This is a genomic window from Mycobacterium sp. NGS69, from assembly GCF_059812165.1.
Window position 1 is genome coordinate 111,555 of record NZ_JCALCD010000001.1, and the last position, 55,408, is coordinate 166,962.

The 55,408-nt window shown below is 66.9% G+C and carries 61 protein-coding genes (2 of these 61 only partly in view); 28 read left to right on the top strand and 33 right to left on the bottom strand.

Annotated features, from left to right (window positions below; all coding sequences use genetic code 11):
- From AC5Y2S_RS00575 to AC5Y2S_RS00585, 3 genes are all read right to left on the bottom strand, one after another.
- On the bottom strand, positions 1-248 hold the 5' portion of the coding sequence (locus tag AC5Y2S_RS00575) for a FadD3 family acyl-CoA ligase (protein ID WP_499954288.1). It extends 1,168 nt beyond the left edge of the window; 248 of the gene's 1,416 nt are visible here — the first part of the coding sequence; its start codon is at positions 246-248; its stop codon lies beyond the left edge, outside the window.
- Between the two features lie 32 nt (positions 249-280).
- Complete coding sequence (locus AC5Y2S_RS00580) at positions 281-1,471, bottom strand: amidohydrolase family protein (protein WP_499953154.1); 1,191 nt, start codon at positions 1,469-1,471, stop codon at positions 281-283.
- Positions 1,472-1,560: 89 nt separating this feature from the next.
- Positions 1,561-1,983, bottom strand: coding sequence for a lipoprotein LpqH (locus AC5Y2S_RS00585; RefSeq protein ID WP_499953156.1), 423 nt, complete (start codon positions 1,981-1,983; stop codon positions 1,561-1,563).
- A 118-nt stretch (positions 1,984-2,101) separates the two neighbouring features.
- Here AC5Y2S_RS00585 and AC5Y2S_RS00590 point away from each other — a divergent pair, with 118 nt between their 5' ends.
- On the top strand, positions 2,102-2,848 hold the full coding sequence (locus tag AC5Y2S_RS00590) for an enoyl-CoA hydratase/isomerase family protein (RefSeq protein ID WP_499953157.1): 747 nt from the start codon (positions 2,102-2,104) through the stop codon (positions 2,846-2,848).
- The gene (locus tag AC5Y2S_RS00595) at positions 2,845-3,273 is read left to right on the top strand and encodes an Rv2576c family protein (RefSeq protein WP_499953158.1); all 429 of its coding nucleotides are present in this window, start codon (positions 2,845-2,847) and stop codon (positions 3,271-3,273) included. Before AC5Y2S_RS00590 ends, AC5Y2S_RS00595 begins: the two co-directional genes overlap by 4 nt.
- Here AC5Y2S_RS00595 and AC5Y2S_RS00600 read toward each other — a convergent pair.
- Positions 3,189-3,902: a TetR/AcrR family transcriptional regulator gene (locus tag AC5Y2S_RS00600; protein ID WP_499903544.1), complete on the bottom strand. Its 714-nt coding sequence runs from the start codon at positions 3,900-3,902 to the stop codon at positions 3,189-3,191. The genes AC5Y2S_RS00595 and AC5Y2S_RS00600 overlap by 85 nt on opposite strands.
- A 190-nt stretch (positions 3,903-4,092) precedes the next feature.
- Here AC5Y2S_RS00600 and AC5Y2S_RS00605 point away from each other — a divergent pair, with 190 nt between their 5' ends.
- Positions 4,093-5,370: a cytochrome P450 gene (locus AC5Y2S_RS00605; RefSeq protein WP_499953160.1), complete on the top strand. Its 1,278-nt coding sequence runs from the start codon at positions 4,093-4,095 to the stop codon at positions 5,368-5,370.
- Here AC5Y2S_RS00605 and AC5Y2S_RS00610 read toward each other — a convergent pair.
- From AC5Y2S_RS00610 to AC5Y2S_RS00630, 5 genes are all read right to left on the bottom strand, one after another.
- Entirely contained in the window at positions 5,367-7,112 is a 1,746-nt protein-coding gene (locus AC5Y2S_RS00610; protein ID WP_499953162.1) for a PE domain-containing protein, read from the bottom strand. The two genes, AC5Y2S_RS00605 and AC5Y2S_RS00610, sit on opposite strands and share 4 nt — an antisense overlap.
- Before the next feature lie 169 nt (positions 7,113-7,281).
- A complete protein-coding gene (locus tag AC5Y2S_RS00615; RefSeq protein ID WP_499954290.1) occupies positions 7,282-7,569 on the bottom strand; it encodes a cytochrome C oxidase subunit IV family protein in 288 nt (95 codons plus the stop codon).
- Positions 7,569-8,078 (bottom strand): cytochrome c oxidase subunit 3 family protein, encoded by a 510-nt coding sequence (locus AC5Y2S_RS00620; RefSeq protein WP_499954292.1) that lies wholly within the window; start codon positions 8,076-8,078, stop codon positions 7,569-7,571. Before AC5Y2S_RS00620 ends, AC5Y2S_RS00615 begins: the two co-directional genes overlap by 1 nt.
- A gap of 53 nt (positions 8,079-8,131) precedes the next feature.
- A complete protein-coding gene (locus AC5Y2S_RS00625; protein ID WP_499953163.1) occupies positions 8,132-8,947 on the bottom strand; it encodes a hypothetical protein in 816 nt (271 codons plus the stop codon).
- A complete protein-coding gene (locus AC5Y2S_RS00630) occupies positions 8,944-9,726 on the bottom strand; it encodes a hypothetical protein (RefSeq protein ID WP_499953165.1) in 783 nt (260 codons plus the stop codon). Before AC5Y2S_RS00630 ends, AC5Y2S_RS00625 begins: the two co-directional genes overlap by 4 nt.
- Positions 9,727-9,833: 107 nt before the next feature.
- Here AC5Y2S_RS00630 and AC5Y2S_RS00635 point away from each other — a divergent pair, with 107 nt between their 5' ends.
- Together AC5Y2S_RS00635 and AC5Y2S_RS00640 are read left to right on the top strand one after the other, a co-directional pair.
- Complete coding sequence (locus AC5Y2S_RS00635) at positions 9,834-10,415, top strand: TetR/AcrR family transcriptional regulator (protein WP_499953166.1); 582 nt, start codon at positions 9,834-9,836, stop codon at positions 10,413-10,415.
- Between the two features lie 53 nt (positions 10,416-10,468).
- Entirely contained in the window at positions 10,469-10,744 is a 276-nt protein-coding gene (locus AC5Y2S_RS00640; RefSeq protein WP_499953168.1) for an Mtp family mycobacterial-type pilin, read from the top strand.
- A gap of 16 nt (positions 10,745-10,760) precedes the next feature.
- Here AC5Y2S_RS00640 and AC5Y2S_RS00645 read toward each other — a convergent pair whose 3' ends face one another.
- Positions 10,761-11,153 (bottom strand): hypothetical protein, encoded by a 393-nt coding sequence (locus tag AC5Y2S_RS00645; protein ID WP_499882937.1) that lies wholly within the window; start codon positions 11,151-11,153, stop codon positions 10,761-10,763.
- A 217-nt stretch (positions 11,154-11,370) separates the two neighbouring features.
- Here AC5Y2S_RS00645 and AC5Y2S_RS00650 point away from each other — a divergent pair, with 217 nt between their 5' ends.
- The 3 genes from AC5Y2S_RS00650 to AC5Y2S_RS00660 all read left to right on the top strand — a co-directional run bounded on the left by AC5Y2S_RS00650 (position 11,371) and on the right by AC5Y2S_RS00660 (position 13,265).
- A complete protein-coding gene (locus tag AC5Y2S_RS00650; protein ID WP_499953169.1) occupies positions 11,371-12,069 on the top strand; it encodes an Rv1363c family protein in 699 nt (232 codons plus the stop codon).
- The gene (locus AC5Y2S_RS00655; RefSeq protein WP_499953170.1) at positions 12,066-12,641 is read left to right on the top strand and encodes a twin-arginine translocation pathway signal; all 576 of its coding nucleotides are present in this window, start codon (positions 12,066-12,068) and stop codon (positions 12,639-12,641) included. Before AC5Y2S_RS00650 ends, AC5Y2S_RS00655 begins: the two co-directional genes overlap by 4 nt.
- Before the next feature lie 117 nt (positions 12,642-12,758).
- The gene (locus AC5Y2S_RS00660) at positions 12,759-13,265 is read left to right on the top strand and encodes an Rv2253/PknI dimerization domain-containing protein (protein ID WP_499903554.1); all 507 of its coding nucleotides are present in this window, start codon (positions 12,759-12,761) and stop codon (positions 13,263-13,265) included.
- A 33-nt stretch (positions 13,266-13,298) separates the two neighbouring features.
- Here AC5Y2S_RS00660 and AC5Y2S_RS00665 read toward each other — a convergent pair whose 3' ends face one another.
- The 10 genes from AC5Y2S_RS00665 to AC5Y2S_RS00710 all read right to left on the bottom strand — a co-directional run bounded on the left by AC5Y2S_RS00665 (position 13,299) and on the right by AC5Y2S_RS00710 (position 26,036).
- Positions 13,299-14,981: an MCE family protein gene (locus AC5Y2S_RS00665; protein WP_499953171.1), complete on the bottom strand. Its 1,683-nt coding sequence runs from the start codon at positions 14,979-14,981 to the stop codon at positions 13,299-13,301.
- Complete coding sequence (locus tag AC5Y2S_RS00670) at positions 14,982-16,415, bottom strand: MCE family protein (protein ID WP_499953173.1); 1,434 nt, start codon at positions 16,413-16,415, stop codon at positions 14,982-14,984. It abuts the gene before it with no gap.
- A complete protein-coding gene (locus AC5Y2S_RS00675) occupies positions 16,412-17,863 on the bottom strand; it encodes an MCE family protein (RefSeq protein WP_499953174.1) in 1,452 nt (483 codons plus the stop codon). Before AC5Y2S_RS00675 ends, AC5Y2S_RS00670 begins: the two co-directional genes overlap by 4 nt.
- Positions 17,860-18,942, bottom strand: coding sequence for an MCE family protein (locus AC5Y2S_RS00680; protein ID WP_499953175.1), 1,083 nt, complete (start codon positions 18,940-18,942; stop codon positions 17,860-17,862). Before AC5Y2S_RS00680 ends, AC5Y2S_RS00675 begins: the two co-directional genes overlap by 4 nt.
- Complete coding sequence (locus tag AC5Y2S_RS00685; protein ID WP_499953177.1) at positions 18,935-19,975, bottom strand: MCE family protein; 1,041 nt, start codon at positions 19,973-19,975, stop codon at positions 18,935-18,937. The genes AC5Y2S_RS00680 and AC5Y2S_RS00685 overlap by 8 nt, the downstream gene beginning before the upstream one ends.
- A complete protein-coding gene (locus tag AC5Y2S_RS00690; protein ID WP_499953178.1) occupies positions 19,972-21,249 on the bottom strand; it encodes an MCE family protein in 1,278 nt (425 codons plus the stop codon). The genes AC5Y2S_RS00685 and AC5Y2S_RS00690 overlap by 4 nt, the downstream gene beginning before the upstream one ends.
- A 19-nt stretch (positions 21,250-21,268) precedes the next feature.
- A complete protein-coding gene (locus tag AC5Y2S_RS00695; RefSeq protein ID WP_067011277.1) occupies positions 21,269-22,114 on the bottom strand; it encodes an MlaE family ABC transporter permease in 846 nt (281 codons plus the stop codon).
- Positions 22,115-22,136: 22 nt separating this feature from the next.
- Positions 22,137-22,955 (bottom strand): MlaE family ABC transporter permease, encoded by an 819-nt coding sequence (locus AC5Y2S_RS00700; protein WP_067011023.1) that lies wholly within the window; start codon positions 22,953-22,955, stop codon positions 22,137-22,139.
- A gap of 361 nt (positions 22,956-23,316) precedes the next feature.
- The gene (locus AC5Y2S_RS00705; RefSeq protein WP_499953179.1) at positions 23,317-24,522 is read right to left on the bottom strand and encodes a CaiB/BaiF CoA transferase family protein; all 1,206 of its coding nucleotides are present in this window, start codon (positions 24,520-24,522) and stop codon (positions 23,317-23,319) included.
- Positions 24,519-26,036 (bottom strand): aldehyde dehydrogenase family protein, encoded by a 1,518-nt coding sequence (locus AC5Y2S_RS00710; RefSeq protein ID WP_499953181.1) that lies wholly within the window; start codon positions 26,034-26,036, stop codon positions 24,519-24,521. Before AC5Y2S_RS00710 ends, AC5Y2S_RS00705 begins: the two co-directional genes overlap by 4 nt.
- Before the next feature lie 281 nt (positions 26,037-26,317).
- Between AC5Y2S_RS00710 and AC5Y2S_RS00715 the strand changes: the two genes are divergently transcribed.
- The 5 genes from AC5Y2S_RS00715 (at position 26,318) to AC5Y2S_RS00735 (ending at position 31,067) form a co-directional block, all read left to right on the top strand.
- The gene (locus tag AC5Y2S_RS00715) at positions 26,318-27,019 is read left to right on the top strand and encodes an SDR family NAD(P)-dependent oxidoreductase (protein WP_499953182.1); all 702 of its coding nucleotides are present in this window, start codon (positions 26,318-26,320) and stop codon (positions 27,017-27,019) included.
- Positions 27,020-27,043: 24 nt separating this feature from the next.
- Positions 27,044-27,919 (top strand): mycofactocin-coupled SDR family oxidoreductase, encoded by an 876-nt coding sequence (locus AC5Y2S_RS00720; RefSeq protein ID WP_499953183.1) that lies wholly within the window; start codon positions 27,044-27,046, stop codon positions 27,917-27,919.
- Positions 27,920-27,935: 16 nt separating this feature from the next.
- Positions 27,936-28,136: a ferredoxin gene (locus tag AC5Y2S_RS00725; RefSeq protein WP_499903565.1), complete on the top strand. Its 201-nt coding sequence runs from the start codon at positions 27,936-27,938 to the stop codon at positions 28,134-28,136.
- A gap of 134 nt (positions 28,137-28,270) precedes the next feature.
- Positions 28,271-29,527 carry a cytochrome P450 gene (locus tag AC5Y2S_RS00730; RefSeq protein WP_499954294.1) on the top strand — a complete coding sequence of 419 codons (1,257 nt, stop codon included), beginning with the start codon at positions 28,271-28,273 and terminating at the stop codon, positions 29,525-29,527.
- A gap of 145 nt (positions 29,528-29,672) precedes the next feature.
- Positions 29,673-31,067, top strand: coding sequence for an alpha/beta hydrolase (locus AC5Y2S_RS00735; protein ID WP_499953184.1), 1,395 nt, complete (start codon positions 29,673-29,675; stop codon positions 31,065-31,067).
- Positions 31,068-31,091: 24 nt separating this feature from the next.
- On the opposite strand, the gene AC5Y2S_RS00740 is transcribed toward AC5Y2S_RS00735, so the two are convergent.
- From AC5Y2S_RS00740 to AC5Y2S_RS00750, 3 genes are all read right to left on the bottom strand, one after another.
- Complete coding sequence (locus AC5Y2S_RS00740; RefSeq protein WP_499953186.1) at positions 31,092-32,267, bottom strand: acyl-CoA dehydrogenase family protein; 1,176 nt, start codon at positions 32,265-32,267, stop codon at positions 31,092-31,094.
- Positions 32,251-33,249 (bottom strand): acyl-CoA dehydrogenase family protein, encoded by a 999-nt coding sequence (locus tag AC5Y2S_RS00745; protein ID WP_499953187.1) that lies wholly within the window; start codon positions 33,247-33,249, stop codon positions 32,251-32,253. Before AC5Y2S_RS00745 ends, AC5Y2S_RS00740 begins: the two co-directional genes overlap by 17 nt.
- Before the next feature lie 96 nt (positions 33,250-33,345).
- Positions 33,346-33,996 (bottom strand): nitroreductase family protein, encoded by a 651-nt coding sequence (locus AC5Y2S_RS00750; RefSeq protein WP_499953188.1) that lies wholly within the window; start codon positions 33,994-33,996, stop codon positions 33,346-33,348.
- Positions 33,997-34,064: 68 nt separating this feature from the next.
- Here AC5Y2S_RS00750 and AC5Y2S_RS00755 point away from each other — a divergent pair, with 68 nt between their 5' ends.
- Both AC5Y2S_RS00755 and AC5Y2S_RS00760 read left to right on the top strand, forming a co-directional pair.
- Positions 34,065-34,445, top strand: coding sequence for a carboxymuconolactone decarboxylase family protein (locus AC5Y2S_RS00755; protein WP_499953189.1), 381 nt, complete (start codon positions 34,065-34,067; stop codon positions 34,443-34,445).
- Positions 34,446-34,454: 9 nt separating this feature from the next.
- Positions 34,455-35,357: an NAD(P)-dependent oxidoreductase gene (locus AC5Y2S_RS00760; protein ID WP_499953190.1), complete on the top strand. Its 903-nt coding sequence runs from the start codon at positions 34,455-34,457 to the stop codon at positions 35,355-35,357.
- A gap of 118 nt (positions 35,358-35,475) precedes the next feature.
- On the opposite strand, the gene AC5Y2S_RS00765 is transcribed toward AC5Y2S_RS00760, so the two are convergent.
- Positions 35,476-36,156, bottom strand: a complete 681-nt coding sequence (locus AC5Y2S_RS00765) for a hypothetical protein (protein ID WP_499953192.1) — start codon at positions 36,154-36,156, stop codon at positions 35,476-35,478.
- Positions 36,157-36,434: 278 nt separating this feature from the next.
- Between AC5Y2S_RS00765 and AC5Y2S_RS00770 the strand changes: the two genes are divergently transcribed.
- From AC5Y2S_RS00770 to AC5Y2S_RS00785, 4 genes are read left to right on the top strand one after another with little or no spacing between them, the layout of a single operon-like run.
- A complete protein-coding gene (locus AC5Y2S_RS00770; protein WP_499953193.1) occupies positions 36,435-37,526 on the top strand; it encodes an amidohydrolase family protein in 1,092 nt (363 codons plus the stop codon).
- A 37-nt stretch (positions 37,527-37,563) separates the two neighbouring features.
- Positions 37,564-38,709 (top strand): amidohydrolase family protein, encoded by a 1,146-nt coding sequence (locus tag AC5Y2S_RS00775; RefSeq protein ID WP_499882866.1) that lies wholly within the window; start codon positions 37,564-37,566, stop codon positions 38,707-38,709.
- Between the two features lies 1 nt (position 38,710).
- Positions 38,711-39,124 (top strand): Rieske (2Fe-2S) protein, encoded by a 414-nt coding sequence (locus tag AC5Y2S_RS00780; RefSeq protein ID WP_499882865.1) that lies wholly within the window; start codon positions 38,711-38,713, stop codon positions 39,122-39,124.
- A 16-nt stretch (positions 39,125-39,140) separates the two neighbouring features.
- Positions 39,141-40,007: an alpha/beta fold hydrolase gene (locus AC5Y2S_RS00785; RefSeq protein WP_499953194.1), complete on the top strand. Its 867-nt coding sequence runs from the start codon at positions 39,141-39,143 to the stop codon at positions 40,005-40,007.
- A 5-nt stretch (positions 40,008-40,012) separates the two neighbouring features.
- Here AC5Y2S_RS00785 and AC5Y2S_RS00790 read toward each other — a convergent pair whose 3' ends face one another.
- Positions 40,013-40,486 (bottom strand): hypothetical protein, encoded by a 474-nt coding sequence (locus AC5Y2S_RS00790; RefSeq protein WP_499953196.1) that lies wholly within the window; start codon positions 40,484-40,486, stop codon positions 40,013-40,015.
- A gap of 31 nt (positions 40,487-40,517) precedes the next feature.
- On the opposite strand from AC5Y2S_RS00790, the gene AC5Y2S_RS00795 reads away from it, so the two are divergent.
- From AC5Y2S_RS00795 to AC5Y2S_RS00830, 8 genes are all read left to right on the top strand, one after another.
- Complete coding sequence (locus tag AC5Y2S_RS00795; protein WP_499953197.1) at positions 40,518-41,798, top strand: NADH-ubiquinone oxidoreductase-F iron-sulfur binding region domain-containing protein; 1,281 nt, start codon at positions 40,518-40,520, stop codon at positions 41,796-41,798.
- Between the two features lie 8 nt (positions 41,799-41,806).
- Positions 41,807-42,103, top strand: coding sequence for a ferredoxin (locus tag AC5Y2S_RS00800; protein WP_499882861.1), 297 nt, complete (start codon positions 41,807-41,809; stop codon positions 42,101-42,103).
- Positions 42,104-42,114: 11 nt separating this feature from the next.
- Complete coding sequence (locus tag AC5Y2S_RS00805) at positions 42,115-43,746, top strand: thiolase C-terminal domain-containing protein (protein ID WP_499954296.1); 1,632 nt, start codon at positions 42,115-42,117, stop codon at positions 43,744-43,746.
- Positions 43,747-43,753: 7 nt separating this feature from the next.
- Positions 43,754-44,641, top strand: coding sequence for an alpha/beta hydrolase (locus AC5Y2S_RS00810; RefSeq protein ID WP_499953198.1), 888 nt, complete (start codon positions 43,754-43,756; stop codon positions 44,639-44,641).
- Complete coding sequence (locus AC5Y2S_RS00815) at positions 44,638-45,453, top strand: NAD(P)-dependent oxidoreductase (RefSeq protein WP_499953200.1); 816 nt, start codon at positions 44,638-44,640, stop codon at positions 45,451-45,453. The genes AC5Y2S_RS00810 and AC5Y2S_RS00815 overlap by 4 nt, the downstream gene beginning before the upstream one ends.
- Positions 45,450-46,250 (top strand): NAD(P)-dependent oxidoreductase, encoded by an 801-nt coding sequence (locus AC5Y2S_RS00820; protein WP_499953201.1) that lies wholly within the window; start codon positions 45,450-45,452, stop codon positions 46,248-46,250. Before AC5Y2S_RS00815 ends, AC5Y2S_RS00820 begins: the two co-directional genes overlap by 4 nt.
- A gap of 105 nt (positions 46,251-46,355) precedes the next feature.
- On the top strand, positions 46,356-47,561 hold the full coding sequence (locus AC5Y2S_RS00825; protein WP_499953202.1) for a cytochrome P450: 1,206 nt from the start codon (positions 46,356-46,358) through the stop codon (positions 47,559-47,561).
- Positions 47,562-47,572: 11 nt separating this feature from the next.
- Positions 47,573-47,773 (top strand): ferredoxin, encoded by a 201-nt coding sequence (locus tag AC5Y2S_RS00830; RefSeq protein WP_324673871.1) that lies wholly within the window; start codon positions 47,573-47,575, stop codon positions 47,771-47,773.
- Here AC5Y2S_RS00830 and AC5Y2S_RS00835 read toward each other — a convergent pair.
- From AC5Y2S_RS00835 to AC5Y2S_RS00870, 8 genes are all read right to left on the bottom strand, one after another.
- Complete coding sequence (locus AC5Y2S_RS00835; RefSeq protein WP_499953204.1) at positions 47,770-48,066, bottom strand: DUF1330 domain-containing protein; 297 nt, start codon at positions 48,064-48,066, stop codon at positions 47,770-47,772. The two genes, AC5Y2S_RS00830 and AC5Y2S_RS00835, sit on opposite strands and share 4 nt — an antisense overlap.
- Positions 48,059-48,265: a ferredoxin gene (locus AC5Y2S_RS00840; RefSeq protein WP_499903582.1), complete on the bottom strand. Its 207-nt coding sequence runs from the start codon at positions 48,263-48,265 to the stop codon at positions 48,059-48,061. Before AC5Y2S_RS00840 ends, AC5Y2S_RS00835 begins: the two co-directional genes overlap by 8 nt.
- Positions 48,262-49,524, bottom strand: a complete 1,263-nt coding sequence (locus tag AC5Y2S_RS00845; protein WP_499954298.1) for a cytochrome P450 — start codon at positions 49,522-49,524, stop codon at positions 48,262-48,264. The genes AC5Y2S_RS00840 and AC5Y2S_RS00845 overlap by 4 nt, the downstream gene beginning before the upstream one ends.
- 132 nt (positions 49,525-49,656) lie before the next feature.
- Positions 49,657-50,184: a hypothetical protein gene (locus AC5Y2S_RS00850; protein WP_499953205.1), complete on the bottom strand. Its 528-nt coding sequence runs from the start codon at positions 50,182-50,184 to the stop codon at positions 49,657-49,659.
- Positions 50,181-50,795, bottom strand: coding sequence for a TetR/AcrR family transcriptional regulator (locus AC5Y2S_RS00855; RefSeq protein ID WP_499953206.1), 615 nt, complete (start codon positions 50,793-50,795; stop codon positions 50,181-50,183). Before AC5Y2S_RS00855 ends, AC5Y2S_RS00850 begins: the two co-directional genes overlap by 4 nt.
- Before the next feature lie 103 nt (positions 50,796-50,898).
- A complete protein-coding gene (locus tag AC5Y2S_RS00860; RefSeq protein ID WP_499953207.1) occupies positions 50,899-52,044 on the bottom strand; it encodes a thiolase family protein in 1,146 nt (381 codons plus the stop codon).
- A gap of 103 nt (positions 52,045-52,147) precedes the next feature.
- Positions 52,148-53,314 carry an acyl-CoA dehydrogenase family protein gene (locus AC5Y2S_RS00865; protein WP_499954300.1) on the bottom strand — a complete coding sequence of 389 codons (1,167 nt, stop codon included), beginning with the start codon at positions 53,312-53,314 and terminating at the stop codon, positions 52,148-52,150.
- Positions 53,315-53,443: 129 nt separating this feature from the next.
- A complete protein-coding gene (locus AC5Y2S_RS00870; RefSeq protein ID WP_499953209.1) occupies positions 53,444-54,742 on the bottom strand; it encodes an amidohydrolase family protein in 1,299 nt (432 codons plus the stop codon).
- Positions 54,743-55,025: 283 nt separating this feature from the next.
- Here AC5Y2S_RS00870 and AC5Y2S_RS00875 point away from each other — a divergent pair, with 283 nt between their 5' ends.
- On the top strand, positions 55,026-55,408 hold the 5' portion of the coding sequence (locus AC5Y2S_RS00875) for a carboxymuconolactone decarboxylase family protein (protein WP_499953210.1). 151 nt of this gene lie beyond the right edge of the window; 383 of the gene's 534 nt are visible here — the first part of the coding sequence; the start codon lies at positions 55,026-55,028; the stop codon falls past the right edge of the window.

Sequence of the window (55,408 nt, forward strand, 5' to 3'; positions counted from 1 at the left end):
TCGGCCTTGAACCGGGTGTTGACCGGTACCAGTACGCCGCCCGCGCTGAGCAGCCCGAAAGCCGCGATGATCCACTCCGCCGAGTTTGGCGCCCAGATCGCGACCCGATCACCCTTGTCGACGCCGAGGCTCGCGAAGGCGCCTGCGGCGCAACGGATTCGCGCGACGACATCGTTGAACGTCAAGCGCAACGGACCGTCGACAACCGCTTCCGCGTCGCCGAAGCGGTCCGCCGCGCTCAAGACCATCTCGGGAATGGTGTCCCACGGCGGGGTGTCGGTCACACGGTAACGAGCCGGCCGAGGTTACCGCCCATGATCTTCGCCTGGTCGTCGACCGATAGGTGCGACAGCGCGTTGACGTAGAACGTCGGCTCCGCCAGCCCCTCGGGGTGCGGCCAGTCGGAGCCGTACAGCACCTGTTCCACGCCGACGAGGTTGATCAGGTCGTCGATGCCGTCCTCGAAGAACGGGCTGACGTGGATGCGGTTCTTGACCATCTCGACGGGGTCGCTCGAGAACGCCTCCGGGGCCTTGCGGAAGACCTCGGTCAAGCCGTCCAACAGCGGGGTCATCCACTTCGAACCGGCCTCAACGATCGCGACCTTCAGCTTCGGGTGGCGGTAGAGCGCGCCGTGGATCACCCACGAGCCCACCGCGTCCTGGATCGGCCGCCACTCGTTGAGGATGCCCATCGCGTTGGTCTGGAACGGCAGCATTTCCTGTTCGGCGCCGTCCCACTCGGAGGTGTAGCGGGAGTAGCCGCTGTCGCTGGAGTGCATGCCCACCAGCACGTCGTGCTCGACGACGCGCTCCCAGAACGGGTCGAACTCGGGCAGCGCGAACGACCGGGGGCCGCGGAACCCGGGGACCGGAGCCGGGCGGACCAGGATGCAGCGGGCACCGCGCTTGACCGCCCATTCCAGTTCCTCGATCGCCTTCTCCACGATCGGCAGGGTGATGACCGGGGTGGTGAAGATGCGGTTCTGGTAGTTGAAGCCCCAGACGTCATCGAGCCACTCATTCAGCGCGTGGACCAGGACGTGGATGGCGACCGGGTCGTCCCGCAGCCGCTCCTCGAGCAGGCTGGCCAGCGTCGGGAACATCAGAGTGCGGTCCAGACCCAGCTCGTTCATCTTCTCCAGACGCGGGCCGGGTTCAAAGAACGCCGGGATCGCGCGCATCGGCTCGCCGAACAGCTCGCGCTTGGTTTTGCCTTCCGGGTTGCCGTACTTGAAGTACTCCTCCCAGGCACCCGGCCGGGCGACGACCTCGAAGGTCGGGTTGGGGATGTAGTTGCTGATGTGGCCGCGGATAGCGATCTTCGTCCGCCCATTGACCTGCACGTACTGGACGTAGTCCTTGTACGCCTTGGGCAGGTATTTGGTCAGCGCCTCCGGCGGCTCGTACAGATGGTTGTCCGCGTCAAAGATCGGAAACGGGACGTCCTCCCGGTGTGACAACTGGCCCATGAGATCCTCCTTCGCAATTTGCGAGAATACTATTCTCTCCGGGCGCCCGCGCGCAACGTGCCCCCGCCCATGGGGCCGGTCGGGCGCGATCAGCAGGTGGCGATGATCTTGAACGTGGCGGAAGCCGGCTCGGTTGGCTTGTCGCTCTTGTAGCCGTTGGCCGTACCCGTGATCGTGAATTTCTCGCCGCTCAAGCTCATGTCGGCGTTGCCGCCGTCGTCCTTCGAGTACATGCCGGTGAATCCACCGAGATTCTGGATGCGCACCGATTGGGCAGTGAGTGGCTGCGCTCGTTGGTCGATGACGACCTTGGCCCCGGCGAAGTCGCCGCCGATGTCGATCGTCCGGTACCACTCCAGCTGGCTGCACTTGACGACGTTGATTTTCGCGTCGTTCCCGTTGACGGTCACCGAGGCGGTGCTGGAAAGCTGCGTTTGCGCCTTGGGGCTGCAGGCGCCGAGGGCGGCGACGGCGAGCGCGGCGGCGGCAACGGCCACGATTCGGTTACGCACTGGGCCACCTCGATCCTGGCTGACGAACTTCTGGGACCTGCTGCGATGATGTTATTCTCCCCGAAAGAGAATGCCAATATCGGCGTTTCGGCTGTCCTTTTATTGGAGCGATGACCACATGGTGGACCTGGAGTTCGAGGACGGGCTTGCGGTGCTCACCATCGATCGCCCCCACGCGCGCAACGCCATCGCGCCGGACACCATGGGGCAGCTGGAGAAGGCGATCGATGCCGCGGCGGGCGCGCGAACGCTGGTCATCAAGGGCGCCGGCGACCGAGCGTTCGTCTCGGGCGGTGATCTCAAGGAGCTGAGCGCGCTTCGGACCGAGGAAGACGCCGCCGCGATGGCGAAACGGATGCGGTCCATCTGCGATCAGCTCGCGGCGTTCCCCGCCCCGGTCGTCGCCGCCCTGAACGGCCACGCCTTCGGCGGCGGCGCCGAAGTCGCCGTGGCGGCCGACATCCGGGTCGCCGCCGACGACATCAAGATCGCCTTCAATCAGGTGGCGTTGGAGATCATGCCGGCCTGGGGCGGGGCCGAGCGACTGGCTGCGATTGTCGGAAAGAGCAAGGCGTTGCTGTTGGCGGGCACCGGAACCGCCCTCGACGCCGCCGAGGCGGAGCGGATCGGGTTGGTGGATCTGGTGTTTCCGCGTGCCTCCTTCGACGAGGGCTGGCGATCGATCGCCACGTCGCTGGCGCGCCACCCGGCGGCCGAGATAAAGCGGGTAATCAGCGGCGTTTCCCCGGACGAAGCGATAGCATCCTTTGCACGGCTGTGGGTTGCCGACGCCCACTGGCAGGCCGCAGAGCGGGTGATGAACCGCACCGCCAGTCCGCGCCCGGCAGCTGAAGGAGCGACATGATCAGCACCGCGAAGAGACTGTTACGCGTCGGCTCGGCGATGTTCCTGGCGCCGGCCGGGCTGCTGGTCGGCCCCGGGCCGGCCCACGCCGACCCCGTCTGGCATCAGGTCGTTTACATCGTCTCGGCCAAGGTTCCGGCCTACGTCGACATCTTCTACCAGGATCAGGACCCCACGCTGTTCTCCGATTACAGCCACAACAACTACGCGTTCACCCCGCAGGTCCACGCCGACGTCGCGCCGGGCAAGCCGTGGGTTCAGCCGGTGAACCTCTTGAACCCCGACCAGTGGGCGATGGTCACCGCCACCACCGGCCGTGAACCGCTGGCACAGGGCGGTGTTCAGTGCGACCTGTCGGTGGACGGGAAGGTCGTGGTCTCCAACATCGGCCCCAAGGGCGCGCTCTGCTCGTTGCGGACCTGGTGAACCATCCAGCTTTGCGGTATCCCCGCGATGGGCTGCGGCTCGCCTTCCAGCCGGCGTAGATAACTTTCGACCAAATCCAAGGTTTCGGCGTGACCGCCGGAAATGCCGACGGCCTGCTCGAGCACCAAAAACCGCGACAGGCTGGTCATCAGGACGGTCCAAACCACCGGCGGCACGTCGCCGCCGTCCCACTGGCCCTCCGCGCCGTAGCGCTGCAGCGCGGCCGCCACGGCCTGGCGCTGTTCCTCGCGGAAACGTTCGGCGTAGTACGCGATTTCGGCTCGCATCTCCTTGCGGTGATTGGCCAGCGCCATGAACTCCATTGAGATGCGGGTGAATGCGGGATCGGTGCCGAATCGCCACAGCGCCCACAACGGCTGAGGGCAGTCCAGGGCGCGAGCCTGCACCTGAAGACCCTCCTCGGCGCGGCGCCGGAAGACCTCGAGGAACAGCTCGTCCATGGTGCGGAAGTAGTAGTGCACCAGCTGTGGCTTCAAGCCCGCCTTGCTCGCCAGGCGGCGCGACGTCACCGCGGCGTAGCCTTCCTCGACCATCAGCCGCTCGGCCGCGTCGAGCAGCAGGGCGCGATTCTTCGCGTCCGGCGCTCCGATCCTGCGGGCCGAAGTCATATCCCTGCTCCGTATTTCTGCATTGGTGCCGACCACACGGATCGTATCGCGGCACCGCGTTGCGACCTTGACCCTGACAATACAGCCATGCTAAGCAGGTGCTCAGCACATTTTGGCTTTCGGAATTGGGCGGCGATGCCGCTTGCCGCCGAACCTCACCGGTAGATCCAGCCCAGGGAGACGCAGTCCTATGAGCAGCTTCGACACGATCGACTTCTTCACCGATCAATCGCTGGTGCCCGATCCGCACCCCTACTTCGACTACCTGCGCAGCCAGAACCCGGTGCTACGGCTGCCGCACCACGGGGTCGTCGCCGTCACCGGCTATGAGGAGGCCACCGAGGTCTACAAGGACCCCGACACGTTCTCGAACATCGTCGCGCTCGGCGGGCCGTTCCCGCCGCTGCCGTTCCAGCCGGAGGGCGACGACATCAGCCCGCAGATCGACGAGCACCGCAGTTACTTCCCGATGTTCGAGCACATGGTGACGATGGATCCACCGGAACACACCCGCGCGCGCTCGGTGCTGAGCAAGTTGCTCACGCCCAGCAGGCTGAAGCAGAACGAGGAGTTCATGTGGCGCCTCGCCGACCGTCAGCTCGACGAGTTCCTGACCAACGGCGAGTGCGAATTCATCAGCGAGTACTCAAAGCCCTTCGCCACCTTGGTGATCGCCGACCTGCTCGGCGTTCCCGAGGAGGACCACAAGGAGTTCCGCGTCATCCTGGGTGCCGACCGCCCTGATGCGCGGGTGGGCGCCCTGGACCACGAGTCGGTCGGCATCAACCCGCTGCAGTGGCTCGACGAGAAGTTCTGCGCCTACATCGAGGACCGGCGCCGCGAGCCGCGCAACGACGTCCTGACCTCGCTCGCGACGGCGAAGTACCCCGACGGGTCAACCCCCGAGGTCATCGAGGTAGTGCGTTCCGCCACCTTCCTTTTCGCCGCCGGCCAGGAAACCACGGCCAAGCTGCTCAGCGCCGCGCTGCAGGTGATCGGCGAGCGGCCCGACATTCAGCAGGAGTTGCGCGACGACCGCAGCCTCATCCCCGGGTTCATCGAGGAATCGCTGCGGATGGACAGCCCCGTCAAGAGCGACTCGCGGCTGGCGCGCCGGGCTACCACGGTCGGCGGCGTGGACATCCCCGCCGGCACCGTCGTGATGGTGTTGCCGGGCGCCGCCAACCGCGACCCGCGGCGGTTCGACAAGCCGCACGAGTTCGATCTGCGCCGCAAGAATGTTCGCGAGCACATGGCGTTCGCGCGCGGCGTGCACTCGTGTCCGGGCGGCCCGCTCGCCCGGGTGGAGGGCCGGGTCTCCATCGAGCGCATCCTGGACCGGATGAGCGACATCAAGATCAGCGAGGCCAAGCACGGCCCCGCCGGCGATCGTCGCTACACCTACGAGCCGACGTATATCCTGCGGGGGCTCAGCGAACTCCACCTCACCTTCACGCCGAACGGCTAAGGCCCGCCGTCGATCTGCTCGAAGATTCCCGAGAACTCGAACGGGGTCTGCGCGATTCCGCTGCCGTCGACGGCATCGACGGCGCCCAACGTGCCCGTGATGTCGCGCGGCAGTTCCCACATGGACAGCTCGCCGATGTTGTTCTGCTGCGCAAAGGCAGTCAGCTGCTGGGCGTCGGCGAGGCCGAAGATTTCGCTGGGGTCGTCGTTGATTCCGATCAGCGGCGTCACCCCGAGCATGTGCCATGCCTGCTGGCTGGTCATCGACGGGTACAGCGTCATCAACTGGCCATGGGTGGCCGTCGCGGCGTCGATCGCGTACGCGCCCATGCCGGGGTTTCCGGGCTGGTCGAACCCGTTGCCGTAGTCCATGGCCATGATGTTCACCCGGGAGACGTCCACGCCATTGGTCGCGGCGATCTGCAGGACGCTCAGCCCGCCGCCCTGCCCCGCGACCAGGCCCGTGGGCAGCACCGGAAGGGTGTACGAGACCGTCACCGGCGTGCCGTTGGCCGCCTCTTGCTGCTGCAGGATGGCGATGGCCTTCGACTGCGTGTTCATTGCTTGAGTGTTGCCCTGCAACGCACCTTCGACGTCGAAGTCGAGGTTGTAGATCTTGTAGGTGTTCACGATCGTCGCGTACTGCTGCGCCAGTGCGGTGGGGGTCTGACCGTTGACGGCAGAGAGGTCGGTGCCGAACGCGCCGCCGAAGGAGATGGTCCCGTTGATGCCTGCGGCTTTCATGTTGGCGATCTGGTTGTCGATGAAAGCGCTCTGGGAGCCGCCCGTCACGTCGTACGCCGAATAGCCGCCCCAGGACGCGTTACCGCTCGGGTCGGCGTTTATGAAGGCGAGCGTGGCGTTCTTGACTCCGTTGTGGGCGGCCGTCGCAAAGTCGTATCCGTTGGGCCCGGGCCACAGCGTGATGTCGACATAGGGCGAGTAGACGCCCGAACCCGTGCCGCCGGTGCCGCCGCCGAGGCTGGTGCCGTCGTGGCCCTTGCTCCCGTTGGCGCCCGGGCTGCCGAACGTCGCCGAACCGCCGGCCCCGCCCGCGCCGCCGGCGCCCCCGACGGCCCCGCTGCCGCCGTCACCCCCGTTACCGCCCATGCCGCCATTGCCGTACAGCAGCCCGCCGCTACCGCCGGCGCCGCCCGTGCCGCCGTTGCCTCCGTTGATGCCCGGGGAACCCCCGGCCCCGACCGTGCCGGCCCCGCCGGCGCCGCCCCGGCCGCCGTTGCCGAACAGGCCCGCGTCGCCGCCTCGGCCGCCCGGCTTGCCGGGAAGGCCGGAGCCGCCGTTGCCACCGTTGCCGGCGAGGAGCCCACCGGGGCCGCCGTTCTGCCCGGTCCCGGGTGCGCCGTCGGCGCCGTCGCCGATCAGCGGGCGACCCAGCATCGCGTTGGTGGGCGCGTTGATCAGACCCAGCACGTCCGTCTCGAACGCCTGCAAGGGCGAGGCGTTGGCCGCCTCGGCGGCGGCATAGGCATTGCCCGCGCCGTTCAGCGCCTGCACGAACCGCTGATTGAAGGCCGCCGCCCGGGCGTTCAGCGACTGATACGCCCGGGCGTAGCCGGAGAACAGCGACGCGATCGCGGCCGACACCTCGTCGCCGGCGGCGGGCAGCAACGCGGTGGTTCCGGCGGCCGCGATCGTATGGGCCGCGGTAAGTGTCGAACCGATGCCGGCCAGCTGCGTGGCCGCCGAGGCCACCGTCGCCGGTGCGGCAATGAGAAACGTCATGGCGCCACCCGCTTGTCGGCGTGTTACGAGATCTGGCCGATGCTATTGAGCTTGATTAAAGCGCCAAAGGCGCCGCCAGATAACCGTTATTCAACCGTTATGCAAGACGTATATCTGGATGACACTACGCGCGTTCACGTCCAGCGTGTTGACATTGGCGTCCGAATAACTAGGCGAACGTCCGGCCGATGAAATAGCAGCCGAGCAGCGCGACGCCCATGAGCACGACCCAGGCATCGGTCAGCCGGCACAGTGGGGCGGGGGCCTGACGCACCTCCATGAACTCCCGAAAGATGATGCGCACCTTCACGAGTGCGATCACGATCACGCTCGACGTGACCACCGCGCTGGCTCTCAGCGATCCGTCCAGCGAATGATCTATCCATAGGTAGGCGAGGGTCAGCGAGGCCAGCACGAGCCAGACGACCAACAGCCTCTTGTTGAATTTGATGTCGATCACCTCACCACGTAAAGCAACGCGAAGATGAGCACCCAGAGGAAGTCGACCGTGTGCCAGTACGTGGCGCAGGTTTCGACGAGCTGCTGGGATCGACGCAATTGGTAGACGACGACGCCGAGCACGACGAAGCCAATCAACAGGTGTACGAAGTGGATTCCGGTGAGGAAGAAGTAGTAGGTGAAGAAGTCGTTGCTGTCGAACCCATTTCCCATGCGGACCAACCGGGCCCACTCAAATACCTTGAAAAACAGGAACACTGCGGCCAATGCGACCGTGATGATCACATCCCGCAGGGCCGCTCGGTAGGCGCCGGCGCGGGACGATTGAACGCAGCGCGCCACCGACCACGAGCTGAGCAGCAAGACCAGGGTGTTGAACACCCCGATGCGCAGGTCCAGCTGCGCCTGGGCGTGCAGAAAGAGCTCGGGGCTTCGGGCGCGATAAAACAGGTAGAAGCCGAAATACCCTGTGAAGACCAGGGTCTCGAACAACACAAAGGCCCACATGTCGGGCTGGCCGGGCACGAACCTGGAGCTGCCGGTCCTGTCGGCCACGTCGGTCACGAGACAACCGCCTTCGGCCGCGCACGGTCGGGCAGCGGCCCGTCGCCGAAGTCCTCGCGCTGGATCATCCGGAACAGCATGACGATGAAAGTGACTTGGTAGACGCCGAACACGACCATGTCCAGCCACCACGCGATCTGGCCGTTCCACGCCAGCACGCCGCGGCGAAAGATCCAGCACGGCGCCACGACGACCTCGGTTAGCGCGTTGCACAGGTTCAGATAGCCGAACCACTTTGGGAACACCCGATTCTTGTCGAGCAGAATCGCGAGCATCCAGATCAGCGAGCCGATCAGGAAGACTCCCATGGTCCCGTCGAAAGACAGGAAGGCGAAGTCGTAGAGCCAGCCGATCGCTTCGGGGTCACGCTCCGGCCGCAGCGTCCCGACGACCAACGCGATGTTGAGCAGCAGCATCCCGGGAACCGCACTGAACGTGTAGATGAGCAGGTACGAGTACGCGAACGCGCGGCTGACCGACATCCGTCGCATCGAGTAGGCGATCAGGGCGTCGTTGGTCGCGATAATGCCGCTGATGGCGAAGATGACGCCGAATCCAACGGGTATCCCGAGGTGGCGTTCACCGAACCAGTGCACCTGCGTGGCGAGATCCCATGTTGGCTGCGGCGGCGGCTGGACCTGCGCCACGATGAAGAACACCGGGAAGAAGAAGTTGTAGAAAACGAGCAGCGCCCCCCATGCCAGCCACAGCTCGCGTTTGGGGCCGCGCCAGAGGTGCCAGGCGATCCGGCGGTGCAGCGGCCCCGGGGGCGGCGTGGCTTCAGAAACCGCCTGTGCCGCTACGGCATTCACGCGCTGACCAGTTCGTCGCCCTGCCGACTCTCGCCGCGCTCCCGGTAGATGGCTTGCCCTAGAACCACGCCCATCACGATGATCCAGACGGCGATGGCAACGTTTTTCACCCAGAACGTCAGGAAGCCGTCCCACGCCAGCGGTCCGGTTAATGACACGCCGACGAAGGCGGCGGGCACCAGGGCGGCAGCGACCAGAAGGTTGAAGTGAGCCACCCAGCGGCCGAATATCGGCTGCGGCTGATCGTCGAAATAGATTGCCACGGCCAGGATCACGCTTTGCCCGATCAGGAACGGGACCACGATGGTAAAAGTGATCCAGCCGAAATCGTTGAGCAGCTGGGTCAGCTCCGGGCTTCTCTCGGGACGGAAGGCGGCCAGCAGCCAGCAGACGTTGGCGACGAGAAACAGCGTCGGACCGCCGGCGATGCAACCCAACATCGCGTACGAGAAGATCGGCGTCCGGTGCGCCATCCTGCGGATCTGCAGCACGATCAGGGCCAGGACCGGGACGAGGCAGACGCCGAACCAGTTGAAGACGATCATGCTGTAGCGGATCTGCGGCAGGTGCGCCGGATCGCGATAGAACGCGGCCACCTGCTCGGCCGACATGCGGGGCGACATCGGCGGATTGAAGCCGGGAAACAGGAAAAAGCAGGCGATCCAGATGATCACCGTCGCGGGCAACGTCCACAGCAGGATCAGCTCACCGTCGGTGCGCCGCAATGCGGTTCGCGAGGATCGACGGACTTGTGCGTCGTTCTCGCCGATGTCGGACATCGCCTGGCTCCTTCGCTGCGACGGCGCGGACACATACACCTCGGCTAGTCAGCGAAACTAGCCGATCGGCTATCCTCGGTCAATAGCCGATCGGCTACGCTTTCGGTGTGGTTGCCCCGCAGACCCGGAGCCGGTTCCGCTTCATCACGCGCAGCGCCGCGCAGACCCGCATCCTCGATGCCGCGCTGCAGTTGATCGCGGAGCACGGTGTCGGCGGAACCTCGCTGCAGATGATCGCCGACGCCATCGGGGTCACGAAAGCCGCCGTCTACCACCAGTTCAAGACCAAGGAGCAGATCGTCATCGCGTTGACCGAGCGCGAACTCGGCGGCCTCGAGGAGGCCTTGGAGGCGGCCGAGGCAAACGACCATCGGAGCAGGGCAAGGCAGGTGCTGCTGGACCGGGTCATCGACGTCGCCGTCGAACGTCGCGGCGCCGCGAGCACCCTGCAATTCGACCCGGTAATCGTGCGGTTGCTGGGCGAGCACGAACCCTTCCAGCAATTCATCGAGCGGCTCTACGGCGTGCTGCTCGACGACGCGGCCGAGGACGCGCGGGTGTCGGCGGCCGTGCTGTCGGGCGCGATCGCGGTCGGGGTGGTGTCGCCTCTGGTGGCCGACATCGACGACGACACCCTGCGTTCCCAGTTGGGGCGCATCACCCGCCGGCTGATCGACGCGACCGGCTGATCGCCACACAATTTTTTGGTCCGGTTGGGCGGTCGCTCGGGTACGGTTCTTCCATGAGCAAAGTCGCGCGTCTCGCCGCCGCGGCGATCATGGTCACCGCCGGCTTGGGCACCGCCACGGTCGCTCACGCCGACAATCCGCCGTGGCCGTTCGTGGGCTATCACTGGTGCCCGGGACAGATGTTCGATCCCTCATGGGGACCGCAATGGGAACCGACCACCTGCCACGACGCGCACCACCGGGACATGGACGGCACGGTCCACAACTTCGACTACTGGGGCCCCAGCCCCTTCCAGGACTGGCCGGAGATCCCGAACACCCGGCCGTGACTCGCGCCGGGTCGACTTAGGTGTCGCCGCGCTCCCAAACCTGTGTTCCGTCATGGGCGTTGCAAACCAGGAACAGGCCGTCCGGCGCCTGCGCGACGTAGTACTCCGGGAAATCGACGCAGGACGATCCCTCGTCCTTCACGCCGGCCATCGGGGGCGACCGGAACCAGCGGGGCTCATAGCGCCTCGGCGAGCCGCAGAACATCAGGCGCCCCGGCTGCGTCGCGAACGACACGTAGTAATCGGCGGTGCCGAACACGTAGTACGTGGTGTTGTCGCACGGCGCGCCCAGCACCCGGTGCGGCATGATGCCGGGCGTGCAATCCGGGTAATCGCAATTAACCGGCGCGGCGGCGGCTTGCGGCGCCGCCAAGCCACCGAGGCCGAGCAACACGGCGAGCGTTGCCATTATGAATCGCACGGGATTACTTTAAATTACTTCGCCCACCGCTGGGAATAGAATTCTCTCGCTTGGAGAAGATGGCGCGCCTAATGCCGCTGTCTCCGTCGCCCGCCCGCCTACCTGGCAGTGATAATGTGGCTCTCCTGTAGGCGCGGACGAGGAGGTGATCGGTGTGCCTCGGCGCAAGCTTCCCGCTGGGGCGACCGTCGCCGAAAATCGACGAATGGGTGCCCTATCCGCGTCACCGTCAATTTTGGCCGCGGAGATTGCTGACGCCACAGACGTGGCGGAGGCGGAGGCCCGCGCCGCGGCCGCCCGCGCCCGCGCGCTGCGGTTGCGTGAGCAGGCCGAGGCGGCGCCGAGCGAACAGAACACCGGGGCCGCGAGCGCCGAAGCGACCAGGTCACCGTCGCGGTGGCGCCGGCTGCGTCCCCGTCGCCCCAGCCGCAAGGCCATGGCCGCGGTCGCGGCGGTTGTGGTCAGCTGCGCCTCGCTGGCGGGTAGTGGGTACCTCGTTTGGCATCACCGCGGCGTTGTGCGGGAAAGGAATCGCAGCTCGGAATTCGCCGCGGCCGCCCGCGACGCCATCGTGACGATGATGACGATCGATCCGGCCAGGGCGCGAGAAGATCTGCAGCGTTTCGTCGACGACACCACCGGGACATTCAAACTCAGCATCCTGATGGGCGGTGAGGACGCCGTAAAGGCGGTCGAGCAGTCCAAGGTCGTTTCCAAGGGCACGGTGCAAGCCGCAGCCGTGGAGTCCATGAGCCAGGATTCGGCGATCGTCCTGATCGCGGCGAAATCCGAGATCACCAAACCCGGTGCGGCCAAGCCGGAAACGCGCCCGATGCGGATCGTCGTCACCGTCGAACGCGATGCCGGGCAGCTGAAGATCTCTCGACTCGAGTTCGTGCCGTGACGGTCGACAGCGCGGCGCATCAAGAGGCGACCGAGGAACCGGCGCGCGCCCGCCGCACCGCCGCGATCGGGCGCTGGACGCGACGCTGCCTGGCGCGGTGGCGTTCAATTCTGTTGACGCTCCTGCTGATTGCCGCCCTCGGCAACGCGGCCCGGATATTCTACTTCGACTACCGTCCGGATCTGCAGACCGACCGAGCGGCGGCGCATCAGGTGATCAGGGCGGCCAGCGACGGCGCGGTGGCGTTGCTGTCCTACTCGCCCGAGACTCTTGATCGCGATTTCGCTAACGCCAAATCCCGGCTCACCGAGGATTATCTGGCCTACTACCAACGGTTCGCCGACCAGGTCGTGGGGCCGTCGGCGCAGCGCGGCCAAGTCACGACGACCGCCAGCGTGGTCAAGGCCGCCGTATCGGAATTGAATCCGAATTCGGCTGTGGTGCTGGTCTTCATAAAGCAGAAGACCACGAGCAAGGCGAAACCGGAACCGGTGGTGACGTCGAGCAGCCTGAAGGTGGCGATGGAAAAAGTCAAAGGTTCGTGGCTCATCGACAAATTCGATGTCCTGTGAGCGCTCCGGGCTTCGAAGTAAACCATTCCGCGACATGCGGGGGCGGTGTTAGTCTGTGAATTCGATTCGCTTGGAAATGGCGGTCTTTAGCGCGTCAAGGAGCACATGATGCGTCCGATGAATATGGCGGTTAGCGCAACAGTGGTGGCCGTCGGTGTCGTCGGCGGAGTCGGCGCGGCCCCGTCGGCGTGGGCCTATGACCCGGCCATCAACGGGACGTACACCGCCACCGTAGTCGGCGACTGGGCCCGCACCAACGAGGTGCTCCACCAGGAGCCGGTGGTGCGCAGCACGTGGACCATCACGACGTCGTGCTCCACCGCCTACCGGTGCGACGGCACGGTCGTGAGCGACCAGGGCTGGACCGCGCCGATATTCATGAACGAAGGGAAAACCTGGTTCGTCAAACGCGACATTCCCAATTGGACAACGTGTCCCGACGGCACCTCATACGTCGGCCACGACGTCATCCATTTCTATCCCGCCAACCCGGAGACCGGCGAGAACGTGCTTGGGTCGCCGGTCCTTGCGGGACGGGAACAGACGTCCGGCCCCAGCGGCGCCTGCGGCACCAACAAGCCGCTGTACATCGACCAGCCGTTCAGGCTGGACAAAATAAGCTGACCCAGTTCACCTGACAATGGCCCTGCGCGGCCATCAGGTGGCGAACATGTCCTTCCACGTTTTCGGCGCCTTCGGCGTCGTGGGCGCGGCAAGGTCCGACTGGCGGTAGACCTGGCCATCCGGGGTCACATAGGTGCCGTTGTGCGGGTTGTACTGGGCGATCGCCACCGACGGGCCTGCCTGAGTCTCGTTGTGCCCGAACGCACTCGGCGCCGCCGACGGCCCCGCCGGCGGCCCGGCCGGCGGCGGGCTCGCCGCTGCGGGCGCCGGCGCCCCCGCGGGGGCGGCGGGGACATCGATCGGCGCTATGGGTGACACATCGCCCATTTGCGCTAACGGGCTGAGCGGCGCCGCGGGCGGCGGCAACGCCGAACCGGGCGGCGTTCCCCGCGGAACCGCGCCCGGCGGCAGCGGCGTTCCCTCCACCGGGCCGAAGATTCGGTCGCGGTACCAGTTCATGCGGTCGTCGGGCGGGATGCCCTGCGCGATGAGATTCGGGTCAAGCGGGTACGTGCCGAAGACATGCTGCCTCATCGCCAGCGGCTGGAAAGGCTTGTCGCTCTCACAGATTTCGACGGTCGGCGCACGTTTCCCGGGCTGTCCCATGCAGGGATAGTTTCGAGCGCCGCGCACCGCGATGGGTGAATCCTGGGGCAGTTTGCAGTACAGCCCGTCCGGCGTGTCGATGGTGCGGGTGTCGGCCGCGGAACGCCACTGGCTCGGCGGCAGGAAGCCGACCGTGCACGCGGGCGGGTCACTGATGATGAGATTGAATGCGCCCGTGGCCAATCCGGTCGGCGACTTCGTCCCGACGAACGACTGGATCGCCGCGGTGAACGGCGGCAACAAAACCAAGAGCTGCTCGATTGAGGCGTGATAGGTCACGCCGATCTGGCCGATCGTGGTGAGGTTCGCAAGCAGCACCGGCAGCGTCGGTTTGATTTGGTCGAGCAGCCGGGACGCCTCATTGAGGGCCCCGGGCCCCTGCTGCAGCAGGGTGCGGAACTCCGGGTCGTTTTTCGCCAGCTGACCGCTGAATCCGGCGAGGCTGCGCGCCCACGTCCGGATCGAATCCGCGGTCTGCGCCTGCGCGTCCAGGAAGGGCCCGGTGTCCTCGGTCAGGTTCCTGGTTTGGTCGGCGACGCCGTTGAGGTCACCCGAGAGCCGCGACGAACTGTCGAACAACGATCCGAAATCGTAACCGGCGCCGTTGAATGCCTTGAATGACTCGTCGAGCAATTGACCGAGCTTGCCCTTGGGGATGCTGTTGATCAACTTGCTGGATTGGTCCAGCACGGGGCCGATCGGCTGCGGGATCGTCGTGTCGTTCATCGCGATGACCGAGCCGTCGTGGAGGTAGGGCGGTGAGTCGTTTCGCGGCCGCAGATCGACGTAATACTCGCCCACCGCGGAGATGCTCAGCACCTCCGCCTTCAGGTCGGCCGGTATCTTCGGCGAAGTATCAAGGGACAGCGTGGCTTTCGCGCCGTCGGGGGTCAGCCCCACCGCGGTCACCTTGCCGATCTGCACCCCTCGGTAGGTCACGTTGCTGAAGCGGTAGAGGCCGCCGGTGGCCGGCAGTTTCAGCGTGACCGTCATCTTGCCGATGCCGAGCAGGGTTGGCGCCTGGATGTACCACAACGCCATGATGACCACACCGGCGATCCCGACGATCGTGAAGATCGCCAACTGGATTCGGACAAACCGGGTCAGCATCTACGAGCCCCCGTCCGTCGGCTGGCTTGTGGTCGGCGTCGCGCCGGGCACCGGGGCACCCTGGTCGGCCGGCGCCGAAGCCCCCGCCGGCGGCGGTCCGGGCAACGTCGCTGCCGGCGACTTCTGCGCATCGGGGCCAAGCCACGTCAGGCCCGCGATCAACGGCGACACCGGCGGCGGCGGCGGGGCGGGTGGCGGCGCGTCCGCCGACTGTTGGTTCACCGGCCCCGGCGCCGCGGACGGCGGCGGTCCCGGCAGCGGCCGGCCCCAGGGCGGCGGTGGCCCGAACGGTGCCGGTTCGCCAGTCGGACCGGGCTTGGTGAGCGCCCCGGGCGCGCCGGGCGGTGCGCCGTAACGGAATTGGAGGTATTCCGGATCCGCGGGCCCGGGCACGGCTTCGGCGCCGATCCGTTCCCAGTGGGTGCCGCGCAGGATGCCCTTGCGGAGCCCGGCGTTGGTCAGATCGATGATGAAATACCCATTGAGATAGTCGCCGCGGATGTACCGGTCGATGATGCCCTGCGTCCACGGGAACGTCGGCGCGTACGCGATCGCCGCGTCCAGATCCGGACCGATGTCGGCGAGCGCACCGAGCGCCGGCGCGAGATTCGTCAGGTTCTTCACCAAGTCATCGCCCGCGTCGTTGACGAGTCTGGTCGCGGTGTTGCTGAACGTCCCGAGCTTGTTCAGCGCGGTCGTGATGCGCGGGCGCTCCTTGATCAGCACGTCCAGTGCGGGCGGAATCTTGTTCAGCGCCTGGGTGATCACGTCGCGTTGGGCGGCGAACGTGCCCGAAAGGCGGTTGAGGGCGCGGATCGACGCGACGAGGTTGTCGCGCTGCTGGTCGAGGGTGCCCACGAACCGGTCGAGGCGCTCCAGCAGATCGCGAACGGCGCCTTCGTTTCCCGACAGGGCGGCGTTGAAGTTGTGGATGATGTCGCCGAATTGGCCCAGCCCGCCGGCGTTGAGGACCACCGACAGCGACGACAGCGTCTGTTCGGTCGACGGATAGGTAGTCGACCGGTTCAGCGGGATCGTGGCGCCCGGTTGCAGGCGGCCGGTCGCGGGCTGGCCCAGCGGCGGATTCAGCGCCAGATGCATGGATCCCAGCAGGCTGGTCTGGCCGACGCTGGCCACCGCGTTGGCTGGGATCACGGTGCCCGGCTGTACCGAGATTTCGACGTCGGCGTGCCAACCCCGCACCGTCATCTTGCTGATGCTGCCGACGATGACGTCGTCGATCATCACCGGCGAATTCGGTTCCATCGTAACGACGTTGGCGAGTTCCACGTGGTAGGTGGTGGCGCCCGGACCTCGTCCCACCGCACCCGGCAGGGGCAGCGAGTTCAGTCCGTTGAACGCGCATCCGCTCACGGCGAGCATGACGCAGCAGGCCAGGCCGAGCGCGCGCCTTATCGCAAACCGGGCGGTCATGGTTGCGCTCCTTCACCCGGCATCAGCATGTCCTGAAGGTTCGCCGGAGCGGCCGGCGGGGGTGAGGCCGGCGGCGGTGGCGGGGAGACGGGCGGCGGTTCACCCGGCGCGGGCTCCGGCATCGCGGCTCCGGGGATCCGCCCCATCGGCACCGACCCCGGCGGCCCAACGGGGTCGCCCGGCAGCCCGGTGTACGCGGAAACGGCCGGCGGCAGCAACGGCGGGCCGGGCCTGGGGCCCTCCCCGCCGGGCTTCAGCCGGTCCTCGCTGTAGATAACGTTTTCCGGCGCAAACGAGGGAGCCAGGATCGGGTTGACAGGAATCGGCAGGTAGTTGAAGTTGACGAGAAAGTTCGGGTTGAACACCTTCAGCGCCGGGCTCAGATACAGACCGCACAGCTTGCCCGTCTCGACGGCGGTGACGTTCTCGATTGCCCCGATGCCCGCGCACCAGGCATACGTCGGGTTGGAGAAGTTCTGCAGGCCGACCCCGCCGCGGATGTTGCCGGAGTCCGGGTCGTAGGCGTTGTAGGCGTTTGCGAGCGCGGTCGGCGAGATGTGCAGCACGTTTTTCAGCGACATCTGGTGGTCGACGAGGATCTGCGTCAGGTCGGCCAACCGCGAAATCTGCTCGGAGGTCGCGTCACGACTGCCGGCGATGAACCGCTGCACCTCGCCGACCGCGTTCGCCAGGTCTGTCAGCGCCGCATCCAAGTCGGACTTGTTGTCGTCGAGCACGCTGGTCAACGTGGCCAGCCGGTTGTCGAACTGCACGATCTGGACGTTGCTGTCACGCAGCGCCCCGACGAACGCCTGCAGGTTTTTGATGATGTCGACGAGGTTGCCGCTGCCTTCGGCGAAGACCCTGGCTACCCCGGACAGTTGAGCCAGCGTCTGGCGCAGCTTCTCGCCGTTGCCGCCGCCGAGCGCGTCGGCGGCGCTGTCGATGAACCGCGCCACCGACGGGGTGGACACCTTGCTGTTGGGGCCCAATTCCGTTGCCAGACGCATCAATTGCTCTTTGACCTGGTCCCATTCGACAGGAACCGCCGTCCGTTCGATCGGTATCACCCCGCCGTCGTGCATGGTGGGACCACTCGACCGGTAGGCCGGCGTGAGCTGCACATAGCGCGCCGCCACCAGGTTTTGGGCGACGATCACCGCTTTGGCGTCCGCCGGGATGGGCACGTTGCGGTCGACGTGCATCACCAGCTTCGCCCGGGTCCCCTGCGGCTGAATGGACGAGATGGTGCCGACCTTCATGCCGGACACCCGCACGTCGTCGCCCGGATAGATCGCGGTGGCGGTGGGGAAGTAGGCGGTGATCGTCGTCGGGCGAAAGAAGGTGTTACGGATGGCGATTGCCGCGCCGACAACGACGAGCGCCGCCAGCGCGATCGCGAGTCCCACCTTGAGCTTGTTGCGCGGAATCGCCCTGAGCCCCGTCATGGCCGCCCCCCCGGGTCCTCGTTGAACGGGAACGGGAAGAACGCGCGCGGCCCGGCGGTGTCCGGCGGCTGACCGGGCGCGCCGTAGGCGCGGAACCCGAAGGCGTAGTCGAACAACCACTGGAAGAACTCCAGCTGGAAGAGGTTGGGGATGAACGGGTTGTAGTAGTAGCCGCTCGAGACGGTCTCCCCCTGCGTCAGCTCGTACTTCGCCAGACCGGGCAGCGCTTGGGCGAGATTGTCGCGGTTCTTTTCCAGCATCGCCGTCACCGAGTTGAGCTTCTCCAGCGTCGGCGCCAGCTTCGCTTCGTTGTCATGCACCACGCCGGACAGCTGCCTGGCCACCGCGGACGTACTGGCGAGCAGCCGCACGATCGCCTGTCGCCGCGCCACCAGCGTCGACAGCAGGTCATTGGCGTTGAGGATCAGCGTGTTGAGCTGCTGGCTGCGTTGCCCGAGGACGCCTGTGACGTCGGCGGCGCCCTTGAGCAGCTGCCCGAGCGTCTGGTTGCGGGCGTTCAGGGTCTGCGAAAGCCGGCTGACCCCGTCGAACGCCGGACCCAGTTGCGGCGCAACCTGATTCAGGGTCGCCGACAACGTGTCCAGGGACTGGTTGAGCGACTCGGTGTTGGTGCCCTGGAGGTCGGTGGTCAGGTCGCTGACTGCCTCGGACAGCGAGTACGGCGAGGAGGTGCGCGAGACCGGGATAACGGCCATCGGATGCAGGTTGCCGGTGCCCGCCGAGTCGACCGTGAGAACCCGTTGCCCCAACAGCGAACCGGTCTTGATATGCGCGGTGCTGGCCGAGCCGAGCAGGATGTTTCCCTTGGCGGTGAACGTCACCAGCACGTCGCCGTGCTGCAGCGTCATGCCCGTCACGCTGCCGACCTTGATTCCCGAGATCGTCACGTCGTTGCCCAGCGCGAGGCCGCCGGCATCGGCGAACAGCGCCTGGTAACGGACCGTGGTGGCCCGCTGTACCAGCTGATCGGGGTTCAGCCCGACGGCGATGATCAGCGCGATGAGGACGGCGCCGATGAATCCGGCCTTGATGAGGCCCGCTCCGCGGTACTTATTCATCGGGGTCCTTCGGCTCCGCGCACCGCCCGGTGGTCTGGTGCTTGACGCCCACTTCCACCGTCCGGTACTGCAAGTCGGACACCCGCAGCGCGAGGCCGCACAGGTAGTAGGGGAACCAGGCACCGTACGAACCGAGCCTGAGCAGTTTGCGGTAGTTGTGCGGCAGCTTGTGCAGCGAGGTGTCGATGAGGTTCTTGTCCTTGTCGAGCAGGGGGGCCAGCCGATTCGCTTGGTCCACCGTCGCGGCCAACGGCGGGCGGGCGCGGGTGAGCAGATCCGCGATCGATGCGGTCCCGTTGTCCAGGGCGGTTATCGCGGTGCCGATGGTGTCACGGTCCTGGTCGAATCCGCTGACCAATTTCTCCAGGCGGTCGATGGCGCTGGAGAACTTGGTGCCGTCCTTGTCGACGGTGGCCACCACGGCGTTGAGGTTGTCGATCAGCTCCTGCACCGTCTGGTTGTTGTCGGCCAACGTGTTGGAAAACGACGATGTCTTCGACAGCAGCGACTGCAGGGTTCCGCCCTCACCCTGGAAGACCTGGATGAGCGCCGCGCTCAGGGCGTTGACGTCTTGCGGATTGAGGCCCTGGGTAACGGGTTTCAGCCCGCCCAGCAGCAGGTCGATGTCGAGGGCCGGCGCGGTCCGATCGAGTGGGATCTCCGCCCCGGCCGGCAGCACCTTGGTGGATCCCGGGCCGTCGGTCAGCTCGAGGTAGCGATCACCGACCAGGTTCAGGTAGCGAACCACGGCGCGGGTGCCGGTGGTCAGCACCACGCTGCGGTCGGCGTCGAACTTCACCAGGACCTTCTTGTCGGCGCGCAGGTTGACGCTGTTGACCGTTCCCACCCGAATGCCGGCGACCCGCACGGTTTCTCCGGGCTTCAGCCGCGACACATCGGTGAAGAGCGCCGAATACCCGTTCGTGGACCCGGTGGTGTACTGCCCGAAGATGAAGAACAAGAACACGGTCAGCACGACCATCACGGTGGCGAACGCCCCGAACTTGAGGATCATCCCGCGCGAGCCGGTCATCCGGGCATCCCGATCTGCATGGTGTTGCGGGGTGGTCCGTCGAGCGGCCCGTACAGCAGCTGCTTGAGCGCATCGGAGTTGAGCAGCAGTTGCTGATTGCCGTACTGCGTGGGGTTGGAGCCGTTGTCGGTCACCAGGAACGGCGGCGCCACGTCGAAGGGCACCACCGGCAGGTTCTGACATTGGGGTCCACCGGTGGCGGCGACCTTGGGCAGGTTGCTCGGGTAGCGGTAACGCTCGGCGCCGAGGCCGATGACGACGGTGACCTTGACCATCGGCTCGGGCAGGTCGGGCGCGTGCAGGTTCCCCAGCGACCCGGCGATGCCGCAGTACAGCGCCTGGTGGTACTGGTTGAGCAGATCGGTGGTCGGCGCCAGCAGGTGCAGGTCGTCGGTCAGCGCTTGGCGGTTGCCGCCCACCACGTCATTGCCCATGTCCGCCAAGCCAATCGAGCTGATCAGGAAGGCGTCCAGATTCTGTTGCTCGTCGACGATCGTCTTGCTGATCCGGACGGCGTTGTCGGCCGTGGCGAGCAGGTGCGGGGCCGCGTCACCGTAGGCTTCGCTCACGGCGGGCAGGGCCGCGAGGTCGTGGCTCAGCGCGGGCAGGCTCGGCTCCTGGGTGGCCAGGAAGGAATCCAGGTCGCGCAGCATCTGGCCGATCTTGTGGCCGCGGCCGTTGACCGCGGACGCCAGGGCGCCGAGGGTTTCGTTGAGTTTGGCGGGATCGATCGTCGACAGCAACGAGGTGAGTTGCTGGAACACCGTGTTGATTTCGACGGTGACGTGTTTGCCCTCGAGCACCTGACCCGCGCGCAGCGACTGCGGCGACGGCTCGGCGGGCGGCACCAGCTCGATGAACTTCGCGCCGAACACCGTCGTCGACGCGATGTCGACCAGCACGTTGGCCGGGATGAGGTGCATCTGCGACGGCTGCATCGCGAGGTGCAGGACGGCTTCTCCGTTGGGCCGCACGTCGATTGAGTCGACCTTGCCCACCTCGACGCCGCGCATCTTCACCTTGGCGTCCGGGTTCATCACCAGGCCGGCGCGCGGCGAGACGACGGTGACGGGCACGCTCGTGGTGAAGTCACCCCGGAAGAGGCCCACCGCGGCGGCGAAGACCAGGCCAATGAGGACGATGGTCGCCAGCCCCGCCAGGGGGCGCGCGTACGACTGCGCGCCGAAGTGGCGCCCGGGCGATGCCGCGACGGGCCGTGCGGCACTGGTGGTTTCGGACCGGTGAATGGGGCCCGGCCCGAGGTCACGCGTCACTGTCCTGTCACCACCTTCCCTAGCCCGACAGGTTGAAGTTGCCGTTGGTGCCGTAGATGGACAGCGAGACGAGCAGCGTCACCGACACGACCACGATCAACGACGTGCGCACCGCGTTACCGGTCGCGACGCCGACTCCGGCCGGTCCGCCCGAGGCAAAGTAGCCGAAATAGGTGTGGATCAACAAGATTGTGATCGCCATCAGGACGGCCTGAAGAAACGACCACAACAAGTCGATCGGATTGAGGAACGTCGAGAAGTAGTGCTGATACAGCCCGCCCGACTGGCCGAAGAGAACCACGGTGGTGAATTGGCTGGCGAAGAACGACAGGATCACGGCGATGGAGTACAGCGGCGTGATCGCCATCATTCCGGCCGCGATCCTGGTGCTGACCAGATACGAAACCGGCCTAATCGCCATGGATTCCAGCGCATCGATCTCTTCGTTGATCCGCATGGCACCGAGTTGCGCGGTCACGCCGGCGCCGAAGGTGGCCGCCAGACCGATCCCGGCGACGATCGGCGCCGCGATGCGAACGTTGATGAAGGCCGCCAAGAATCCGGTCAGCGCCTCGATGCCGATGTTGCCCAGTGAGCTATAGCCTTGGACGGCCAGCGTGCCGCCCGCGGCCAGCGTCAGGAAGCCGACGATCACCAGCGTGCCGCCGATCATGGCCAACGTTCCCGCACCCATGCTGATTTCGGCAATCAGGCGGATGACTTCCCGCCGGTAGTGGCGGACCGCGAAGGGGACGCCGGCAAGCGCCTTTCCGTAGAACAGCGTGTGATCGCCGATCCGGCTCAGGGTGCCGACCGGCTTTTCGAGCTGCCGCGTCAGGCGCGGGTAGGTGGCTCTCAGCGTCATCACGGTTCGCCCCTACACCTCCTCAGTGGCCCTTGGCCGACATGCGGATACCGATGGCGGTGACAACCACATTCACGACGAACAGCGACATGAACGCGTACACCACGGTCTCGTTGACGGCGTTGCCGACCGCTTTGGCGCCCCCACCGGAGACGGTCAGTCCCCGGTAGCACGCGACCAATCCCGCGATCAGGCCGAAAAGCGCTGCCTTGACACAGGAAATGACCACCTCGGGCACGCCGGTCAGCAGGGTGATGCCGGCGGCGAACGCCCCGGGATTGACGTCTTGGACGAACACCGAGAACACGTAGCCGCCCACGATGCCGATGATGACCACCAGGCTGTTCAGTAGCAGCGCCACCAGACCCGCGGCCAGCATGCGGGGCGTCACCAGGCGCTGAACCGGGTTGATGCCCAGCACCTCCATCGCGTCGATCTCTTCGCGGATCGTTCTGGATCCCAGGTCCGCGCACATCGCGGTGGAACCGGCGCCCGCCACGATCAACACCGTGACCAGCGGGCCGACCTGGGTCACCGCACCAAAGGCCGCACCGGCCCCGGAGAGGTCCGCGGCGCCCAGTTCGCGCAGCAGGATGTTCAGCGTGAAGCTGACCAGGACGGTGAACGGAATGGCCACCAGCAGTGTGGGAGCGAGCGCTACGCGCGCGACGAACCACGACTGCTCCAAGAACTCGCGCCACTGGAAGGGCCGGCGGAACACGAACTTGATCGCGTCGGCGGACATCGCGAACAAGCCGCCGACGGCCTCCATCGGCTTGGAGCCCCGGCCGAGGGAAATGCCGCCGGTCCATCGCTCCGGGCCCGCTCGCTTAATCGCCATCGGCGTCAATTCCTTCCAACATTTTCGAGACCGATGGTCTTGTTCCGCTGAAGGGGACGCGGTAGATTTGACTGGACCGACGGCCACAAACGCGAGCTACGACAGTCGAAATGTGTAGCGGACAGCCGTATTCCGGCATTCGCTCCGGTGCGACAGCCACTACCACCCTCACGCCACTCCTCCGTTCTGTCGCGTGAGTTGGCGCTCCAAAACGAGCGGCCCGTGTCTTGAAGCGTCCGGCGATTATGACTCATGCGGTGTCCAGTGGGAATGGAAAATCCAAAACCGTTATCGGACAGCTCATCGGATGAAAAGCGGCGTTCGCCTCAAACATTTCGCACAGCTCCGGTTCCTGTAGCACTCAAGTGACGGCGCCGGCCGTCTTGAGTTCGATGATGCGGTCCCAATCGAGTCCGATTTCCATCAGGATTTCTTCGGTCTGCTCGGCGAACCCGGGCGCCGGGCCGGTGCGCGGCGCCGTGACATCGAACTGGACCGGGTTGGCGACCAGGTCGAGTTCGCCTGCGCGAACCAGGTACTCGTTGCCCCGGATTTGGGCGTCGTCGACCGCCTGCAAGGTGTCCTGCACGGGCGCCCATGGACCGGCAAGCGTGGCAAAGCGTTCGCTCCACTCGGCAAGAGTGCGGGTTGCGATCACCTTGGTCAAGATCTCGACGGCATCCGGGGTGTTGGCGGCGATCTTCTCGACGGTGGCGAATCGGGGATCGTCGGCCAGCTCCGGCAGCTCGACGTGCCGGCAAACGTCGGCCCAGAACTTGGTGGGCTGCATCATCACGAAGGAGATGTAGCGGCCGTCGGAGGTGGTGTAGAGCCCCACCAACGGATTGTTCGGCGCGCCGTGCACACCGGGCGGCGGCGCTTCCATCCGCTGTCCGAGATGCTTGGTCAGCGCGACCGTGTGCCCCATCGCCCAGAAGCCACTGCCCAGCAGCGACACGTCGACGACCGACGGTTCGCCGGTGCGTTCGCGTTTGAGTAGCGCCGCCGCGATGCCGCCGGCGAGGTTGGTGCCGGAGATGGTGTCGCCGTAGGCCGGGCCGGGGGGCGCGATCATGCCGGGCATTCCCGCCGGGGTGATGGTCGCGGCGGTTCCGGCCCTGCACCAGAACGCGGTCATGTCGTAGCCGCCCTTTTCTGACTCGGGGCCGCGCGGACCGAGCGCGCTCCCGCGGGCGTAGACGATTTTCGGGTTGACCGTACGAATGTCCTCGACGTCGATGCCGAACTTCTTCCGGTGAGCGGGAAGAAAACTGGTCAAGAACACATCGGCCCGGCGGGCCAGCTCGTAAAGCACCTCTTTGCCCTCAGGCACCGACATGTCGAGCCCGATGCTGCGCTTGCCCCGGTTGGCGTGTTCGATGTTCGGGTTCGGTTCGCCCTCGACGCGCAACATGCCGGTCTGCCGGAGCCCGCGTTGCGGGTCGCCGGTCACGGCGTGCTCGACCTTGACCACGTCGGCGCCCCACTCGGCGAGCACGGCGCCCGCCGACGGGACGAACCCGTACATGGCGACCTCCAGGACGCGGATGCCCTCCAGCGGCCTCATGCGGGCGCCCCCACAACGGGAACCGCAAAAGTCTTGCCCTCCAAGAACTCCTCCATCCCGGCGACGCCCATCTCGCGGCCGACACCGGACTGCTTGAAGCCCCCGAACGGGCTGTCGGCGGCGAAGTAGTTGCCGCCGTTGATGGAGAACGATCCGGTGCGGATCCGGCGCGCCACCGCCAGCGCGCGGTCCTGGTCGCGGCTGAAGACCGCGCCGGCCAGTCCGTAGACCGAGTTGTTGGCGATGCGCACCGCATCGTCGTCGTCGTCGAATGCGATGACCACCAGCACCGGCCCGAAAACCTCGTCCTGGGCGATCTCGCTGTCGGGGTCGACGTTGGTGAGCAGCGTGGGCGCATAGAAGTAGCCGGGATCCAGCCGCTTGCCGCCGGTAACCAGGGTCGCGCCCGCGGCGACGGCCCGCTGGACCATGCCGTCGACCTTGTCGCGCTGGCGCTCGTTGATGAGCGGTCCCATGAGCGTCTTCGGGTCGGCGGGGTCGCCGTGGCGCACCTTGGCGAAGTTCTGGGCGATCAGCTCGACGATCTCGTCGTGGTGCGACTTGGGCACCAACAGCCGGGACGTGAGCGCGCAGCCCTGCCCGGCGTGGGTCACCATGCTGAACGCGGCGAACAAGCTCGCGTTCGCGAAGTCGGCGTCGTCGAGCATGATCACGGCCGACTTGCCGCCCAGCTCCAAAAAGACGCGTTTTACGGTCTCGCTCGCGGCGGCCATGATCTTGCGCCCGACCGGGGTGGATCCGGTGAAGGTGACGACGTCGACGTCGGGGCTGGTGGTCAGCGCGACCCCGACGGCCGCGTCCGACGAAGTAAGGACGTTCACCACGCCGGCCGGGATGTCGGTGTGGTTGGCGATCAACTCGCCGAGCGCCAGCGTGACGAGCGGGGTGTCCGGCGCCCCCTTTAGCACCACGGTGCATCCGGCGGCCAGCGCCGGGGCCAGCTTGGCGAGCGCGAGCTGGTTCGGATAGTTGTAGGCGATAATGGCCGCCACCACCCCCGCGGCTTCCTTCTCCACCCAGCGGTGATGAAGCATGCCCCGCGATTCGATCTCGCCGAGGTCTTCGGAGAACTGGTAGGTGCGCAGCAGGTCGGCGTAGAAGCGCACGATCTTGATCGGGTCGTCGAGCTGGGCGCCGTGGGTGAGCGCCCGGGTCGCGCCGACCTCGGCGATGGTCAGCTCGCGCAGCTCGTCGGCGTTCTCGACGAGCGCCGCATGCAACTGGTCGAGGCAGCGGATCCGCAGCTCGACGTCGGTCGACCAGCTGGTCGTGTCGAACGCGTGCCGGGCCGCCGCGATCGCCGCGTCGGCCTGCTCGACGTCGGCATCCGGCGCGTGCCCGATGACGGCACCGGTGGCGGGGTTGATCGAGGGGAAGGTCTTGTCGGCGGTGACGAGCCGGCCGTCAATCAGCAGTCGGCGATCGACCTGTGACTCGGGCGCGGCATCCGCGATCGTCTTCGCGGTGGTCTCTGCCGTGTCCTGCACTGGCATCCCCTACTCCCTCATGTGGTGGCGGTCACGAAAATTTCATTCTCTTCCCCGGCGAATCTTACATTCGGGTCTCGATAATTCAAGAAAGTCTCAGGAATGAGACCGGGCCGCCGACCAGCGGCGTTATTGCGCATGTGTCGCGATGGCGTGCCTCTCGGCGCAGGCCGTGTGCGGTTTCGCGATCATGTTGCATGCCGCTTCGCCGCGAGAGTAAGGTTCTCATAAATGTAAGGGAGATTCTTTGTGACTGAGACGCCCGCGTTTGGAGACGAGGTCTCGACGTGAAGACCGCGGTGGTCACCGGTGGCGGGTCCGGCATCGGTCAAGCGGTCGCGCAACGCCTGCGCGCCGACGGTCTCGATGTCGCCACGATCGACCTGCGGCCGTCGGAAGCCGATTTCGCCTTCACCGCCGACGTCACCGACCGGCCGCAGGTGGATGCCGCATTGGCGGATATCCGCGCCCAGCTGGGGCCGGTGACGGTCCTGGTCAACGCCGCTGGCCTGGACGGCTTCAAGCGCTTCGCCAACATCAGCTTCGAGGAGTGGCGGCGGGTGGTCGACGTCAACCTCAACGGCGTCTTCCATGTGACCCAGGCGGTGCTGCCCGACATGGTCGAGGCCGGGTGGGGACGGATCGTCAACATCTCCTCGTCGAGCACCCATTCCGGGGCGCCGTACATGAGCCACTACGTGGCGGCTAAGTCGGCGGTCAACGGCCTCACCAAGTCGCTGGCCCTCGAGTACGGGCCCAACGGCATCACCGTGAACGCCGTACCGCCGGGTTTCATCGACACCCCGATGCTGCGCGCCGCGGAACAAAAGGGACACCTCGGCGACATCGAGGCGACCATCGCCCGGACCCCGGTGCGCCGGATGGGCAGGCCGGAAGACATCGCCGCGGCGTGCGCCTTCCTGATCTCCGAGGAGGCCGGCTACATCACCGGCCAGATCTTGGGCGTCAACGGCGGCCGGAACACCTGAGCATCGACACAATAAGGAGAGAGTGTGGGAGACGGCGCACCAGGGCGCGTTGCGGGAAAGGTCGCCTTCGTCACCGGCGCGGCGCGCGGACAGGGCCGCAGCCACGCGGTGCGGCTGGCCGAGGAGGGCGCCGACATCATCGCCGTCGACCTGTGCCGTGACGTCGACACGATCGGTTACCCCATGGCGGCGCCCGAGGACCTCGAGGAGACCGCCCGGCTCATCGAGAAGACCGGCCAGGGTGCCCTGATCGCCCAGGCCGACGTGCGCGACGCCGGGCAACTGAGCACGGCCCTGGAACGCGGCGTCGCGGAGTTCGGCCGGCTCGACATCGTGGTGGCGCAGGCCGGCGTCGCCGGCATGAAGGGCCGGCCGCCCCTGCAGGCGTGGTGCGACGTCATCAACACCAACCTGATCGGCACCATCAACGCCATCCAGGTCGCGCTGCCGCACTTGGGCCAGGGCGCCTCGATCGTGGCCACCGGATCCACCGCCGCGCTGATGGACACGGCCAAGAAGGACAACCCCGGCACCGACCCGGGCGGCATGGCCTACATCCACTCCAAGCGGGCGCTGTCGCATTACGTCCACGACCTGGCAACCGAGCTGGCGCCGTTGGGGATTCGCGCCAACGTGATTCACCCGACCAACACCAACACCCCGATGCTGCAGAGCGAGCCGATGTACCGCTCGTTCCGGCCGGACCTCGAACACCCGACGCGCGCCGACGCCGAGCCGGTTTTCGGCGTGCAGCAGGCGATGAAGATTCCCTACGTCGAACCCGAGGACATCAGCAACGCCGTCTTATGGTTGGCGTCCGACGAGGCCCGCTACGTCACCGGCGTGCAGTTGCGCGTCGATGCCGGCGGCTACCTCAAGTGGTATGACTACGACAATTGAGCCGCAAGGAGACACCGTGAAGGTCTGGGTTGATCCGGAACGCTGCCAGGGCCATACCCTTTGCGCGATGATCGCGCCGGATTCGTTCCAGCTCAGCGACATCGACGGCAGTTCGTCGGCGATCGACGAGGTGGTGCCGGCCGACAAGGAGGACCAGGTCCGCGAAGCCGCCCACTCCTGCCCCGAGCAGGCCATCGTTCTCACGGATGAAACGTAAAGGGAGACAGTGTCTTGAGCGTCGACGACAGCGTTGATGACAAAGTCAGCGACAGCGACCGTAAGCGGAACCGGTACCACTTCGATCGGCACTCCGCGGATTACCGGGCGCGATTCAAGGACGTCACCGAGGAGATGCACGCCCGGTGCCCGATGGCGTGGAGCGACACCTACGGCGGGCATTGGGTGGCGGCCGGCAGCCACGAGGTCTTCGAGCTCGCCCGCTGCCCGGCGGTCTCCAACGATCACGACGTGAACAACGAACGCCGTGGCTACAAAGGCATTTCGATCCCGACGGCCAGCCGCATCAACGGCATCCGGGGCGGCATCCTCGAGATGGACAACCCCGAGCACAAAACCTACCGGGCCGTGCTGAACCCCTACCTGTCGCCGGCCGCGGTCAAACGCTGGGAGCCGTTCATCGACGACGTGACGCGCGCCTGCCTCGACGACAAGATCGAGGAAGGCCGCATCGACTTCGTCGACGACCTGGCGAACGTCGTGCCGGCGGTGCTGACGCTGGCGATGATGGGCATCCCGCTGAAGAACTGGCAGATGTACAGCGAGCCGACCCACGCCGCGGTGTACACCCCGGAGCATTCCCCGGACATCCAACGGGTCACCGAGATGCACCGGCAGATGGGGATCGACCTGATCAACAACATGATCGAGATTCGGGAGAATCCGCGGCCCGGCCTGGTCAATGCCCTGCTCGAAATGCGGATCGACGGTGAGCCCGCGCCGGATCTGGAGATCATCGGCAATCTCGGTCTGATCATCGGTGGCGGCTTCGACACCACCACGGCGCTGACCGCCCATTCGCTGGAATGGCTTTCGCAGAATCCCGATCAGCGCGAGCTGCTCAGCACAGAGCGCGAGACGCTGCTCGATGCCGCGACCGAAGAGTTCCTGCGGTACTTCACCCCAGCCCCCGGCGACGGCCGGACCTTCTCCGACGACGTCGAGCTCGACGGCACCACCTTCAAAGAGGGTGAGCGGCTGTGGATTTCGTGGGCGATGGCCAACCGCGACCCCGCGGTGTTCCAGGACCCGGATCAGATCATCCTCGACCGCAAAGGCAACCGGCACTTCAGCTTTGGGCTCGGCGTGCACCGCTGCGCCGGGTCGAACGTGGCGCGCACGGTGTTCAAGTCGATGCTGACCGCGGTGCTCGACAGGATGCCCGACTACGCGTGCGACCCCGAGGGGACCGTCCACTACGAGACCATCGGCGTCATCCAGGGGATGCGGAAACTGCCGGCCACCTTCACCCCGGGCCGCAGGGTCGGCGCCGGCCTGGACGAGACGCTGGAAAAACTGCAACGCGTCTGCGACGAGCAAGAGCTGGCCCGGCCGATCACCGAGCGCAAGGACGCCGCCGTCATAGACTAGGTGGGCCTGACGCCGTTCCCTCTCGCGAGCAGACTCCCAGCGTTGGGGCCGCGGGCTCCAAGAATTCGTAGAGGCTTCGTAGAGGCCGACATTTGATCCTTCTCTCACAAGCGCCGATCACTGGCCGCCGGGAGGAGGAATGACGATGCAGCTCCTGAGTAACCACATCTCGTTGATGCACGGCTGGCTGCCGATCACGGTGGATGCCGCCACGGCGGTCGCGCTGGGGCTGGCCGTCGGGCGGCGGTCGCGCCGTTGGCTCCTGGTGTGGCTGCCGCTGGCCACCGTCGTGGGCGGCGTGGCGGCCGCCGGGGCGTACTGGTACGTCGGCGGTGTCGCGACCGACCCGGCGCCGGGCGCGCTGTATGTGTGGATCGCGCTTGCCGGGACGGCCGCGGCCGTCCTGATCCTGGGCTGGCGCGGTGCGCGCTGGTGGCGGCGTGTCGTATCGCTCGTGTGCCTGCCGCTTTGTGCGCTCTGCTCGCTGCTGGTGCTGAACCAGTGGATCGGGTACGTGCAGACGGTGCAGAGCGCGTGGGACCAGTTCACCTCGGCGCCGCTGCCCGGCCAGACCGACAAGGCCACCGTCACCGCGATGGCGGCGAGCGGCACCAAGCCGTCGCGCGGCCGCGTGGTGCCGGTGCAGATCCCCTCCGACGCTTCGCACTTCAAGCACCGCGAGGAATTGGTGTACCTGCCGCCGGCATGGTTCGCGAGCTCTCCGCCGCCACAGCTGCCGACGGTGATGATGATCGGCGGCATGATCAACACCCCCGCCGACTGGGTTCGCGCCGGCAACGCGGTGGACACCATCGACGCCTTCGCGGCCGCGCACGACGGCAACGCGCCGGTGCTGGTGTTCGTCGACCCGGGCGGCGCGTTCGACAACGACACCGAATGCGTCAACGGAAGCCGCGGCAACGCGGCCGACCACCTCACCAACGACGTCGTGCCGTACATGGTCGCGAATTTCGGGGTCAGCCCCGACCCGTCGCGCTGGGGCGTCGTGGGCTTCTCGATGGGCGGGACCTGCGCGGTGGATCTGACCGTCATGCACCCCACGCTGTTCAGCACCTTCGTCGACATCGAGGGCGACCTGACCCCCAACACGGGAAGCAAGGCGCAGACCATCGCCAGCTTGTTCGGCGGAAATGCCGACGCGTGGGCGGCCTTCGACCCGACCAGGGTGATCGGCCGCCACGGCCGCTACAACGGGGTGTCCGGTTGGTTCGCCATCACGTCGGGCGGGGCTCCGGCGCCGCATCGAGACACCACCGTTGTCGACAGCACCGCGATGGCCGTCGCCGGCCGCAGCGCCTCGACCGACCCGGGCAACCAGGCCGCCGCCTCCCTGTGCGCCCTCGGCCGGGCGAACGGGATCGACTGCGCCGTGGTCGCCCAGCCGGGGCGGCACGACTGGCCGACCGCCGGCACCGTCTTCGCCACCGCGTTGCCATGGCTGGCCGGCCAGCTGGGCACCCCGGACGTGCCCCGGATTCCGTTGCCCGGCACGGCGCACCCGACGCCCGGCCGAGCGTGAAGCTGGCACACTCGACGGACAAGCCTAGCCGCGGGGCAGGCCGAGCACTCGCTGCGCGATGATGTTGCGCTGGATCTCCGAGGTGCCGCCGGCGATGGTGCCGGAAAAGCTTCGGGCATAACGCTCGAACCAGCTGGCGAAATAGTGGTCCAGGTTCATGTGCGCGTACGGGCCGGTCTGCCCGGGGTGGATCAGCCCGTCGGATCCCGCGGACGTCAGCGCGAGCTCCATGCCGCGCAGCTCCGCCTCGGACCCGAGCAGCTTGAGCACCGAGATCGCGGCCACGTCGTCTTCGCCGCGCGAGGCGCGCGCCAGCGCGACCGAACCCAACAGGCGCAGCGCCTGCTTGTCCATGATCGTGCTGGCGTACTGGTCGCGCTCGACTTCGGTGCTCGGGCGAAAGTCGTCGATCATGTTGTCGAGCCGGTCGGCGAAACCCAGCCACATCATCGTGCGTTCGTGCCCCAGCGACCCGTTGGCCACCCGCCAGCCCTGGTCGAGCTCCCCCACCAGGTTCTCCGCGGGCACCCGCACATCGGTGAAGAACACCTCGTTGAAATCCAGATCGTCGGCACCGCAGATCGACGGGAACGGCCGGCGCACCAGACCCGGGGTGTCGGTGGGGATGATCAGCACGCTGATTCCCTTGTGCTTGGGCGCATCTGGATTGGTGCGCACGAACGTCAGCAAGACGTCGGCGTCATGGGCGCCCGAGGTCCACACCTTCTGCCCGTTGACCACGAAGTGGTCGCCGTCGAGCACCGCGCGGGTGCGCAGCGACGCCAGGTCGGAGCCCGCGCTGGGTTCGCTCATCCCCAGCGAGGCGGTGATCTCCGCGCGCAGGATCGGCACCGCCCAGCGCCGCTTCTGTTCGTCGCTGCCGAACGACAACAACGACGCCCCAACGATATTCACGCCCTGCGGGTTGAAGCTGTGATAGATCCGGCGACGGCTGAGTTCCTCCAGGTAGACGAACTGCTGAATGACCGTCGCGTTGCGACCGCCGAATTCCGGTGGCTGGCTCGGCAGCAGCCAGCCGTTGTCGAAAAGCAGCCGCTGCCAACGGCGCGCCCACTGCGGCATGTGCGACACTGAGCGCGGGCGCTCGAGCGTTTCGCTTGCGTCGGGCAGGTTTTCGTCGAGAAACGCCGCGAACTCCGCCCGGAACGCCTCGACGTCGGGATCAAAAGTCAGCTGCACGGTATTCCTCTGCGATCCGCGCGCGGTGTTGCGCGGCGCCGCCGAGCATCAGCTCACCCGCCTTGGCCCGCTTCAGCGCGAACTGCAGGTCGTTCTCCCAGGTGAAGCCCATCGCCCCGAAAAGCTGTAAGCCGTGCCGGAATACGAGCGACTGGCACTCCCCCGCCGAGGCCTTGGCCATCGCGGCCGCCAGCCGGCGCCGGGGGTCGTCGGCGGCGATGGTCAGCGCGGCGAAGTAGGCCAGCGCCCGTGCGCGTTCCACCGCGATGTGCATGTCGGCGGCCTTGTGCTGGACGGCCTGGAACGAGCCGATCGGCACACCGAATTGCTGCCGGCTGCGGACGTGGTCGAGGACCAGGTCGAGGATGCGTTGGCACGCGCCCACCATGGTGATCGCCATGCCCGTCAGCGCGACGTGCTCGGCGCGTTCCGCGTCGACGGCCAGCCGGGCGCTGTCGGGCACCCGGACTTCACCGAAAGACAGGTCGGCGACATGCAGGACCGGGTCGAACACCGCGGAGCGGCGGGCCGACACCTGGTTGGCCGCGACGACGAACACCCCGGCGTCGGTCACCACCGCCAACCGGTCGACGCGATCGCCGTCGAGGACGTGCCGTGCCGTGCCGTCCAGCACCCACCCGTCGGCGTCCCGGTGTGCGCACACCCCGCCGTACACGGCGGTTCCGGCCTCGTGCGGGTCGAACCGGTCCGCGACCAGCGGTGCGAATTGGCTCATCGTCGCGAGGAACGGGGTGGGATCGGTCGCGCGCCCCAGCTCCTCGAGCACGATGGCCAGTTCCACGGCGCTCTCGGAGTCGTTCAGCTCCGTCCAGCCCTGGTCCACGTAGGACTTCCAGAGCGGGCTCGGGTCGACGCCGTCCTCGGCCACGCTGCGCACCAGCGACGGCGGGCACTGCTTGGCGACGGCGTCGCGAACGGTCTGCTGCCACAGCCGCTGATCAGCATCGAACTCCAACAGCATCCGGGCCGCCTCCTGTCGTCACCGCTTTCGCGAGAATAGCATTCTCCATCTCGGAAGTAATAATCTCGGAAAGCGGCTACGAGGTGTCCGAACGCCCTAGCCGGCACCCAGCAGCCGGTCGGCCGGCTCGTCCCAGCGATCGAGGTTCACGAACTCCGAAAGCGGGCGGCGGCGCAGCGTCCCGTGCTTGCCTTTGGGCCACCCGACCACGACGTGGCCGGCGACCAACCAGTCCTCGGGAATGCCGATGGCTTCGCGCAGCGGCTGCTCGCCACCGTACGAAGCCCAGCTGGTGAGGCACGCCCCCAAACCTTGGGCGCGCGCGGCCAGCAGGAAGTTCTGCATGGCGGGGAAGATCGAGCCGCCCAGCAGCAGGTCGGACGCGGTCGGATAGTGCTGTTGGGCGAAGAGGACCGACGTGAATTCCCCCGCGCGATCGTGCAACTCGTACGTGGCGCGGTACGTGCGGGCACGGCGGCTGGTGTCGTCGTCGGCGGGCCGGCTCATCCCGTAGACGGGTTCGATCACTTCCAGGGCGTGGGCGGCCGCCTTGGCCACGACGGCCCGCTGCTCGGGCGAGCGCAGCACGACGAACCGCCAGCCCTGCGCGTTGGCGCCCGACGGGGCCCACCTCGCGGCCTCGAGGCAGCGCACCAGCGTCGCATCGTCGACCGGATCGTCGGTGAATCGCCGGATCGTCCGGGCGGTCGCCATGACTTCCCAGACGTCGTTGCTTGCACCCGTCATTGCGTCTCCTCGGGGCTGGGCTGCTACACAAGGTCTATCAGGAGCACGTCGCGTTAAGGAGAAGACCAGTGGATGGCGAAACGTACCAGCGCGGACTTGAGATCCGCTCTGCCGTGCTCGGCGAGGCGTATGTCAACCAAGCGTTGGCCGGCGCGGATGACTTCACCAAGCCGCTGCAGGACCTCATCACCGAGTATTGCTGGGGCGCGGTCTGGGGACGAGAAGGACTGGCCCTAAAGACCCGCAGCATGCTCAACCTGGCCATGATTTCGGTTTTGAACCGCCCCAACGAATTACGGACACACGTCAAGGCGGCGCTGACGAACGGCGTGACGCGCGACGAGATTCGCGAGATCCTTCTGCAGGTCGCCATCTACGCCGGCGTGCCGGCCGCCGTCGACAGCTTTCGCATCGCGCGGGAGGCGTTCGCCGAAGTGGACGAGGGCTAGGGGTTCCCGATGGAGGTCGGGTTCATCGGGCTGGGGAACATGGGCTTTCCCATGGCGCATCGCCTGATCCAACAAGACCACGACGTCGTCGCCTTCGACACCAACGGCGCGGCGCTCGAGCGCCTCGTCGCCGCCGGGGCGTCCGCCGCGTCGTCGTCGAAAGAGGTCGCCGATCGGGTCGAGACGGTCATGGCCAGCCTCCCGATGCCGGCCGCGTCGGTCGAGGTGGCCACCGGTGCGGCGGGCGTGATCGAGGGTTCGCGCGTCAAACGCTATGTCGACTTCTCGACCGTCGGTAGCCGAACGGCCGTGCGCGTGCACGATCTGCTGGCGCAGCGGAACATCGTCGCGATCGACTGCCCGGTCAGCGGCGGCGTCGGCGGAGCCGAACGGGGCTCGCTCGCGCTCATGGTTTCCGGGCCGCGCGACGAATTCGACGCCATCCGAACAGCTCTCGAGGCGATCGGGCGTCCGTTCTACATCGGGGAGAAACCCGGCTCGGCGCAAACGATGAAGCTCGCCAACAACATCTTGGCGGCCAACGTTTTGGCCGCGACGGCGGAGGTCGTCGTGATGGGCGTGAAGGCCGGTCTCGACCCGGGCGTGATGATCGAGGTGCTTAACGCGGGTTCGGGTGCGACGAGCGCGAGCCGCGACAAGTTTCCCCGCGCCATCCTCCCGCGCACCTTCGACTACGGCTTCGCCACCGGGCTGATGGTCAAAGACGTGCGACTGTATCTCGACGAGGTGAAGGCGCTCGGCGCACCGGCCGACGTCGCCGAAACGGTGGGCCGGCTCTGGGAGGCCGCCGCGATCGAGGAAGGCCCGGATTCCGATTTCACGTCGGTGATCAAACCGTTCGAGCGGGCCGCCGGCGTCACTGTGGGCCCGGTGAGACCGCCGTCACGCTAATCGCGTTGAGTGTGCACTAACGGCTTTGATTGTGTACCAGCGGAGGGAATTCGGCGATTTTTCCTCCCAGGATTCACACGCCAGGCCCACAGTTCACACACGACGCCCGAAGGCCCGGCTAGGGCTTGAATCCACTTGGCGATCGCTGAATTTGGCGCTCCGGCCGGCGAGGCGGCCAGCCGAAAAGCCAGGCCGCCACGAGGAAGCACAGGGCGCCGAAGAACGTGCCGACGTTGGCCCACACCAGGCTGACGTCGGCCCCCGTGCGCAATACCAGCGCGCCCACGGCCGAGGCGAGAAACAGCACGGACCCCGCGAAGTTGAGGAAGGCGATGCGCTGCGAGGCGCTGGCAGCGTGGGAGTGCCGCCGGGCCCGGACCTCGGGAACGATCGCGATGGCCGAGGACACCAGGAAGGCAACGGAGCCGACCATGTCGGGCACCCACACGTCGACGTCGATGAGCTCCGGGCGCGCGCCGATCGTTACCGCGGCGTCCACCGTGTTGATGTTGAACAGCACCGTGCCCACCAACTGGATGGCCGCGGCCAGCCAATCGGTGGTGCGCGCCCGCAACGGCAGCGAGTGTCGCTCGGCCTCGGGCAGCTCGCGGCGGGCGAGGCCCAGCTGAAGGGTCGCGGCGGCGGTGAAGAACACCGCACCGATCGCGTAGGTCACGGCCGAGAGCAGCGGCGGCAAAGCGCGTAGCAGCGAAAGAAGGACACCGAGCGCGAACAGTGCCGCGCCGATCACGAACAGCAGGCCGGTCCAGCGCTCCATGGACGCGTGCGCGGCCCTCACCCGGCGATCACGCGACGGATCGTACCGCCCGCGCGAGGCCCGCTTCGGCACTTGGCATGCGCCGGTCGGGCTCGGCCACCAAGAGGGAGAATGCTATTATCCTTATTCAAGAACGCTACTTACCAGAATGATCGGGAAATCAGTGGCTACCAGGGCCGATGATTAACCGAAATGCTTACCGGAAACACCGTTGATTGGCGACCGACGAGAATGTTAGTTTATCTATCAGATGCCCTCATCGGGCTCACATTGGCTTCCCGAGCCGAGGGACGGCTTACGTGATCGAACACGCTGACGGAACCCGCACGCCGGTGATCGACGCGAGCGTGCACATCTTCTTCCCGTCCAACAAGGACCTGCGCTCGTTCCTGCGCGAGCCCTTCAAGAGCCGCGGTTTCCCCGACTATGAGATGGACTGGTACGGCGCGCCGGGCGGCGACTATGCGCCGAACACCGAGGGGCCCGACCGCGAGTACCCGGGTTCGGATCCGGAATTCGTTGCCAACGAACTGTTTTCGAAGCGCGGCGTGGACATCGCGATCCTGCACCCGATGGGACGCGGCATCATGCCCGACCGTCACCTGGGCACCGCGCTGCACGCCGCCCACAACGAGATGATGGTGTCGCGCTGGCTGGACTCCGCCGGGTTCGGCGAACGCTTCCGCGGCACGATCCGGGTCAACCCCGACGACATCGCCGGCGCCCTGCGCGAGATCGAAAAGTGGCGTGACCACCCGCGCGTCGTCCAGATCGGTGTCCCGCTGCAATCCCGCGAGCTGTACGGCAAACCCCAGTTCTGGCCGCTCTGGGAGGCCGCCGCCGACGCGGGGCTGCCGGTCGCCGTGCACATCGAAACGGGCGAGGGCATCGGCTTTCCCCCGACGCCGTCCGGGCACACCCTGACCTACGAGCAGTACGTCAGCTTCATGGCGCTGAACTACCTCTATCACCTGATGAACATGATCGCCGAGGGCGTTTTCGAGCGCCTGCCGCACCTGAAGTTCGTCTGGGCCGACGGCGCCGCGGACTTCCTCACGCCGTTCATCTGGCGGATGGACACCTTCGGCCGGCCCCACCTGGAGCAGACGCCGTGGGCCCCGCGGATCCCCAGCGACTACATCCCCGGCCACGTGTATTTCGTGCAGGGCAGCCTCGACGGGCCGCCCGACAGCGACTTCGCGGGCGAGTGGTTCGGCTTCACCGGCAAGGAAGACATGGTGATGTTCGGCTCCAGCTACCCGCACTGGCAGAACAACGACGTCCGCGGGCTGCCGGCATCGCTGTCCGCCGAACAGCGCGACAAGCTGTGCTGGCGCAACGCGGCCAACCTGTACGGAATCGACATTTCTGTCGACCTGGCAGCCAGCTAGTCGCAGAATAAGGACAAGGGAGACTGAGGAGACAGAGATGACGCTGACTCACATCCACGAACGGGTTCCCGCCGCCGAGCGCATAGCCGTCCGGTGCGTCGACTCCGACATCCACCCGGTGCCCCGGCGCGGCGAGCTGACCCAGTACATCCCGGAGCCGTGGCGCAGCAAGTTCTTCCTCGACCACAAGGTCGGCGAGCTCATCTACTACGACGCCCCGGACTACGCGCACACCTTCGCGATGCGCGCCGACACCTTCCCCCCCGACGGCGAGTTCGCCTGCAGCGACCCGGACATGGCGTTCCGGCAGTTGATCATGCAAGCGGGCTCCGACATCGCGATCCTGGAGCCGGGCGGGCGCACGCCGCGTCTGGCCGAGGCGCACCAGGCGTTCTCGACCGCCCTCAATCACTGGCAGGCGAACCACTGGCTCGACAGCCACAACAACTGGCACGAGCGCTGGCGCGGTTCGATCTGCGCCGCGATCGAGGACCCCGACGGGGCCGCCCGCGAGATCGAGACGTGGGCCGGCCACCCGTACATGGCGCAGATCCTGATCAAGGCCGAGCCGCGGCCGTCTTGGGGCCACCCGAAGTACAACCCGATCTGGGAGGCCGCGACCAAGCACGACATCACGGTGAGCTGCCACCTGTCGCGCAGCAACTACGAGATGCTGCCGACGCCGCCGGTCGGCCTGCCCAGCTACAACCACGACTTCATGGTGACCTACTCGCTGCTGGCCGCGAACCAGGTGATGAGCCTGATCTTCGACGGCGTCTTCGACCGGTTCCCGACGCTGCGCATCGTGTTCGTCGAGCACGCGTTTTCCTGGATCCTGCCGCTGATGTGGCGGATGGACGCGCTCTACGAGGCCCGCAAGTCGCGGGTGGACATCAAGCGCAAGCCGTCGGAGTACGTCAAGGAACACATAAAGTTCACCACCCAGCCGCTGGACTACCCGGAAGACAAGACCGAGTTGACCCGCGCCCTGGAATGGATGGAGTGCGACAAGATCCTGCTGTTCTCCTCGGACTACCCGCACTGGACGTTCGACGACCCCCGCTGGTTGGTCAAGCACCTGCCCAAGGCGGCCCGCGACGCGGTGATGTTCAAGAACGGGATTGCGACGTACCACCTCCCGGAGACCGTGCCGGTCCTCGAGGGCCAGACCCGGGTGTACTGAGTTGGCGTCTGAACAAGAAGGGGCAACCACCAGGCCGCCCCAGCCCCGCCTCGCGCAGGGCCGCGAGCACGTCGTGGCGACCGTGGACGAAATCCCGCCCGGCAGCCACAAACTGGTGCCGATAGGGCGGCACGGCGTCGGCGTCTACAACGTCAACGGCTCCTTCTATGCCATCGCGAACTACTGCCCGCACCAGGGCGGTCCGCTGTGCTCGGGACGCGCCCGCGGACGCACCATCGTCGACGAGACCGCCGCCGGCGACGCGGTCATGGTGCGCGACCTGGAGTTCATCTACTGCCCCTGGCACCAATGGGGTTTCGAGCTGGCGACCGGAACCACCGCGGTCAAGCCGGAGTGGAGCATCCGCACCTATCCGGTGCGAGTCGTCGGCAACGACGTTCTGGTGATGGCGTGACGCGACGGGAGCATCTGTGTCGACATTCGAGGTGAATGGCGGAAACGTTGTCTACGAAATCCTCGGTGACACAGGTGATCTCATTGCCCTGACGCCGGGCGGTCGGTTCAGCAAGGAGATTGAGGGCCTGCGTCCACTGGCCGATGCGTTGGCCGCCGGGGGCTATCGGGTGCTGCTGTGGGACCGGCCCAACTGCGGCGCCTCCGACGTGCAGTTCTACGGCCAAAGCGAGTCACACATGCGGGCCGAGACGCTGCACAAGCTGGTGACAGGTCTGGGCTTCGAGCGCTGCATCCTCGCCGGGGGATCCGGCGGCGCAAGGGATTCCATGCTGACGACGATGCTCTACCCCGAGATGGTCACCAAACTCGTGGTGTGGAACATCGTCGGCGGCATCTACGGCAGTTTCGTGCTGGGCTCCTTCTACATCATCCCGAGCATCCTCGCGGTGCGCGGCACCGGAATGGACGGCGTGGTGAAGGTGCAGGAATGGCGCGAGCGCATCGAGCAAAACCCCGCCAACAAGCAGCGGTTCCTCGACTTCGACTCCGACGAGTTTCTCAAGGTCATGCTGCGCTGGCTCAACGCGTTCGTCTCCAAGCCGGGGCAGACGATTCCGGGTGTCGAGGACGAGATGTTCGACCGAATCAAGGTCCCCACGTTGATCATTCGCGGCGGCGAGAACGACATGGACCACCCCAAACGGACGTCGCTGGAGGTCAGCTGCCTGATCAAGGGCTCCAAGCTGATCGACCCGCCCTGGCCGGAGGACGCCTGGGAGCGGGCGTCCGAGGACCGCGCGGCGGGCAGGGTGTCGCACTTCAACATGTTCGACACCTGGGTGCAGGCCGCCCCCGCGATCCTCGAATTCTTGGGCTCCTGATGCGTTTACCCGGTGCGAATGTGAACCTCGCAGTTGAGCGACGCCTCGAGGGCCGTGTGAATGCGGCTTTCCGGAACGCGATCCAGGTCGGCCTCGCGCAGGGTCACGTAGACGATGTCGAAGCCCTCGTCGCCGGGGGTCCGGACGACCTCGCCGACGAGCCCGAACGCGGACAGCACGCCGTGCGCGTCGTCGTCGGTTCCCCGGCTGATGAACGTGACCACGCCGGCCACCGACGCGGTACCAAACGCTTTGGTGCACAGCTCAACTCCGACGTGCTTGACGGCGTCGGCGTCGTCGCCGGCGACGAGCACCTCCACCTCGCGGCGGCCGACCGGCATGGCCGACAGATTGTTCTCGACCACTTCCAAGCCCCGCTCGCCGGCAAGCTCGAGGAGTGCGGTCATGCCCTGTCCTAGCTGTGCCGCCGTGAGCACACCGGCAGGGTCGACGTTGACGCGCACTACCGCGGTTCGCATGTGCGCCAGACTAACGATGGGGAGTTAGTCGATGGATATCACCGTCACCTCATGGCCAGGCTGTCCGGCACGGCTGCTGGGCGATCCGCCCGCGCCCACGAGAGAAAACCACGCGGCCTACCTCGAACTGGGCGGCTATCGTCCGCTCGCCGACCCCGACGGTCTGCTCGGCAAAGTCGAACGCAGCGGGCTGCAGGGCCGGGGCGGCGCGGCCTTTCCGATGGCGGTGAAGCTGCGCGCGGTGCGTGACAACGGGCGCGCCGCGCGCGGCTCGGTCGTCGTCGCCAACGGCGAGGAGGGCGAACCCGCCTCGATCAAGGATCGGTGGCTGCTGCGGCACCGGCCGCATCTGGTCCTCGACGGGCTGCGGCTGGCCGCGGCGATGGTGGCCGCCGACCGTGCCTATGTCTACCTTTCGGACGCGGAGTCGGCCCGCAGCGTGGAGGCCGCGCTCGCGGAGCACACAGTCGGCGACCTCGCGATCGAGGTGATCAACGTCGCACCGGGATACATCGCCGGGGAGGAGACCGCGGTCACCCGCGCGATCAACGGCGGGCCGGTCAAGCCAACGGACAAGCCGCCGCGGCCATTTCAGAGGGGCGTCGGCGGGCTGCCCACGCTGGTGAGCAACGTGGAGACCCTGGCCAACCTGCCGTACCTGCAGCGGCACGGCTCCGGGGAGTTCCGCTCGCTGGGCACCCCGTCCTCCCCCGGCACCTTCCTGGTGACGCTGACCGGCGGCGGCCGGCCGCCGGGCCTCTACGAGGTCCCGCACGGCCTGCCGTTCGCCGATCTGCTTGCCCTGCACGGCATTTCGCCGGATCGCGTGCAAGGCGCGCTGCTGGGCGGCTATTTCGCCGGGCTGCTCAACCGCGGCGTGCTGGACACCACGTTGGACCACGAGACGTTCCGTGGCCTCGGCAGCGGACTGGGCTGTGGTGCGATCGCGGTGATCGCCGACGACTGCCCGGTGGCGGTCGCCGCGTCCGTGCTGGCCTACTTCGATCGCGAAAACGCCGGCCAATGCGGTTCGTGCTTCAACGGCACCGCCGCGATGGCCGCCGCCGCCGGGGCGCTCCGCGATGGCGTCGCCACCCCCGAGGACCTCGACCGGCTGCGCCACTGGTCGGTGACGCTGCGCGGGCGCGGAGCCTGCGCCACGCTGGACGCCGCGACCAACGTGGCCGCCAGTATGCTCGACCAGTTTCCGCGGGCGGTGGCGCAGCATCTCGACAACGCCTGTGAACCGTGCCGCGCCAACGTGTTCAGCGCCGGGCGCCCCTACGAGGTGGAGGCGGTGAGCTACGCGTGAGCGGGGGCATGAGAATCCATCTGGACCGCACCCTCTGCGACGGCTTCGGCATTTGCGCCAAGCACGCGCCCGAATATTTCTCCCTCGACGACTGGGGTTATGCGTGCCTGATCGGGGACGGCACGGTGCCCGAGGCCGACCGGGACGCGGTCATGCGCGCCCTGATGGACTGCCCCGTGCACGCCATCATGGAAATGGACGAACGCCGGCCGGATGACGTGCCGCCGCAACCGAGCACCGACGAGGACCCGGCCGCGCACGTCAAGACCGAGGCGAACGAAGCCGAGTGGGGTTTCACGCGTTGACCGGTCGCCCGCTGCCGCTGATCACACAGGACAACGAGTTCTTCTGGACGTCGGGCGCCGACGGCTCCCTGCGGCTGCAGGAATGCAAGACCTGCGACTCGCTGATCCATCCGCCGGCGCCGGTGTGCCGCTACTGCCGATCCCGGGACATCGGTGTGCGGGCCGTCTCCGGCCGGGCGACGCTCGCCGGGTTCACCGTCAACCATCGGTTCAGCCTGCCCGGCATGCCGGCCCCGTACGTCGTCGCCCAGGTGGCCATCGCCGAGGACCCGCGCGTGCGGCTGACGACCAATATCGTTGAATGCGAACCGGATCGGCTCGAGCTCGGTCAGCAGGTGGAGGTCGTCTTCGAGCAGGTCGAGGACGTGTGGTTTCCGCTGTTCCGGCCGGTTCCGGACGCCGAACCCGCTCCCCTGCCGTCCGACGAGATCGCGCCGGAGCGGTTCGGCGAACGCGTGCAACCCATGCTGACGGCGGAGAAGTTCGAGGACAAGGTCGCGCTCACCGGGATCGGCATGTCGCCGATCGGGCGCCGCCTGATGCAGCCGCCGCTGGCTTTAACCGTGCAGGCGTGCGAAGCGGCCATCGCCGATGCCGGGCTGACGTATGCCGACATCGACGGCCTGTCCACCTACCCCGGCGCGTTGACGGTCGCTGGCATGGGAGAGGGCGGCGTCACCGCCTTGGAGGCCGCGCTGGGCATCCGGCCGACATGGCACAACGGCGCGATGGAGACGTTCGGTCCGGGCGGCTCGGTGATCGCCGCGATGCTCGCCGTCGCCTGCGGGCTCGCGCGTCACGTGCTGTGCTTCCGGACCCTGTGGGAAGCCACCCACGGCGAGCTGATGAAGCAGGGCAAGATCGCGCCCTCGATGGGCCGGATGTCGGGCTGGCAGATGCCATTCGGCGCGACCTCGGCCGCACACACGCTGGCGATGAACGCGCAGCGGCACTTCCACCGTTACGGCACCACGAAAGAGACGCTGGGCTGGATCGCCCTGAACCAGCGCGCCAACGCCGAACTCAACCCGACGGCCATCTACCGGACCCCGATGACCATGGACGACTATCTGAACGCGCGACCCATCACCACACCGTTCGGTCTCTACGACTGCGACGTGCCGTGCGACGCCGCGATCGCCGTCATTGTCTCCGCCGTCGACGCCGCCCGCGATCTGGCCAAGCCGCCCGTCATGGTGGAGGCGGTCGGCACGCAGATCATCGAGCGAATCGACTGGGACCAAAGCACTCTCACCCACGAGCCGCAGGTGCTGGGTCAGGCCGCGCACGTGTGGACCCGCACCTCGCTGCGACCCGCCGACGTCGACGTCGCCGAGCTGTACGACGGGTTCACCATGAACTGCCTGTCCTGGATCGAGGCGCTGGGATTCTGCGGGATCGGCGAGGCCAAGGAATTCCTCGACGGCGGCAAGAACATCGCCCGCGACGGGCTGCTGCCGCTCAACACGCACGGCGGCCAGCTGTCGCACGGCCGCACCCACGGCATGGGCCTGCTGCACGAGGCGATCAGCCAGCTGCGTGGCGAGGCCGGGGACCGGCAGGTCGCCGACGCCCGCGTCGGCGTGGTCAGCAGCGGCGGCCTCACCCCCAGCGGGGTTCTCCTACTGCGGACCCCGGAATGAGGCGAGCATGAGCGCGCCGCGTCCCCGTCTGGTGATCGTCGACGGCGTGCCCATGTCGGCGATCGTCTGTGAAGCGGAGCAGCCCAAGGCCGTGATCGTCGCGATCCACGGTGGCGGCACCACCGCGCTGTATTTCGACTGCCCTGGCCACCCGTCATATTCGCTGTTGCGAACGGGCGCCGAGGCCGGGTTCACCGTGGTGGCGCTCGACCGGCCCGGCTATGGCAGCTCCGCGCCTTATCCCGACGCGATGGTCCGGGGCGAGCAGCGCGTCAACCTGGCGTACGGGGCGATCGACCGCATCCTCGGGGAACGACCAAGCGGCGCAGGATTGTTCGTGTGGGGCCATTCGGGCGGGTGCGAGCTGACGATGCGGATGGCCGCCGACGAGCGCGGTGCCGAGCTGCTCGGCATCGAACTGGCCGGCACCGGTCGGCACTACCACCCCGCGGCCAAGGAAATACTGAAGACCGCCACCCGCGAACGCCGCCCGCCGGGCATGCGCGACCTGCTGTGGAGCCCGGCGGAGCTGTACCCGCCCGAGGTCCTCGGCGGCGCAACGGTTTCCCCCTCGGCACCGGCCTACGAGGATCAGATGGTGTCGGACTGGGCCCGGCAAACCTTTCCGGAGCTCGCCCCAGCCGTTCGCGTTCCCGTGCACTTCAGCATCGCCGAGCACGAGAAGGTCTGGCAGGCCGATGATGCGGCGGTGGCCCAGATCAGTGCGCTGTTCTCCGGGGCACCGCGGTTCAACGTGCATAGACAACCGCGAGCCGGGCACAACATCAGCTTGGGCCACACCGCCCCCGAGTATCACGCGAAAGTCCTTGCGTTCGTGGAGGAATGCGCGGCCGGTGGTTCACCCGAAGAAGAATCCGACTTGGAGGCGGGATGAAGGTCGGATTCATCGGGCTGGGCAGTCAGGGCGGCCCCATGGCGCGCCGGATCGTCGAGGGCGGCTACGCGACCACGCTGTGGGCGCGCCGGCCCGCGTCGCTGGAACCGTTCGCCGACACCCCGGCCGAGATCGCCGCGACGCCGGCCGAGCTGGCCGCGGCGAGCGATCTCGTCTGCCTCTGCGTCGTCGGCGACGCCGACATCGAGGAACTCGCCGGCGGTGAGGATGGGCTGCTGGCGGCGATGAAACCCGGCGGTATCATCGCGATACACAGCACGGTGCATCCGGACACCTGTCGCGAGCTCGCGAAAATTGCTGAATCTCATGGTGTTTCGGTCATCGACGCGCCGGTGAGCGGCGGTGGCGGGGCGGCGGCGGAAGGCCGCCTGCTGGTGATGGTCGGCGGCGACACCGAGGTCATCGAGCGCTGCCGCCCGGTCTTCGAAACCTACGCCGACCCCGTTGTTCACCTCGGCGACCTGGGATCCGGGCAAACCACCAAGCTGCTCAACAACCTGCTGTTCACCGCCAACCTCGGCACGGCGGCCGCCACCCTGTCGCTGGCCAACGAGCTCGGCGTCGCCCCGGACCGACTCGTCGAAGTCGTCTCGCGCGGCAGCGCAAACAGCTTCGCGCTCAACGCCCTTGGCGGGGTCGGCGGCCTGGACCGGCTGGCCCCGCTGGCGGGGACGCTGCTGCAGAAGGACGTCCGGTTGATCGTCGAACTCGCCGAGCGGGCCGCGGCCGCCGGGGGCGCCGTGCTCGACGCCGCCGACGCCACCCTGTCCCTGATGGGGCACCCCCGGTGAAGGTCGGCTTCATCGGCGCGGGCCGGATGGGGCGCCCCATGGTGGTCCGGCTCATCGATGCCGGCCACGACGTCCGGGCGCTGGCGCGCACGGACGAACAGGCCCGCGATCTCGCGTGGCTCGGCGCCGACGCCGTGGGCGACGCGGGCGAGCTCGGTTTGTGGGCCGACGTCGTGGTCGTCTGCGTGTTCACCGACGAACAGGTGCGCCAGGTCTGCCTGGACGGAGCCCTGCTACGAACGATGCGGCCGGGTTCCACGCTGGTGGTGCACACCACCGCAAGCCCGAAGACGATCGAGGCCATCGCCGCCCGCGCCGGTGACATCGGGGTGCTCGACGCCCCGGTCAGCGGCGGCCCGCAGGACGTCGCCGCCGGCGGGCTGACCCTCTTCGTCGGCGGCGCCGCCGACACCGTGGACCGGGCGCGAACGGTGCTGGGCTGCTACGGCGACCCCGTCCTGCACGTCGGGCCGATCGGCGCGGGCCAGAAGGTGAAGCTGGTCAACAACGCGCTGTTCGCCGGCCATATCGGGCTGCTCGCGGAGGCCGTCCGGCTGGGCGAGAGCCTGGGCGTCCTGCAATCGACGCTGCTGGCTGCCCTGCCCCACGGCAGCGCCACCAGCCGGGTGCTGGACATCGTCGCCGCCCGGGGCTCCGTCAGTTCGTTCGTCGAGGTAGCGGGCGAATTCGTCGCCAAGGACGTGGCGGTGGTGCGTGGCATCGCCGCGGAACTGGGCGGCGACCTGGGAGCCCTGGACCAGGTCATCAATGCCGTCGAGGTCGGCGGGAAGGTCTGACATGGTGGTGTTTTGGTCTTTTCGCCGCGTCACGAAACCGCTACCGTTAGCGTTACAGTGAGGCAATCCGCTGTAACGGTTCAGCCCGCCGATGAGGAGCATGCAGTGACCAAGCCCAAGGTCGTCTTCGATCCGTTCTCCGAGGAGTTCTTCAACAATCCGTTCGACATCTATCGACGGATGCGCGAGGACGCGCCGCTGTACTACGACGAAAAAGAGGACTTCTACGCGCTGACCCGCCACGAAGACGTCGCGGCCGCATTCAAGGATTTCGAGACGTATTCCTCGGCGCGCGGCTGCGACCTGGCGATGGTGCGGAAAGGGATCTCCCCCGAGCAGAAGTCGATCATCTTCATGGACCCGCCGGAGCACCGCCACATGCGCAGCCTGCTCAACAAGGCGTTCACCCCGCGGGCCATTCAGTCGCAGGTCGACACCATCACCGAGGTGATCGAGAAGTACCTGGGCGCCGCGGACCCCGACAACTTCGACGTCGTGCAGGACTTCTCCGGACCGTTCCCGGTGGAAGTCATCACCCGGATGGCCGGCGTTCCAGAGGAATACCGCCAACAGGTGCGCCACTGGATCGACACCAGCCTGCATCACGAACCCGGGCAGATCGAGATCAGCGAAGCCGGGATGCAGGCGAACATCGATACCGCGATGTACTACTTCGGCCTCATCCAGGAGCGGCGCGCCGAGCCGCAGGACGACATGATCAGCCGGCTGATCGCGGCCGAGATCCCCGGCGAGGACGGTCAGCCCCGCAAGCTCGACGACATCGAGATCACCGGCTTCGCGACCCTTTTGGGCGGCGCGGGCGCCGAGACCGTCACCAAGCTGCTCGGCAACGCCGCGGTGATCTTCGCCAATCACCCCGACCAGTGGCAGAAGCTTCAGAACGACCGCAGCAAGATTCCCGGAGCGGTCGAAGAGCTACTGCGCTACGAGGGGCCGGTCCAATACAACGTCCGCTACACCCTCAAGGAGGCGCACGTCAGCAGCGGCGTGATCCCGGCGGGCAAGCCCGTGTTCCTTTGCGGCGCAGCCGCGAACCGCGACCCGGAGGCCTTCACCGAGGCCGACACCTTCGACATCGAGCGCGACCAGACCGAGGCGCAACATCTCGGTCTCGGATACGGAATCCACAGCTGCCTTGGTGCGGCACTGGCCCGACTGGAAAGCAGGCTCGCGCTGGAGCGGCTCCTCGACTTCATGCCTCGCTACGAGGTGGACTGGGCCGGGTGCAAACGGGTGAACATGCAGAACGTCGCCGGGTGGAAGAATGTACCCGTGAAGATCCTTCGGTAAGGGGAATCCCAATGACGAAGAAAATCGAAGTCGACTGGGGGCTTTGCGAAAGCAACGGCGTCTGCATGGGCATCAATCCCGAGGTCTTCCACCTCGGCGACGACGACATGCTGACCGTGTTGCAGGAGGAAGTCACCCCGGAGATCGAATCGGACGTGCGCGAGGCCGTCCGTCAATGCCCCCGGCAGGCGATCTCGATCGTGGAAGGCTAGCCGAACCCGGCGACGATGACCGCGTTGCAGGCGGCCGCCGATTGGCGCAGTTTCGCGGCCTTTTGGTAGGCCTCGGACTCGTACCACGCGCGGGCCGCGTCCACCGACTCGAATTCCAGCACGACGGTCTGGTCGCCGTGCCAGGTGCCCTCGACGACCTTGGGAGCGGTGTCCACCGCCAAAACGTTGACCCCACCCATCGCCTCCCCCGCGACCCTGCCGTAGGCCTTCATCCCCTCCGGATCCTTGATTGCCTCGGTCAGGATGACGTACCCTTTGGGCCCCTTAGCCACTCGAATCCCCCTGCGTCTCGCTGATCGCCTGCTCGGGGCAGCAGTCGATGGCCTCTCGGGTGGCGGCCTCGAATTCCGTTGGGACCTCGGATGTTATCGACTCCGCGTAACCGTCGTCGGTCAGGTTGAACACCTCGGGACACAGCGTGACGCACACGCCGTGACCGCGACAGCGCTGGTCGTCGACCGAGACCCTCATGCCGGCGTGAACTCCAGGTGCAGTTCGGTCAGGCCGCGCAGGATGTAGGTCGGAACGTATTGGTAGCGGCGATCATTCGCCGGGCCGTGCACGCTCTCGTCGATCCTGATGTCGGATGTCCGGTCGAGCAGCCGCTCGATCGCCACCCGGGTCTCGGCGCGCGCCAGCGGCGCGCCGGGGCAGCTGTGGATCCCCCGCCCGAACGAGATGTGCTGGCGGGCGTTCTTGCGGGCCGGATCGAATGTCGTCGGGTCCTCGAACCGGCGCGGATCGCGGTTGGCGGCCGCCTGCACGATCATCACGGTGGTGCCCGCCGGCAGGTCGACGCCGCCGACGTTGACGCGCACCCGGTTCAGCCGGAAGTCTCCCTTGACCGGGCTTTCGTGGCGAAGCGACTCTTCGATGAAGTTGGGGATCAGGCTGCGGTCCCTGCGCAGCTGCGCCTGGATGTCGGGGCGCTCCCCGATTGTCTGCAGCGCGGCGCCGAGCAGCCGCACGGTGGTCTCTTGGCCCGCCGAGAAGACGTTGCTGGCGACGCGGGCAACGTCTTCGACGTCGGGAATCGAGCCGTCGGGGAAGGTGGCGGTCGCGAGGCCGGTCAGCACGTCGTCGCGGGGCTCGCGACGACGGTCGCGGACGTAGTCGGAGAACAGGCCGTAAAGAAATTCCAGTGGACTGTGCGCCAGCGACTCCTTGCCGGTGCCCCCGACGCCGCCACCCGCATGCTCGGCGATGCCCTTGACGAACTTGTCGCGGTCCTCCATCGGCACACCCAGCAGGTCGGCGATCACCAGCAGCGTGAACGGGCCGGCGAAGCCCTTGATCCAGTCGCCGCGGCCGGGTGCCAGGAAATCGTCGAGCGCCTGGTCGGCGAGCGCCCACATCGCGTCCTCGTTCTCCTTGAGGCGCTTCGGGGTGATCAGCCGCATCAGCAGCGAGCGGTGGTTGGTGTGGGTCGGCGGATCCAGCGTGGGCAACTGGTCGCTGAACGGCAGCTCGTCGCGGTGCTGCTCGATCAGCTCGGTGATATCGGTGTCGCCGAGGCCATCCAGGGGCACGGGGAAGCCGGGAAACGGGCCGGTCACCGACGTGCAGGAGGACCAGGTCTCGGCGTCGTTCAGCACGGCGCAGGCTTCTTCCCAGCCGGTCACCATGGTTACGCCGTGGTGGGGTTCCCTAGCGACCGGGCACTGCTGCCGCAGCGCCTCGTAGTACGGGTACGGGTCCGCGATGAGCTCTTTGCCGCGGAAGAAGTCCATCTTGGTGAAGTCGTTCACCGTGTTGCTCCGTTCGAATCTCAGCAGTGAGAATGAGCCTCTCAGAGATGAGTATTACATTTCCACACGGTCCGGGCGTCGTCAAACGACGGCTGCCGGGTTTGGAAGCGGTGACTAGCCGGCCGGGACAAGGTCGGCGGCCACCGAGGGCCACGCCAGCAGCCCGCTGCGGAACGTTTCGAGGCAGCCGATCGAGCCATGCGGCACGCCGTCGCCGTTCAACGCCGCCGCGAGCGCCTGGCCCTTGAAGATCTTCGCCGCCATGCTCAGCCGGTGTTGTACCAGGCCAACGCTGTCGTCCAGCTCGGCCGGCCAGCTCTCACCCCACAGCGTGACCTCGGTGACGCCGTGGTCGAGGGCCTGCAGCACGCCTTGGCGCACCCGGGGGTCGCATCCGAACAGGTCCGCCGCGGCCGCCAGCGCCTGGGGGTGCGGCCGCGATTCCACCGCGGCCAGCGCGTCCTCGAGATCGAGCGTGCGGGCGCCGATGATCTGCAGCGGCCGGAGGTCGGGGCAGTCGGCCAGGTCGGTCAGCAGCACGGTCACGTCCCAGCCCGCCATCGAGCGGTCGAAGAGCCAGCCGCCGGCGTACCGCACCACGTCGGCGACGCTGCTGGCGACGACGTCGAGGCGGTACCTCATGTCTTGCCGTTCGTCGTCGGCGGCGCGAATTCCCGGGCCAGCGCCTCCGCGTACTCCTTGAACGCGTCGGTCAGCGGTATCGAAGGGTCGAGCAACCATATTGTTTCCATTCCGTGGACGAAGGCGAGGATTTCGACTGCCTTGACGGCCGGGTCTATGTCGGTGCGATACCGGCCGTCGGCCTGACCCCGCCGGATGAGTCCGGCGACGATGTCGATGGCTTGACGCTGCCGGGACAGCATGCGGTCGTGCAGCGGGGCCCCGGGATCGATGTTTTCGATCAGCAGCACGGTGAACGTGCCGACCATGTCGGGTGCCCGCGTGAAGCGGTCGGCGACCCGCGCGATCTCAACCATCAGATCGCCGGACCGGTCGGCGTGGGAGTCGTCATCGGCGTCACGGGCGTCGAGCACCGCGTGCAGCAGCTGCTCCTTGGATTCGAAGTGGTGCAGCAGGCCCGCGGGGGTGACGCCGGCGTCGCCCGCGATCTGGGCGAGCGTGGTGTTGCGCCAGCCATTGCGCGTGAGCAGGCGTTGTGCGACGTCGAGAATCCGCTGCTTGCGGTCCTCACCTTTGGCGAGAAGCGTGTCGTATCGCCGCGCGACAGGCACCGGGCTCCCTCTGGACTAGCGGGTTCAAGAACCTACTGAACACACAGTAGGTTGGTTTGCCGGCTGTGACAAGCGTCGCGTCGGGCGCCGTTTGCGGCGGGCGTTAAGAGACCAGCTCGACCAGGGTGGCGTTGGCCGTGCCGCCGCCCTCGCACATCGTCTGCAGGCCGTATCGGATGCCGTTATCCCGCATGTGGTGGGCCATGCGCGTCATCAGCACCGCGCCGGAGGCGCCCAGCGGGTGCCCCAGCGCGATGGCGCCGCCGAGCGGGTTCAGGCGATCGGGGTCCGCCCCGGTTTCCGCGAGCCACGCCAGCGGGACGGGCGCGAACGCCTCGTTGACTTCGAAGACCCCCACGTCCGCCAGCGAGATGCCGGCCTTGGTCAGCACCTTCTCGGTCGCCGGGATGGGGCCGGTCAGCATGAGCACCGGATCCGCCCCGGTGACGGCGCCGGCCCGGTAGCGCAGCAGCGGCGTCAAACCCAACTCGACGGCCATCTCGGACGTGGTCACCAGCAGCGCCGCCGCCCCGTCGGAGATCTGCGAGGAATTGCCCGCGTGGATCACGCCGTCGTCGACGAACGCGGGCTTGAGCCCGGCCAGTTTCTCCACGGTGGTGCCCCGGCGCACCCCCTCGTCGGCGACGACGGTCCCGTCATCGGTGAACACCGGAACGATCTGATCGGTGAAGGCCCCAGCGTCCTGGGCGGCGGCCGCCAGCTCGTGCGACCGGACCGAGTACTCGTCGAGCTGGCCGCGGGAAAACCCCCACTTCTTGGCGATCATCTCCGCCGACAGGCCCTGGTTGAACGAGAAATCGTCATAGCGCTCAAGGACTTTCGGGCCGTAGGGCATCCCCGATGCCCGGGCCGCACCCAGCGGAACGCGGCTCATCACCTCCACGCCGCCGGCCACGACGACGTCCTGCTGACCCGACATCACCGCCTGCACGGCGAAATCGAGCGCCTGCTGGCTGGAGCCGCACGCCCGGTTGACCGTGGTCCCGGGGATGGTTTCCGGCCAGCCGGCGGCCAGGACGGCGTAGCGCCCGATGTTGCTGGACTGGTCGCCGACCTGGGACACGCATCCCCAGATCACGTCGTCGACGATCTCCGGGCCCACGCCCGCGCGGTCCAGCACCTCGTTGAGCACGACCGCGGACAGGTCCGCGGGATGCACGCCGGCCAACCCGCCGTTGCGCTTTCCTACCGCCGTCCGCACCGCCTCGACGATGACTGTCTCACGCATCTTCACTCCGTTTTTCTCCGTCAGATGTTCCATGATCGCCGAGCGTGCAATGACGGCGAAAAATCACCCAAAACTCGCCGTGACCGCATGCTCGACGTTAGGCCTAATAGCTCCTCGGCAGTTTCAGGACGTTGGCTCCCAGGAAATTCAGAATCATCTCCTGGCTGACCGGCGCGATCTTCATCAGCCGGGCCTCGCGGAAGTAGCGCGTGATGTGGTACTCCTCCGCGTATCCCATGCCGCCGTGGGTCTGCAACGCCCGGTCCGCGGCGGTGAAGCCGGCGTCCGCGCACAGGTATTTGGCGGTATTGGCCTCGCGCCCACAGGGTTTGCCGTTGTCGTAGAGCCAGGTCGCCTTGCGCAGCATCAACTCGGCCGCGTCGAGGCGGGCCAGCGAGTCGGCGAGCGGGAATTGCAGGCCCTGGTTCATGCCGATGGGCCGGCCGAAGACCTCACGCTCGTTGCCGTACTTCACCGCCTTGTCCAGCGCCACCCGCCCGATTCCGAGCGCTTCGGCGGCGATCAGCATCCGTTCGGGGTTCAGGCCGTCCAGGATGTACTGGAAACCCTTGCCCTCCTCGCCGATTCGATCCTCGACGGGCACTTCGAGGTTGTCGATGAACAACTCGTTGGAGCTGACCGCGTTGCGGCCCATCTTGCGGATGGGGCGGATGTCGACTCGGTTGCGATCGAGGTCGGTGATGAACAGCGTCATGCCGTCGGTCTTCTTGGCGACCTCGTCATAGCTTTGGGTCCGGGTCAGCAGCAGGATCTTGTCCGACTCCATGGCTTTCGAGATCCATACCTTGCGGCCGTTGACGATGTAGCGGTCGCCGTCGCGTTTGGCGAAGGTGATGATGCGCGACGTGTCCAGCCCCGCACCGGGTTCGGTGACCCCGAAGCAGACGTGCACCTCGCCGGTCGCGACCTGGGGCAGCGTGCGCGCCTTGAGTTCGTCGGAACCGTGCACCACCACCGGTTGCATGCCGAAGATCGACAGGTGAATCGAGCTGGCCGCGTTCATCGCGCCGCCGGACTTGGCGACCTCTTCGAGCAGGATGGTAGCTTCGGTGATCCCCAGGCCGTGGCCGCCGTACTCGGTCGGAATCGTCATGCCGAGCCAGCCGCCGTCGGCTATGGCCTTGTAGAACTCGGCCGGAAACTCGTGCGCCTGATCCTTTTCCATCCAGTACTGGTCGTCGAACTTGCGGGCCAGCTCGGCGACCGACCGGCGGATCAGCTCCTGGTCATCGGTCAGCTCGAAGTTCATTCCTGCGCCGGGCACTGGTAGATCTCCTTATCAGCGCGAGCAGACGCAAAATCGCACGTTTGGCGCCCGAACTATGCGATTTTGCGTCTGCTCGCCGGGCACCGGCGCACTGAGCACTCCGGTGATGCGTCAGTCCGTGTTGCCGGTAAGGGCCTTCGCGTTGGCCGCAAACTCCGCGAAGGACGAGCCGCCTCGGGAGTCCTTGTCGTGGCCCTTCGCTTTGATGGACACGTCGTGGCCCTCGGCGGCCTTGCGCAATGCGCCGACGGTCGCCTGTTCGCGCGAAATGTGCGTGAACGGGTCGAACGAGTACCAACGCATGGCGTTCTCGTAGGCCATCTTGTTGATCTCGTCGTCGGGAACGCTGTTGAGGGACAACACGTCCCACAGTTCTTCGGGCGCGCCCGGCCACATCGAGTCGCTGTGCGGGTAGTCGGCCTCCCAGGCGATGTTGTCGATGCCGATCATGTTGCGCAGCGCGACGCCCACCTTGTCACTGATGAAGCACGTCAGGAAGTGCTCGCGGAAGACGTCGCTGGGCAGCTTGCCGCCGAAGTTCTGGTGGGTCCACGCGGAATGCATCTCGTAGGTTCGGTCGGCGCGCTCCAGGAAGTAGGGGATCCACCCGGTGCCGCCCTCGGACAGCGCGATCTTCAGGTCGGGGTACTCCTTGATCGGCCGCGACCACAGCAGGTCCGCGGCGGCCTGCACGATGTTCATCGGCTGCAGCGTGATCATCACGTCCATGGGCGCGTCGGGCGCCGTGATCGCGAGCCGGCCCGAGGATCCGATGTGCACGTTCATCACGGTGTTGGTGTCGCACAACGCCTTCCACAGCGGGTTCCAATACTCGTCGTGGAAGCTGGGGTAGCCCATCGCGGCCGGGTTCTCGGTGAAGGTCAGCGCGTGCACGCCCTTCTTCGACACCCGGCGCACCTCGGCGGCGCACGCCTCGGCGTCCCAGATCACCGGGATCGCCATCGGGATGAACCGCGCGGGGTACGCCCCGCACCACTCGTCGATGTGCCAGTCGTTGTACGCCTGCACCAGCGAGATCGAGAAGTCGTGGTCCTCGGTGGCGAACAGCCGCCCGGCGAAACCGGGGAACGACGGGAAGCAGATCGAGGCCAGGATGCCGCCGGCGTTCATGTCCTTGATGCGTTCGTCCACGTTGTAACAACCCGGCCGGATTTCATCGAGACCGGTCGGCTCGATGCCGTACTCCTCCTTCGGCCTGCCGGCCACCGCGTTCAGCGCCACGTTCGGGATCACCGTGTCGCGGAACTTCCACATGTCGGAACCGTCGGGGTTGTGCACCAACCGGGGCGCGTCGTCGATGTACTTCTTCGCCAGGTGGTTCTTGAACATGTCCGGCGGCTCGACGGTGTGGTCGTCGACGCTGATCAGGATCATGTCTTCCTTGTTCATGGCCATATCCTTCCGAGTCTGCGATCCATCTCAGTCATTCGGGCGTGCCGTTCCCGCACGGCATCGACCAACCAACGCCCGGCGCCAAGATCACTATTTTGAAAACTATCTTCTCGCGCAGCGAGAATCAACATCCAGGGAACGTCGCGGGCCCGGCCAGCGCGGATCCCGGCCGTCGGCATTGACCAACCGACCGAATCGTGCAAGTCTATTGGTTGAAAATGAGAATCTGATTCTCTTTCGCCGAGAGTTGGTCGAGAGAACGCCGAGAGGAGACGCGCGGATGCGCCTGCCGCCGCTGCCCGCGGACGAGTGGGATGAGGCTGTCGAGCAGTCACTGTCCGGCATGCTGCCCCCGGAAAGGCGTAATCCGCGCGATGCCGGCACGCTCATGTCGACGCTCGCGCGCCACCCGAAGCTGGCCCGCGCGTATCTGCGGTTCGGCGGGTATCTGCTCATGGCCTCCTCCCTCCCCCCGCGGATCCGCGAACAAGCGATCCTGCGGGTCGCCCACCGGCGTGACTGCGCCTACGAGTGGTCACACCACGTGGACATCGCAAAAGAAGCGGGACTCACCGACGCCGAGATCGCGGCCGCCAAAACCGGGCAGGTGGACGACGAGTTCGATCGCGCCGTGTTCGCCGCCGTCGACGAACTCGACGAGAA

Coding starts and splice junctions, on each gene's coding strand:
- AC5Y2S_RS00630 (WP_499953165.1), bottom strand. CDS start 9,726: ATGTCCGACATCGGCGAGAACGACGCACAAGTCCGTCGATCCTCGCGA.
- AC5Y2S_RS00865 (WP_499954300.1), bottom strand. CDS start 53,314: ATGAACTTCGAGCTGACCGATGACCAGGAGCTGATCCGCCGGTCGGTC.
- AC5Y2S_RS00700 (WP_067011023.1), bottom strand. CDS start 22,955: ATGGCGATTAAGCGAGCGGGCCCGGAGCGATGGACCGGCGGCATTTCC.
- AC5Y2S_RS00705 (WP_499953179.1), bottom strand. CDS start 24,522: ATGAGGCCGCTGGAGGGCATCCGCGTCCTGGAGGTCGCCATGTACGGG.
- AC5Y2S_RS00830 (WP_324673871.1), top strand. CDS start 47,573: ATGACGAAGAAAATCGAAGTCGACTGGGGGCTTTGCGAAAGCAACGGC.
- AC5Y2S_RS00745 (WP_499953187.1), bottom strand. CDS start 33,249: ATGCTGTTGGAGTTCGATGCTGATCAGCGGCTGTGGCAGCAGACCGTT.
- AC5Y2S_RS00730 (WP_499954294.1), top strand. CDS start 28,271: ATGCACGCCCGGTGCCCGATGGCGTGGAGCGACACCTACGGCGGGCAT.
- AC5Y2S_RS00670 (WP_499953173.1), bottom strand. CDS start 16,415: ATGACCGCCCGGTTTGCGATAAGGCGCGCGCTCGGCCTGGCCTGCTGC.
- AC5Y2S_RS00600 (WP_499903544.1), bottom strand. CDS start 3,902: ATGACTTCGGCCCGCAGGATCGGAGCGCCGGACGCGAAGAATCGCGCC.
- AC5Y2S_RS00580 (WP_499953154.1), bottom strand. CDS start 1,471: ATGGGCCAGTTGTCACACCGGGAGGACGTCCCGTTTCCGATCTTTGAC.
- AC5Y2S_RS00590 (WP_499953157.1), top strand. CDS start 2,102: ATGGTGGACCTGGAGTTCGAGGACGGGCTTGCGGTGCTCACCATCGAT.
- AC5Y2S_RS00800 (WP_499882861.1), top strand. CDS start 41,807: ATGAGAATCCATCTGGACCGCACCCTCTGCGACGGCTTCGGCATTTGC.
- AC5Y2S_RS00845 (WP_499954298.1), bottom strand. CDS start 49,524: ATGGACTTCTTCCGCGGCAAAGAGCTCATCGCGGACCCGTACCCGTAC.
- AC5Y2S_RS00790 (WP_499953196.1), bottom strand. CDS start 40,486: ATGCGAACCGCGGTAGTGCGCGTCAACGTCGACCCTGCCGGTGTGCTC.
- AC5Y2S_RS00760 (WP_499953190.1), top strand. CDS start 34,455: ATGGAGGTCGGGTTCATCGGGCTGGGGAACATGGGCTTTCCCATGGCG.
- AC5Y2S_RS00665 (WP_499953171.1), bottom strand. CDS start 14,981: ATGCTGACCCGGTTTGTCCGAATCCAGTTGGCGATCTTCACGATCGTC.
- AC5Y2S_RS00595 (WP_499953158.1), top strand. CDS start 2,845: ATGATCAGCACCGCGAAGAGACTGTTACGCGTCGGCTCGGCGATGTTC.
- AC5Y2S_RS00610 (WP_499953162.1), bottom strand. CDS start 7,112: ATGACGTTTCTCATTGCCGCACCGGCGACGGTGGCCTCGGCGGCCACG.
- AC5Y2S_RS00645 (WP_499882937.1), bottom strand. CDS start 11,153: ATGGCAACGCTCGCCGTGTTGCTCGGCCTCGGTGGCTTGGCGGCGCCG.
- AC5Y2S_RS00680 (WP_499953175.1), bottom strand. CDS start 18,942: ATGAATAAGTACCGCGGAGCGGGCCTCATCAAGGCCGGATTCATCGGC.
- AC5Y2S_RS00735 (WP_499953184.1), top strand. CDS start 29,673: ATGCAGCTCCTGAGTAACCACATCTCGTTGATGCACGGCTGGCTGCCG.
- AC5Y2S_RS00815 (WP_499953200.1), top strand. CDS start 44,638: ATGAAGGTCGGATTCATCGGGCTGGGCAGTCAGGGCGGCCCCATGGCG.
- AC5Y2S_RS00840 (WP_499903582.1), bottom strand. CDS start 48,265: ATGAGGGTCTCGGTCGACGACCAGCGCTGTCGCGGTCACGGCGTGTGC.
- AC5Y2S_RS00640 (WP_499953168.1), top strand. CDS start 10,469: ATGAGCAAAGTCGCGCGTCTCGCCGCCGCGGCGATCATGGTCACCGCC.
- AC5Y2S_RS00620 (WP_499954292.1), bottom strand. CDS start 8,078: ATGTGGGCCTTTGTGTTGTTCGAGACCCTGGTCTTCACAGGGTATTTC.
- AC5Y2S_RS00810 (WP_499953198.1), top strand. CDS start 43,754: ATGAGCGCGCCGCGTCCCCGTCTGGTGATCGTCGACGGCGTGCCCATG.
- AC5Y2S_RS00675 (WP_499953174.1), bottom strand. CDS start 17,863: ATGACGGGGCTCAGGGCGATTCCGCGCAACAAGCTCAAGGTGGGACTC.
- AC5Y2S_RS00685 (WP_499953177.1), bottom strand. CDS start 19,975: ATGACCGGCTCGCGCGGGATGATCCTCAAGTTCGGGGCGTTCGCCACC.
- AC5Y2S_RS00795 (WP_499953197.1), top strand. CDS start 40,518: ATGGATATCACCGTCACCTCATGGCCAGGCTGTCCGGCACGGCTGCTG.
- AC5Y2S_RS00695 (WP_067011277.1), bottom strand. CDS start 22,114: ATGACGCTGAGAGCCACCTACCCGCGCCTGACGCGGCAGCTCGAAAAG.
- AC5Y2S_RS00775 (WP_499882866.1), top strand. CDS start 37,564: ATGACGCTGACTCACATCCACGAACGGGTTCCCGCCGCCGAGCGCATA.
- AC5Y2S_RS00660 (WP_499903554.1), top strand. CDS start 12,759: ATGAATATGGCGGTTAGCGCAACAGTGGTGGCCGTCGGTGTCGTCGGC.
- AC5Y2S_RS00650 (WP_499953169.1), top strand. CDS start 11,371: ATGGGTGCCCTATCCGCGTCACCGTCAATTTTGGCCGCGGAGATTGCT.
- AC5Y2S_RS00860 (WP_499953207.1), bottom strand. CDS start 52,044: ATGCGTGAGACAGTCATCGTCGAGGCGGTGCGGACGGCGGTAGGAAAG.
- AC5Y2S_RS00870 (WP_499953209.1), bottom strand. CDS start 54,742: ATGAACAAGGAAGACATGATCCTGATCAGCGTCGACGACCACACCGTC.
- AC5Y2S_RS00850 (WP_499953205.1), bottom strand. CDS start 50,184: ATGAGGTACCGCCTCGACGTCGTCGCCAGCAGCGTCGCCGACGTGGTG.
- AC5Y2S_RS00710 (WP_499953181.1), bottom strand. CDS start 26,036: ATGCCAGTGCAGGACACGGCAGAGACCACCGCGAAGACGATCGCGGAT.
- AC5Y2S_RS00605 (WP_499953160.1), top strand. CDS start 4,093: ATGAGCAGCTTCGACACGATCGACTTCTTCACCGATCAATCGCTGGTG.
- AC5Y2S_RS00750 (WP_499953188.1), bottom strand. CDS start 33,996: ATGACGGGTGCAAGCAACGACGTCTGGGAAGTCATGGCGACCGCCCGG.